The 56,635-nt window shown below is 64.0% G+C and carries 51 protein-coding genes (1 of these 51 cut by a window edge); 28 read left to right on the top strand and 23 right to left on the bottom strand.

Annotation, left to right across the window (positions count from 1 at the left end; genetic code table 11):
• The 14 genes from ACIP1G_RS09125 to ACIP1G_RS09060 form a co-directional block, all read left to right on the top strand.
• On the top strand, positions 1–196 hold the 3' portion of the coding sequence (locus ACIP1G_RS09125) for a nucleotide sugar dehydrogenase (RefSeq protein WP_400735662.1). Its footprint begins 1,121 nt before the window's first position; the window shows 196 of its 1,317 coding nt (coding positions 1,122–1,317); its start codon lies off the left edge, out of view; the stop codon is at positions 194–196.
• 75 nt (positions 197–271) lie between these two features.
• On the top strand, positions 272–1,753 hold the full coding sequence (gene alg8 / locus ACIP1G_RS09120; protein WP_400735660.1) for a mannuronan synthase: 1,482 nt from the start codon (positions 272–274) through the stop codon (positions 1,751–1,753).
• Positions 1,754–1,790: 37 nt separating this feature from the next.
• Positions 1,791–2,957 (top strand): PilZ domain-containing protein, encoded by a 1,167-nt coding sequence (locus tag ACIP1G_RS09115; protein ID WP_400735657.1) that lies wholly within the window; start codon positions 1,791–1,793, stop codon positions 2,955–2,957.
• Positions 2,958–3,104: 147 nt separating this feature from the next.
• The gene (algK, locus tag ACIP1G_RS09110) at positions 3,105–4,511 is read left to right on the top strand and encodes an alginate biosynthesis TPR repeat lipoprotein AlgK (protein ID WP_400735654.1); all 1,407 of its coding nucleotides are present in this window, start codon (positions 3,105–3,107) and stop codon (positions 4,509–4,511) included.
• The gene (locus tag ACIP1G_RS09105) at positions 4,508–5,986 is read left to right on the top strand and encodes an alginate export family protein (RefSeq protein WP_400735651.1); all 1,479 of its coding nucleotides are present in this window, start codon (positions 4,508–4,510) and stop codon (positions 5,984–5,986) included. Before algK ends, ACIP1G_RS09105 begins: the two co-directional genes overlap by 4 nt.
• A gap of 16 nt (positions 5,987–6,002) precedes the next feature.
• Entirely contained in the window at positions 6,003–7,562 is a 1,560-nt protein-coding gene (gene algG, locus ACIP1G_RS09100) for a mannuronan 5-epimerase AlgG (protein ID WP_400735649.1), read from the top strand.
• A 13-nt stretch (positions 7,563–7,575) separates the two neighbouring features.
• A complete protein-coding gene (locus tag ACIP1G_RS09095; RefSeq protein WP_400735646.1) occupies positions 7,576–9,018 on the top strand; it encodes an alginate O-acetyltransferase in 1,443 nt (480 codons plus the stop codon).
• A 7-nt stretch (positions 9,019–9,025) separates the two neighbouring features.
• Positions 9,026–10,129: a mannuronate-specific alginate lyase gene (locus ACIP1G_RS09090; protein ID WP_400735643.1), complete on the top strand. Its 1,104-nt coding sequence runs from the start codon at positions 9,026–9,028 to the stop codon at positions 10,127–10,129.
• Positions 10,130–10,312: 183 nt separating this feature from the next.
• On the top strand, positions 10,313–11,770 hold the full coding sequence (locus tag ACIP1G_RS09085; protein ID WP_400735640.1) for an MBOAT family O-acyltransferase: 1,458 nt from the start codon (positions 10,313–10,315) through the stop codon (positions 11,768–11,770).
• Positions 11,771–11,780: 10 nt separating this feature from the next.
• Positions 11,781–12,938, top strand: a complete 1,158-nt coding sequence (locus ACIP1G_RS09080; protein ID WP_400735638.1) for an alginate O-acetyltransferase — start codon at positions 11,781–11,783, stop codon at positions 12,936–12,938.
• Between the two features lie 20 nt (positions 12,939–12,958).
• Entirely contained in the window at positions 12,959–13,606 is a 648-nt protein-coding gene (locus tag ACIP1G_RS09075) for an alginate O-acetyltransferase AlgF (protein ID WP_400735636.1), read from the top strand.
• Positions 13,607–13,641: 35 nt separating this feature from the next.
• Positions 13,642–15,096, top strand: coding sequence for a mannose-1-phosphate guanylyltransferase/mannose-6-phosphate isomerase (locus tag ACIP1G_RS09070; RefSeq protein WP_400735957.1), 1,455 nt, complete (start codon positions 13,642–13,644; stop codon positions 15,094–15,096).
• 197 nt (positions 15,097–15,293) lie between these two features.
• Positions 15,294–15,758 (top strand): multidrug transporter, encoded by a 465-nt coding sequence (locus ACIP1G_RS09065; RefSeq protein WP_400735634.1) that lies wholly within the window; start codon positions 15,294–15,296, stop codon positions 15,756–15,758.
• 165 nt (positions 15,759–15,923) lie between these two features.
• Positions 15,924–16,736, top strand: a complete 813-nt coding sequence (locus ACIP1G_RS09060) for an SDR family oxidoreductase (protein WP_400735632.1) — start codon at positions 15,924–15,926, stop codon at positions 16,734–16,736.
• Positions 16,737–16,896: 160 nt separating this feature from the next.
• On the opposite strand, the gene ACIP1G_RS09055 is transcribed toward ACIP1G_RS09060, so the two are convergent.
• From ACIP1G_RS09055 to ACIP1G_RS09035, 5 genes are all read right to left on the bottom strand, one after another.
• Positions 16,897–17,691 carry an SDR family NAD(P)-dependent oxidoreductase gene (locus ACIP1G_RS09055; protein WP_400735631.1) on the bottom strand — a complete coding sequence of 265 codons (795 nt, stop codon included), beginning with the start codon at positions 17,689–17,691 and terminating at the stop codon, positions 16,897–16,899.
• A gap of 54 nt (positions 17,692–17,745) precedes the next feature.
• Positions 17,746–19,197 carry an efflux transporter outer membrane subunit gene (locus ACIP1G_RS09050; protein ID WP_400735630.1) on the bottom strand — a complete coding sequence of 484 codons (1,452 nt, stop codon included), beginning with the start codon at positions 19,195–19,197 and terminating at the stop codon, positions 17,746–17,748.
• A complete protein-coding gene (locus tag ACIP1G_RS09045) occupies positions 19,194–20,255 on the bottom strand; it encodes an HlyD family secretion protein (protein ID WP_400735629.1) in 1,062 nt (353 codons plus the stop codon). The genes ACIP1G_RS09050 and ACIP1G_RS09045 overlap by 4 nt, the downstream gene beginning before the upstream one ends.
• Before the next feature lie 28 nt (positions 20,256–20,283).
• Positions 20,284–21,825, bottom strand: coding sequence for an MFS transporter (locus tag ACIP1G_RS09040; RefSeq protein ID WP_400735628.1), 1,542 nt, complete (start codon positions 21,823–21,825; stop codon positions 20,284–20,286).
• Between the two features lie 237 nt (positions 21,826–22,062).
• A complete protein-coding gene (locus ACIP1G_RS09035) occupies positions 22,063–22,971 on the bottom strand; it encodes a LysR family transcriptional regulator (RefSeq protein ID WP_284384487.1) in 909 nt (302 codons plus the stop codon).
• Positions 22,972–23,251: 280 nt separating this feature from the next.
• Between ACIP1G_RS09035 and ACIP1G_RS09030 the strand changes: the two genes are divergently transcribed.
• From ACIP1G_RS09030 to ACIP1G_RS09020, 3 genes are all read left to right on the top strand, one after another.
• The gene (locus ACIP1G_RS09030; protein WP_400735627.1) at positions 23,252–23,698 is read left to right on the top strand and encodes a universal stress protein; all 447 of its coding nucleotides are present in this window, start codon (positions 23,252–23,254) and stop codon (positions 23,696–23,698) included.
• A gap of 468 nt (positions 23,699–24,166) precedes the next feature.
• Positions 24,167–24,493: a type II toxin-antitoxin system PrlF family antitoxin gene (locus tag ACIP1G_RS09025; RefSeq protein ID WP_201206841.1), complete on the top strand. Its 327-nt coding sequence runs from the start codon at positions 24,167–24,169 to the stop codon at positions 24,491–24,493.
• Entirely contained in the window at positions 24,490–24,957 is a 468-nt protein-coding gene (locus tag ACIP1G_RS09020; protein WP_400735626.1) for a type II toxin-antitoxin system YhaV family toxin, read from the top strand. The genes ACIP1G_RS09025 and ACIP1G_RS09020 overlap by 4 nt, the downstream gene beginning before the upstream one ends.
• A gap of 208 nt (positions 24,958–25,165) precedes the next feature.
• Here ACIP1G_RS09020 and ACIP1G_RS09015 read toward each other — a convergent pair whose 3' ends face one another.
• Genes ACIP1G_RS09015 through ACIP1G_RS09000 form a run of 4 tightly spaced genes read right to left on the bottom strand, consistent with a single transcriptional unit; the run spans position 25,166 to position 29,945 of the window.
• Positions 25,166–26,026: an HlyD family secretion protein gene (locus ACIP1G_RS09015; protein ID WP_016713502.1), complete on the bottom strand. Its 861-nt coding sequence runs from the start codon at positions 26,024–26,026 to the stop codon at positions 25,166–25,168.
• 10 nt (positions 26,027–26,036) lie between these two features.
• Positions 26,037–26,237 carry a DUF1656 domain-containing protein gene (locus ACIP1G_RS09010; protein ID WP_003251718.1) on the bottom strand — a complete coding sequence of 67 codons (201 nt, stop codon included), beginning with the start codon at positions 26,235–26,237 and terminating at the stop codon, positions 26,037–26,039.
• 4 nt (positions 26,238–26,241) lie between these two features.
• Entirely contained in the window at positions 26,242–28,419 is a 2,178-nt protein-coding gene (locus ACIP1G_RS09005) for an FUSC family protein (protein ID WP_400735625.1), read from the bottom strand.
• Entirely contained in the window at positions 28,416–29,945 is a 1,530-nt protein-coding gene (locus tag ACIP1G_RS09000) for an efflux transporter outer membrane subunit (RefSeq protein WP_400735624.1), read from the bottom strand. The genes ACIP1G_RS09005 and ACIP1G_RS09000 overlap by 4 nt, the downstream gene beginning before the upstream one ends.
• 191 nt (positions 29,946–30,136) lie before the next feature.
• On the opposite strand from ACIP1G_RS09000, the gene ACIP1G_RS08995 reads away from it, so the two are divergent.
• Positions 30,137–31,084, top strand: coding sequence for a LysR family transcriptional regulator (locus tag ACIP1G_RS08995; protein WP_400735623.1), 948 nt, complete (start codon positions 30,137–30,139; stop codon positions 31,082–31,084).
• Between the two features lie 179 nt (positions 31,085–31,263).
• Positions 31,264–32,238, top strand: a complete 975-nt coding sequence (locus ACIP1G_RS08990) for a 2-hydroxyacid dehydrogenase (RefSeq protein WP_400735621.1) — start codon at positions 31,264–31,266, stop codon at positions 32,236–32,238.
• Between the two features lie 107 nt (positions 32,239–32,345).
• On the opposite strand, the gene ACIP1G_RS08985 is transcribed toward ACIP1G_RS08990, so the two are convergent.
• Complete coding sequence (locus ACIP1G_RS08985; RefSeq protein ID WP_400735620.1) at positions 32,346–33,248, bottom strand: DMT family transporter; 903 nt, start codon at positions 33,246–33,248, stop codon at positions 32,346–32,348.
• A 262-nt stretch (positions 33,249–33,510) separates the two neighbouring features.
• Between ACIP1G_RS08985 and ACIP1G_RS08980 the strand changes: the two genes are divergently transcribed.
• Positions 33,511–34,386, top strand: a complete 876-nt coding sequence (locus tag ACIP1G_RS08980) for a helix-turn-helix transcriptional regulator (protein WP_400735618.1) — start codon at positions 33,511–33,513, stop codon at positions 34,384–34,386.
• An 89-nt stretch (positions 34,387–34,475) separates the two neighbouring features.
• On the opposite strand, the gene ACIP1G_RS08975 is transcribed toward ACIP1G_RS08980, so the two are convergent.
• The 6 genes from ACIP1G_RS08975 to ACIP1G_RS08950 all read right to left on the bottom strand — a co-directional run bounded on the left by ACIP1G_RS08975 (position 34,476) and on the right by ACIP1G_RS08950 (position 41,094).
• Complete coding sequence (locus ACIP1G_RS08975; protein ID WP_400735616.1) at positions 34,476–36,866, bottom strand: TonB-dependent siderophore receptor; 2,391 nt, start codon at positions 36,864–36,866, stop codon at positions 34,476–34,478.
• Between the two features lie 462 nt (positions 36,867–37,328).
• Complete coding sequence (locus ACIP1G_RS08970) at positions 37,329–38,312, bottom strand: FecR family protein (RefSeq protein ID WP_400735614.1); 984 nt, start codon at positions 38,310–38,312, stop codon at positions 37,329–37,331.
• Complete coding sequence (locus tag ACIP1G_RS08965; RefSeq protein WP_400735612.1) at positions 38,309–38,884, bottom strand: RNA polymerase sigma factor; 576 nt, start codon at positions 38,882–38,884, stop codon at positions 38,309–38,311. The genes ACIP1G_RS08970 and ACIP1G_RS08965 overlap by 4 nt, the downstream gene beginning before the upstream one ends.
• Before the next feature lie 4 nt (positions 38,885–38,888).
• A complete protein-coding gene (locus ACIP1G_RS08960) occupies positions 38,889–39,215 on the bottom strand; it encodes a DUF3325 domain-containing protein (RefSeq protein WP_400735611.1) in 327 nt (108 codons plus the stop codon).
• On the bottom strand, positions 39,215–40,792 hold the full coding sequence (locus tag ACIP1G_RS08955) for a PepSY-associated TM helix domain-containing protein (protein ID WP_400735609.1): 1,578 nt from the start codon (positions 40,790–40,792) through the stop codon (positions 39,215–39,217). Before ACIP1G_RS08955 ends, ACIP1G_RS08960 begins: the two co-directional genes overlap by 1 nt.
• Positions 40,789–41,094, bottom strand: coding sequence for a DUF3649 domain-containing protein (locus ACIP1G_RS08950; protein ID WP_400735608.1), 306 nt, complete (start codon positions 41,092–41,094; stop codon positions 40,789–40,791). Before ACIP1G_RS08950 ends, ACIP1G_RS08955 begins: the two co-directional genes overlap by 4 nt.
• A gap of 271 nt (positions 41,095–41,365) precedes the next feature.
• Between ACIP1G_RS08950 and ACIP1G_RS08945 the strand changes: the two genes are divergently transcribed.
• From ACIP1G_RS08945 to ACIP1G_RS08925, 5 genes are all read left to right on the top strand, one after another.
• Positions 41,366–41,911: a sigma-70 family RNA polymerase sigma factor gene (locus tag ACIP1G_RS08945; RefSeq protein ID WP_400735606.1), complete on the top strand. Its 546-nt coding sequence runs from the start codon at positions 41,366–41,368 to the stop codon at positions 41,909–41,911.
• Complete coding sequence (locus ACIP1G_RS08940) at positions 41,908–42,828, top strand: FecR domain-containing protein (protein WP_400735604.1); 921 nt, start codon at positions 41,908–41,910, stop codon at positions 42,826–42,828. Before ACIP1G_RS08945 ends, ACIP1G_RS08940 begins: the two co-directional genes overlap by 4 nt.
• A gap of 186 nt (positions 42,829–43,014) precedes the next feature.
• Positions 43,015–45,339 (top strand): TonB-dependent Fe(3+) dicitrate receptor FecA, encoded by a 2,325-nt coding sequence (gene fecA, locus ACIP1G_RS08935; protein ID WP_400735602.1) that lies wholly within the window; start codon positions 43,015–43,017, stop codon positions 45,337–45,339.
• 311 nt (positions 45,340–45,650) lie between these two features.
• Positions 45,651–45,998, top strand: a complete 348-nt coding sequence (locus ACIP1G_RS08930) for an HPF/RaiA family ribosome-associated protein (protein ID WP_110742537.1) — start codon at positions 45,651–45,653, stop codon at positions 45,996–45,998.
• Positions 45,999–46,120: 122 nt separating this feature from the next.
• Positions 46,121–46,411: a DUF3509 domain-containing protein gene (locus ACIP1G_RS08925; protein ID WP_400735600.1), complete on the top strand. Its 291-nt coding sequence runs from the start codon at positions 46,121–46,123 to the stop codon at positions 46,409–46,411.
• Positions 46,412–46,414: 3 nt separating this feature from the next.
• On the opposite strand, the gene ACIP1G_RS08920 is transcribed toward ACIP1G_RS08925, so the two are convergent.
• The gene (locus tag ACIP1G_RS08920) at positions 46,415–46,885 is read right to left on the bottom strand and encodes a phosphate-starvation-inducible protein PsiE (RefSeq protein ID WP_264311624.1); all 471 of its coding nucleotides are present in this window, start codon (positions 46,883–46,885) and stop codon (positions 46,415–46,417) included.
• Positions 46,886–47,517: 632 nt separating this feature from the next.
• On the opposite strand from ACIP1G_RS08920, the gene ACIP1G_RS08915 reads away from it, so the two are divergent.
• Entirely contained in the window at positions 47,518–47,781 is a 264-nt protein-coding gene (locus ACIP1G_RS08915; RefSeq protein ID WP_016489064.1) for a YebG family protein, read from the top strand.
• Positions 47,782–47,873: 92 nt separating this feature from the next.
• On the opposite strand, the gene ACIP1G_RS08910 is transcribed toward ACIP1G_RS08915, so the two are convergent.
• Complete coding sequence (locus ACIP1G_RS08910; RefSeq protein ID WP_400735599.1) at positions 47,874–48,893, bottom strand: Leu/Phe/Val dehydrogenase; 1,020 nt, start codon at positions 48,891–48,893, stop codon at positions 47,874–47,876.
• 125 nt (positions 48,894–49,018) lie between these two features.
• Here ACIP1G_RS08910 and ACIP1G_RS08905 point away from each other — a divergent pair, with 125 nt between their 5' ends.
• Complete coding sequence (locus ACIP1G_RS08905; protein ID WP_400735597.1) at positions 49,019–49,825, top strand: SirB1 family protein; 807 nt, start codon at positions 49,019–49,021, stop codon at positions 49,823–49,825.
• Here ACIP1G_RS08905 and maiA read toward each other — a convergent pair.
• Genes maiA through hmgA form a run of 3 tightly spaced genes read right to left on the bottom strand, consistent with a single transcriptional unit; the run spans position 49,819 to position 53,061 of the window.
• On the bottom strand, positions 49,819–50,451 hold the full coding sequence (gene maiA / locus ACIP1G_RS08900) for a maleylacetoacetate isomerase (RefSeq protein ID WP_400735595.1): 633 nt from the start codon (positions 50,449–50,451) through the stop codon (positions 49,819–49,821). The genes ACIP1G_RS08905 and maiA overlap by 7 nt on opposite strands.
• A gap of 12 nt (positions 50,452–50,463) precedes the next feature.
• Positions 50,464–51,756: a fumarylacetoacetase gene (fahA, locus tag ACIP1G_RS08895; RefSeq protein WP_400735593.1), complete on the bottom strand. Its 1,293-nt coding sequence runs from the start codon at positions 51,754–51,756 to the stop codon at positions 50,464–50,466.
• 3 nt (positions 51,757–51,759) lie between these two features.
• Positions 51,760–53,061, bottom strand: coding sequence for a homogentisate 1,2-dioxygenase (gene hmgA, locus ACIP1G_RS08890; protein WP_400735591.1), 1,302 nt, complete (start codon positions 53,059–53,061; stop codon positions 51,760–51,762).
• Positions 53,062–53,235: 174 nt separating this feature from the next.
• On the opposite strand from hmgA, the gene ACIP1G_RS08885 reads away from it, so the two are divergent.
• A complete protein-coding gene (locus ACIP1G_RS08885) occupies positions 53,236–54,018 on the top strand; it encodes an IclR family transcriptional regulator (protein WP_400735589.1) in 783 nt (260 codons plus the stop codon).
• Positions 54,019–54,369: 351 nt separating this feature from the next.
• Here the strand turns inward: ACIP1G_RS08885 and ACIP1G_RS08880 are convergent, their stop codons facing one another.
• Together ACIP1G_RS08880 and ACIP1G_RS08875 are read right to left on the bottom strand one after the other, a co-directional pair.
• Positions 54,370–55,284 (bottom strand): SDR family oxidoreductase, encoded by a 915-nt coding sequence (locus ACIP1G_RS08880; RefSeq protein WP_400735587.1) that lies wholly within the window; start codon positions 55,282–55,284, stop codon positions 54,370–54,372.
• Positions 55,285–55,398: 114 nt separating this feature from the next.
• Positions 55,399–56,304 carry an alpha/beta fold hydrolase gene (locus tag ACIP1G_RS08875; protein ID WP_400735585.1) on the bottom strand — a complete coding sequence of 302 codons (906 nt, stop codon included), beginning with the start codon at positions 56,302–56,304 and terminating at the stop codon, positions 55,399–55,401.
• Between the last annotated feature and the right edge of the window lie 331 nt (positions 56,305–56,635).

Genomic DNA, 56,635 nt, shown 5'->3' with positions numbered 1-56,635 from the left:
GCACGTGTCGTCGCTACTCAACGCCGACTTCCAGAAGGTGGTCGACAACGCCGACATAATCGTCCTGGGCAACCGTGACGAGCAGTTCCGTGCACTGGCCCAGCAAGCGCCAGCCGGCAAGCACGTGATCGACCTGGTTGGTTTCATGAGCAAACCAACCAGCGCCACCAGCCGCACCGAAGGCATCTGCTGGTAAGTGACTGGCCGGGCAGCGCAAGCCTCCCCACTTGCGCTGCCTACCCTCCCCCCGAATTCTCGACGGATGCTGAACATGCAAAGGCTCCAGACCGTGCTGTTGCAGTGCGCCGGGTGGCTGCTCTACATGAGCCTGCTCATGCTGATCGCCCTGGCCCTGCCAGCCGATATCTTCGACTCGCAGTCGAAGCACTTCATCTTCCTGGTCGGCGCAGTCGGCATCTGGCGCTATTCCATGGGCGCCACCCATTTCATTCGCGGCATGATCTTCCTTTACGGCGTGTACCCATACCTGCGCCGCAAGGTGCAGAAAATGGGCAGTGCCGCCGACCCGTCGCATGTGTACCTGATGGTCACCAGTTTCCGTATCGAAGCGCTGACCACCGCCCAGGTGTACAGCTCGGTGATCCGCGAGGCAATCAACTGCGGCTTCCCCACCACCGTGGTCTGCTCGCTGGTGGAAATGTCCGATGAACTGCTGGTGAAGAGCCTGTGGGCCAAGTACAACCCACCGGCCCATGTGAAGCTGGACATCGTGCGCATTGCCGGTACCGGCAAGCGTGACGGCCTGGCCTATGGCTTCCGTGCCATCTCGCGCATGCTGCCAGACGACAACGCCGTGGTGGCGGTGATCGACGGTGACACCGTGTTGGCCGATGGCGTGGTGCGCAAGACCGTGCCGTGGTTCAAGCTGTTCCCCAACGTCGGCGGCCTGACCACCAACGAGTTCTGCGAAGTGCGTGGCGGCTACATCATGAGCGAGTGGCACAAGCTGCGCTTCGCCCAGCGCCACATCAACATGTGCTCGATGGCCCTGTCCAAGCGCGTGCTGACCATGACCGGGCGCATGTCGATGTTCCGCGCCAGCGTGGTGACCAACCCCGAGTTCATCGCCGACGTCGAAAGCGACTCGCTGATGCACTGGCGCCTGGGCCGCTTCAAGTTCCTGACCGGTGACGACAAGTCCAGCTGGTTCAGCCTGATGCGCCTGGGCTACGACACCTTCTACGTGCCAGACGCCGCCATCAACACGGTCGAGCACCCGCCGGAGAAAAGCTTCCTCAAGGCCAGCCGCAAGCTGATGTACCGCTGGTACGGCAACAACCTGCGGCAGAACTCCCGTGCCCTCGGGCTTGGCATGCGCCGCCTTGGGCTGTTCACCAGCATCGTGCTGTTCGACCAGCGCGTGTCGATGTGGACCAGCCTGTTGGGCCTGACCGTGGCGGTGATCGCCAGCCTGAAGTTCGGCCTGGCCTTCCTGCTGGTGTACCTGCTGTGGATCGGCATCACCCGCCTGATCCTCACCATCATGCTGCTGTGCTCCGGCCACAACGTCGGCCCGGCCTACCCGCTGATTCTCTATTACAACCAGATCATCGGCGCGTTGATGAAGATCTACGTGTTCTTCCGCCTCGACAAACAGTCGTGGACGCGTCAGCCCACTGCCCTCAAGCGTGACCTCGCCAGCTTTCAACAATGGTTCAACACCTGGTCCTCGCGGACCATGACCTTCTCGGCTGCCAGCATTTTCGTTGCTGTGCTGTTCATGGTCGTGTGAGCCCAAACCGGATCGGATCTAACAGGAACAAACCACCATGAATACCGCCGTGAACGTCAATGTCGTGCATGAGTCCGAAGCCCAGCGCCAACACGCTCGGGTGCGCATTCCCGCCAAGCTGCGGTTCCTGGACGCCCAGCGCCAAACCCACGAAGTGAAGGTCGACGACCTTTCCGCCGGTGGCCTGAGCTTCCACACCAAGCAACAGCTGTCGGTGGGTGATGTGCTGCGTGGGCGCCTGCAGTTCGTGGTCGACAACCTCGGCCTGTCGATCGACATCGAGTTCCAGGTGCGCTCCTACAACCCCAGCAGCGGCCGTACCGGTGCGCAGTTCCAGAACCTCGAACCACGCGACATCGCCACGCTGCGCCACATCATTACCAGCCACCTGTCCGGTGAGCTGATCAGCATCGGCGACGTGCTCAGCACCTTGCAGCGCGACAACTTCACCAAGGCGCGCAAGCAGAAGGACGGCGGTGCCGGCCTGAGCGCCTTTGGCCGCCTCAAGGCCGTCACCGTCACCCTCGGCGTGTTCGTGGTCGGCGTGGCCGCTTTCGGCTTCGTCGCAAAGTCGCTGTACGGCATGTACTTCGTCAGCCATGCCGAAGCCGGTGTGGTTGCAGTGCCCACCACCCACGTCACCATGCCGCGCGACGGCACCGTGAACAGCCTGGTGGAAAGCGGCGGGCAGATCGCCAAGGGCGCGCCACTGGCCAGCTTCACCACCAGCATGCTGGACATGCTCAAGGGCAACCTGGACGACGCGCAGCTGGAGCCGGCAAAGATCGAGGAGCTGTTCGGCAAGCAGCTGTCCGGCACCCTTACCAGCCCCTGCGATTGCGTGGTCGCCCGCCAGCTGGTGGACGACGGCCAGTACGCCGCCAAGGGCCAGCCGATCTTCCAGCTGATCCCGCGCACCACCAACCCGATGGTCGAGGCGCGCTTCAGCTACCGCCAGTTCGACGAGGTCAAGCCAGGTACCCGGGTCAACTTCCAGGTAGCCGGCGAAGACGACGTGCGCACCGGCCAGATCGTCAGCAGCGCCAGCCTGGACAGTGAAAACCTCGCCTCTGATATCCGCGTGCAGATCAAGCCTGACGACGGCCTGCCTGCAGAACTGGCCGGCCGCCCGGCGTCGGTCAACAGCGACCGCGGCCCGTCGCTGAACTGGCTGATCGACAAAGCCGTGGCCCGTGGCCTGTAAGAGGATCGGACGATGATCTCTGATACCAACACATCCCGTGTAGGAGCGGGTTCACCCGCGAAGAGGCCAGCAGGGGCAACGTCGCCAGCTGTGCTATCGCATCGCGGCGGTTCGGCGCCCCGACAAGCCCGCTCCTACAGGAGCCGCGTGAACCTTGGTTTGTGTGGCCTGGCCATGGCCATCGCCCTGGCCGGCTGTGCCGGCCTGCCCGACCAGCGACTGGCCAACGAAGCCATGAAGCGCGGTGACACGGCACTGGCCGAGCGCAACTACAAGGCCCTGGCCGACCTGGGCTACAGCGAAGCGCAAGTGGGCCTGGCCGACATCAAGGTGGCTACCCGCGACCCCTCGCAAATCAAGGAAGCCGAGGCCACCTACCGCGCCGCAGCCGCCACTTCGCCACGTGCCCAGGCGCGTCTCGGCCGCCTGCTGGTGGCCAAGCCCGACAGCACCCAGGCCGAACGTGAAGAGGCCGAAACCCTGCTCAAGCAAGCGGCCAAACAGGGCGAAAGCAACACCCTGATCCCGCTGGCGATGCTCTACCTCAGCTACCCGCAGAGCTTCCCCAAGGTCAACGCGCAACAGCAGATCGACCAGTGGCGCGCCGCCGGCAGCCCGGAAGCCGGCCTGGCCCAGATACTGCTGTACCGCACCCAGGGCACCTACGACCAGCACCTGGGCGAGGTGGAGAAGATCTGCAAGGCCGCCCTGAATACCACCGACATCTGCTATGTCGAACTGGCCACCGTGTACCAGAAGCGCGGCCAGGCCGACCAGCAGGCCGCCCTGCTCGGCCAGCTGAAAGCTGCCTACGCCCGTGGCGCGGTGCCAGCCACCCGGATCGACAGCGTTGCCCGGGTACTGGCCGACCGCAGCCTCGGCCAGACCGACGAGAAAACCGCCAAGGACCTGCTTGAGCAGGTGGCCCCTGCCAACCCGGCGTCCTGGGTCAGCCTGGCGCAACTGCTGTACGACTTCCCCGAACTGGGCGACACCGACCAGTTGCTGGCCTATATCGACAAAGGCCGCGAAGCCGAACAGCCACGCGCCGAACTGCTGCTGGGCCGCCTGTACTACGAAGGCAAGACCCTGCCTGCGGATGCGGCGAAAGCAGAGCAACACCTGCAAGCCGCCGCCGACGCCGGCGAAATCAGCGCCCATTACTACCTGGGCCAGCTGTACCGCCGTGGCTACCTGGGCAACGTCGAGCCACAGAAGGCCGTCGACCACCTGCTGGCCGCCGCCCGTGGCGGGCAAAACAGCGCCGACTACGCGCTGGCCCAGCTGTTCAGCGAAGGCCATGGCATTCGCCCGCAACCGGGCAATGCCTGGGTATTCGCCCAGCTGTCGCAAGCCAACCCGACGCCGCAATCGACAGAAATGCTGCAGCAACTCGACCAGCAACTGACCCCGGACCAGCGCAGCCAGGCCCAGCAACTGCTGGCGCAGGAAAAGCAGGCACGCGGCAGCATCAGCCAGGGCGCCAACAGCACCCTGGCCATCGAAGCCCTGCAAGACGACGAAAAAGAAGTAGACGGTGAGGACTCGCTATGACGCTCAATCCCTTCGTGAAAGCTGGCATCGGCCTGAGCTTCGCCCTGCTGTGGTCCTGCCCGACCCTGGCGGAAATGACCGCAGAAAAAAACTTTGGCCTGGACGTGAAAATCACCGGCCAGTCGGAAGACGACCGTGACCTTGGCACCCGCCCTGGCGGCGACGTCAACGGCCTGGGCCTGGACCTGCGCCCATGGGTGTACGGCGAGCGTGGCAACTGGAGCGCCTATGCCATGGGCCAGGCGGTCACCGCCACCGACACCATCGAAACCGATACCCTGCGCCAGAACGACGACGGCACCACTACCGATAGCGGTGATGACAGCCGCAAGCCCGACAAGAGCTACCTGGCCATGCGCGAGTTCTGGGTCGGCTACAGCGGCCTTACCGCCTACCCCGGCGAGCAACTGCGCCTCGGCCGCCAGCGCCTGCGCAGCGATGATGGCATGTGGCGCGACACCAACATCGAAGCGCTGAACTGGACCTTCGACACCACCCTGCTCAAGGCCGACCTGGGCGTGGCCCAGCGCTTCAGCGAATACCGCACCGACCTCACCGAGCTGGCCCCGCAAGACAAGGACCGCACGCACATCTATGGCAACGTCGCCACGCAGTGGACCCCTGGCCACTGGGTGGGCGTGCGCGCCCACCACACGCATGACGGCGGCAGCCTGAAGAGCCCCGGCGAAACCGTCGACGCGCTGGACAAGACCCGCACCGGCGACCTCACCTGGCTGGGCCTTGAGGCCAACAGCGACGCCTACAACTGGCGCAACGATCACACCATCAACTACTGGAGCAGCCTGACCTGGTTGACCGGTAACCGCGATACCCTCAGCAGCCAGGCCGTTGGCGACGACCAGGTTGCGACGGGCAAGCAGAGCGGCGACGTCAACGCCTGGGCCACCGACCTCGGTATCCGACTGCGCCTGGACCCACAGTGGCAGGTCGGTGCGGCCTACGCCCGTGGCAGCGGCGGCGGTGGCGACGACGGTTCGAGCAACTACGAGCAGACCGGCCTTGAGAGCAACCGCTCCAACTTCACCGGCACCCGCTCGCGCGTGCACCGCTTCGGCGAGGCCTTCCGTGGCGAGCTGGGCAACCTGCAGGCGGCCACCCTGTTCGCTTCCTGGCAGCTGCGCGACGACTACGACGCCAGCCTGATCTACCACAAGTTCTGGCGTGTCGACGGCAACCAGAACATCGGCTCCAGCGGCATCAACGCCACGGTCAACGACGACGGCGTGAACCGCCCGCTGGTCGATGGCGAAAAAGACCTCGGCCAGGAAATGGATGTGGTCGTGACCAAGTACTTCAAGCAAGGCCTGCTGCCGGCTTCGATGAGCCAGGCCATCGACGAACCTTCGGCCCTGGTGCGCCTGCGTGCCGGTGTGTTCAAGCCGGGCGACGCCTACGGCAAGGAAGCGGACTCGTACATGCACCGCGCCTTCGTCGACGTGATCTGGCGTTTCTGAGGCCGGGAGAAACCTGATGAACCTTCACCCGCACTTACGTCACAGCCTCCTGGCCAGCGCCCTGCTGCTGGCCTCGGGCCTGGCCGTCGCCGCAGAGCCCAAGGTAATCGCCAAGGAACTGCAGCAGGCCAAGACCTACACGGTGGCCAGCGCACCGATCGAGCCGCTGCAAATGGACCCGCCAAAGCTGCCCGACCTGACCGGCTTCACGGCCGAGGCAGTGCAGAAGAAAATCGACCGCCGCCACAAGGGCAAGGTCAGCCTGCGCCGGATGTTCCAGGAGGACACCCTCAAGGAGTTCGTCGGCGGCGACAACAAGGCGGCCGAGTGGGTGCAGCGCCAGCACGGCATTCCACAGGCGATCTTTGTCGATGACGGCCATGTCGACCTGGTCGAGCTGAGCAAGAAGGTACCCAAGCAGTACCTCAGCGAAGTGGAGCCAGGCGTGTACCTGGCGCGCCTGCCGATCGTGGTCGGGCAGAAGGGCATCCTCGAGATCGACGGCAAGGTCAAGCAACTGCGCCTGTCCCAGGAAGGCGGTTCGTTCCTGGTCAACGACGGCAAGCTGTTCGTCACTGACACCCAGGTGACCGGCTGGCGCGAAAAGGACAACGGCCCGGCAACCTTCCGCTCGCCCAAGGAGTTCCGCCCGTTCCTGTTGTCGTGGGGCGGCACCGAGACCTACATCGTCAATACCAAAATGGCCAGCTTCGGCTACGCCAAGTCCAAGTCGTATGGCGTGAGCATCTCGCAGTACACGCCGAACATGGCCAAGCGCATGGGCCGCCCTGAGCCTACCGGCTGGATCATTGGCTCTGAGTTCAGCGACATGTGGTACGGCTTCTACTGCTACGAAACCCAGGACTTCGTGGTCAAGGACAGCACCTACCGCGACAACATCGTCTACGGCATCGACCCGCACGACCGCTCGCACCGGCTGATCATTGCCGGCAACACGGTGTACGGCACCAAGAAGAAGCACGGCATCATCGTTTCGCGTGAGGTCAACGACAGCTGGATCATCAACAACAAGAGCTTCGACAACAAGCTCTCGGGCGTGGTGATCGACCGTAACAGCGTCAACAACCTGGTGGCCTACAACGAGATCTACCGCAACCACACCGACGGCATCACCTTGTACGAAAGCGGCGACAACCTGCTGTGGGGCAACAAGCTGATCAACAACCGCCGCCATGGCATCCGCGTGCGTAACAGCGTGAACATTCGCCTGTACGAGAACGTTGCCATGGCCAACGGCCTGGTCGGCGTGTACGGCCACATCAAGGACCTGTCCGACACTGACCGCGACATCGCCCTCGACCCGTTCGACACCAAGGTGTCGCTGATCCTGGTCGGTGGCGAACTGGCAGCCAACGGCTCTGGCCCGCTGTCGATCGACTCGCCGCTGTCGGTCGAGCTGTACAAGGTTTCCATGCTCGCCCCGCGCAAGGCCAACGGTATCAGCCTTAACGGCATCCTCGGCGAACGCCAGGACGAAATCCTCGACCTGCTGGTCCGCCAGCAGAAGGCTGTGCTGATCGACCCGGTCGAACGCCAGACCGAAATGATCGATTAAGGAAGCCCAGACCATGACTCCACACCTGATGAAACTGCTGGGCCTGTCCGCTGCCCTCCTGGCGATCAGCCAGGGCGTGCGCGCCGAAGACGTCAAGGCCCCGACCTTCAGCGCCGAGCCTTGCTGCCAGCTGTGCCCGGAGGCGCATGACGCCAGCCGCTACACCACCCGCTACCAGCAGAACTTCACCACGCTGGTGCAGGCCCAGGGCGACTGGCTGTTCCGTACCCGCGAAGACCTGCGCACCGAATTCAACACCACCCCGGCCGGCTACAAACGCCTGCAGCAAGTGCACGACGCGTTCAAGAAACGCGGCGTGGAACTGGTGGTGGTGTACCAGCCGACCCGTGGCCTGGTGAACCGCAACATGCTCAAGCCCGAAGAAAAAGCCGCCTTCGACTACCAGAAGGCCCTGGGCAACTACCAGGCCATGCTCAAGCGCTTCGCCAGCATGGGCTACAACGTGCCCGACCTGTCGCCGCTGACCAACGAGCAACTGGCCGCCGCCGACCAGGGCAAGGACTTCTACTTCCGCGGCGACCAGCACTGGACGCCTTACGGCGCCGAGCGCGCGGCGAAAATCGTGGCCGACACCGTGCACAAGATGCCGGCCTTCGAAGGCATCCCGCGCAAGGAATTTGAAACGAAAAAGTCCGGGCGCATGGGCAAGACCGGCACCCTGCACAACGTTGCCGGCCAGCTGTGCGGCACCAGCTACGCGGTGCAGTACATGGACCAGTTCGCCACCGAGCCGAAAGGCTCGACCGGCGGCGGCGACGACCTGTTCGGTGACAGCGGCAACGCGCAGATCACCCTGGTCGGCACCAGCCACAGCGGCAAGAACTACAACTTCAGCGGTTTCCTCGAACAATACATCGGCGCCGACGTGCTCAACGTCGCCTTCCCTGGCGGTGGCCTGGAAGGTTCGATGATCCAGTACCTGGGCAGCGAGGAATTCCAGAAGCACCCGCCGAAGATCCTCGTCTGGGAATTCTCCCCGCTGTACCGCCTGGACCAGGAAACCATCTGGCGGCAAATCCTTGGCCTGCTCGACGACGGCTGCGACGACCGCCCGGCCCTGATGAGCGCCAGCACCACGCTCAAGCCCGGCAAGAACGAGCTGATGGTCAACGGCAAGGGCGGCGTGATCAAGGACCTGATCAACCGCAACCTGCAGATGGACGTCAAGTTCGCAGACCCGTCGGTGAAGGTGTTGCAGGCCACCCTGTGGTACCTCAACGGCCGCCACGAGGACATCAAGCTGGAAAAGCCGGAAACCTCCGACACCGACGGGCGCTTTGTCTTCCAGATGCGCGAAGACGAAGACTGGGCCAGCCAGAGCCTGCTGGCCTTTGAAATCCAGGGCCCGGAACAAGGCACCCAGCAAGTCGAAGCCAAGCTCTGCAAACGCAACAACTTCGCCGTGCCCGCGCAAACCGCGCAGGCCGGCCAGTGAGGCGACCATGACTGCATTCAAGCAAATCTTCAGCCCTGCCCTGCTTGCCCTGGCCCTGTGTGGCGGCACGGCGCAGGCTGCGCTGGTGCCACCGCAGGGGTATTACGAGGGCATCGAGAAACTCAGGACCGGCGATGGCAATTTCCGTTGCGAAGCGGCGCCCAAGCCGTACACCGGCGCCCTGCAGTTCCGCAGCAAGTACGAAGGCTCGGACAAGGCGCGGGCGACGCTCAACGTCGCCTCGGAGAAGGCCTTCCGCAAGTCGACCGAAGACATCACCACCCTTGAGAAAGGCGTGAGCAAGATGATCGGCCAGTACATGCGTGACGGCCGCCCGGCACAGCTCGATTGCACCCTGGCCTGGCTGGGCACCTGGGCGCGCGCCGATGCGCTGCTGTCCACCGACTACAACCACACCGGCAAGTCGATGCGCAAATGGGCGCTGGGCAGCATGAGCGGTTCGTGGCTGCGCCTGAAGTTCTCCAACTCGCAGCCGCTGGCCGCGCACCAGGCCGAGGCCGAGCTGATCGAAAAATGGTTCGCCCGCCTCGCCGAACAGACCGTGCGCGACTGGAGCGACCTGCCGCTGGAGAAGGTCAACAACCACAGCTACTGGGCGGCCTGGGCGGTAATGGCCAGTGCCGTGGCCACCGACCGCCGCGACCTGTTCGACTGGGCTGTGAAGGAATACCGGGTGGGTGCCAACCAGGTCGACGCCCAGGGCTTCCTGCCCAACGAACTCAAGCGCAAGCAGCGCGCCCTGGCCTACCACAACTACGCCCTGCCGCCGCTGGCGATGATCGCCAGCTTTGCCCAGGTCAATGGCGTGGATGTGCGCGGCGAGAACAACAATGCCCTGCAGCGCCTGGCGCAACGGGTGCTCAGCGGGTCGAAGGACCCCAGCGCGTTCAAGGCCCGCAATGGCGACAAGCAGGACATGAAAGACCTGAAGATCGACAGCAAGTACGCCTGGATGGAGCCGTACTGCAGCCTGTACGCGTGCAATGGAGACACCCTGCAACGCAAGCGTGGCATGCAGCCGTTCAACAGCTTCCGGCTGGGCGGCGACCTGACCCGGGTCTATGACCCGAGTGCAGGGAGCAAGAAGTAACACAAAACCCTTGTAGGAGCGGGTTCACCCGCGAAAGGGCCAGACCTGCCATGCGCGGTGCCTGTGCCGGCCTCTTCGCGGGTAAACCCGCTCCTACAAGGGATCTAGGTAGCCCGCCACATTTGTGTGGGGGGTTTGGGGGGCGCTTTGCCCTGGATGCTGTGAACAAAAAGGAGAACCGGGATGGTCTTCTCGTCCAACGTGTTCCTGTTCCTGTTCTTGCCGATATTCCTCGGCCTGTACTACTTGAGCGGGCAACGTTATCGCAACCTGCTGCTGCTCATTGCCAGCTACATCTTCTATGCCTGGTGGCGGGTGGACTTCCTGGCCCTGTTCGCCGGGGTCACCCTGTGGAACTACTGGATCGGCCTGAAAGTCGGTGCCGCCGGCGTGCGCACCAAGCCGGCGCAGCGCTGGCTGCTGCTTGGCGTGGGTGTCGACCTGGCGATCCTCGGCTACTTCAAGTACGCCAACTTCGGCGTCGACAGCCTCAACGCGATCATCAGCTCGTTCGGCCTGGAACCGTTCATCCTCACCCACGTGCTGCTGCCGATCGGTATCTCGTTCTACATCTTCGAGTCGATCAGCTACATCATCGACGTGTACCGCGGCGACACCCCGGCCACCCGCAACCTGATCGACTTCGCGGCGTTCGTGGCGATCTTCCCGCACCTGATCGCCGGCCCGGTGCTGCGCTTCAAGGACCTGGTCGACCAGTTCAACAACCGCACCCACACCCTGGACAAGTTCTCCGAAGGCTGCACCCGCTTCATGCAGGGCTTCATCAAGAAAGTGTTCATTGCCGACACCCTGGCGGTAGTGGCCGACCACTGCTTCGCCCTGCAGAACCCGACCACCGGGGATGCCTGGCTCGGCGCCCTGGCCTACACCGCGCAGCTGTACTTCGACTTCAGCGGCTACAGCGACATGGCCATCGGCCTGGGGCTGATGATGGGCTTCCGCTTCATGGAGAACTTCAAGCAGCCGTACATCAGCCAGTCGATCACCGAGTTCTGGCGGCGCTGGCACATCAGCCTGTCGACCTGGCTGCGCGACTACCTGTACATCACCCTGGGCGGTAACCGCAAAGGCACCTTCAACACCTACCGCAACCTGTTCCTGACCATGCTGCTGGGCGGCCTGTGGCACGGCGCCAACTTCACCTACATCATCTGGGGCGCCTGGCACGGCATGTGGCTGGCCATCGAGCGTGCACTGGGCATCGACACCAACCCGCAGCGCTTCAACCCGGTGAAGTGGGCCTTCACCTTCCTGCTGGTGGTGGTCGGCTGGGTGATCTTCCGCGCCGAGAACCTGCACGTCGCCGTCCGCATGTATGGCGCCATGTTCAGCTTCGGTGACTGGCAGCTGTCGGAACTCAACCGCGCCCAGCTCACCGGCCTGCAAGTGGCCACCCTGGTGGTCGCCTACCTCACCCTGGCGTTCTTTGGCCTGCGCGATTTCTACCGCAATGCCAAGCCGCAGCCCAAGGCTACCCCGGTGCAAATCAACAACGACGGCTCGATCGGCCTGGACTGGACCCGGGTCATGACCCGCGCCCTGGTGCTGCTGCTGTTCGTGGCCTCGATCCTCAAGCTTTCGGCGCAGAGCTACTCGCCGTTCCTCTACTTCCAGTTCTGAGGTTGATGACATGACCCGGACATTACGCATTACCTATTCGCTGTCGTTCCTCGGCCTGCTGGTGGGCATGGGCGCCTGGTCCACCGGTGGCCTGCAAAGCTTCCAGCGCACCGAGCAGATGACCCTGCTCAACGGCAAGCTGGCCAAGGCCGCCGAAACCCACTACGACGCCGAGTTCCCGATCAAGCGCCTGGGCACCAACCTGTGGGCGGCGATGGACTTCAAGCTGTTCAACGAAGGCCGCCCAGGCGTGGTACTGGGCCGCGACCAGTGGTTGTTCAGCGACGAAGAGTTCAAGCCCACTGCCGATGCCGAGCAGCTGATGCAGGAAAACCTGGCGCTGATCCGCGGCGTGCGAGACGCCCTGCAGCAGCACGGCAGCCAGCTGGTGCTGGCAATCGTGCCGGCCAAGGCACGGGTGTATGCCGAGTACGTCGGCAAGGAACAGCCTGCCAGCCTGCATGACGACCTGTTCAACCAGTTTCATGCCCAGGTGCGCCAGGCCAACGTGTTCGCCCCCGACCTGATGGCACCGCTGGAGCAGGCCAAGGCCCGCGGCCAGGTGTTCCTGCGTACCGACACGCACTGGACGCCGATGGGCGCCGAAGTGGCGGCGCAGGCACTGGCCGAAGCCGTCAGCCGCCAGAGCCTGCTCAATGGCGACCCGCAGACCTTCATCACCGAAGCCGGCAGCACCGCCCCGTACAAGGGCGACCTGACCAACTTCCTGCCCCTGGACCCGCTGTTCAGCAACCTGCTGCCGAGCCCGGACAACCTGCAGCAACGTACAACCCGGCCGGCCGAAAGCGAAGGCGCAAGCGACGACGCCCTGTTCGCCGACACCCAGATCCCGGTCGCCCTGGTGGGCACCAGCTACAGCGCCAACCCGCACTGGAACTTCCTCGGCGCGCTGCAGCAAGCGCTGCATAGCGACGTCGCCAACTACGCCGAAGACGGCCACGGCCCGCTGCTGCCAATGCTCAAATACCTGCAAAGCGATGCCTTTGAAAATGCCGCGCCACAAGTGGTGGTGTGGGAATTCCCTGAACGTTATCTGCCAATGAAAAACGACCTCAGCAGCTTCGACCCGCAGTGGATCGCGCAGCTGAAGAACGCCCGTAAATCCGAAGAAAACCTGGCCTTGTCGTCCATCCGGACAGCCCACTGATTGAAAGAGAGGAAATGCACATGACTACCAAGACTTCCATTGCCAAAGCCCTCACCCTCGCGGCCGGCCTTTCCCTTGCCTCCATGCAGGCCTTCGCCGGCGCCGACGCCGCGCTGTATGGCCCCAGCGCGCCGAAAGGCTCGACCTTCGTGCGGCTGTACAACGCCGCCAGCGCACCGGCTGCCGCGTCGGTCGGCAACACCCAGATCAAGCAGGTTGGCGCCCAGGCCAGCAGCGACTTCAGCTTCCTGCCAGGCGGCGACTACACCGCCCAGGTCGGCGGCAAGAGCGTGCCGGTCAAGCTGGCCTCGGACAAGTACTACACCCTGGTCAACAGCAGCAGCGGCAACCCGCAGCTGATCGAAGAACCGCCGTTCAAGAACAAGCAGAAAGCCCTGGTGCGCGTGCAGAACCTGAGCGATCAGCAGCTGACCCTGAAAACCGCCGACGGCAAGACCGAAGTGGTCAAGCCGGTGGCTGCCAACGGCCGTGGCGAGCGCGAGATCAACCCGGTGAAGGTCAACCTGGCGCTGTACCAAGGAGACAAGAAAGTGGGTGACGTGAAACCCGTCACCCTGGAGCGCGGCGAAGCCGCAGTGCTGTACGTAACGGGTTCCGGCAACGCCTTGTCGCCGGTGTGGGTAACTCGCCCCGTGGCTAGCAACTGATTCCCCTGCCTCTAAACGACTATTGGAGAAACATGATGATCCCGGTAATTCTTTCTGGTGGTAGCGGTTCGCGTCTGTGGCCTCTGTCGCGCAAGCAGTTCCCCAAGCAGTTCCTGGCCCTGACCGGTGAACACACCCTGTTCCAGCAAACCATCGAGCGCCTGGTGTTCGAAGGCATGGACACCCCGCTGGTGGTCTGCAACAAGGACCACAAGTTCATCGTCCAGGAGCAGCTGGCTGCACTGAAGCTGGAAACCCAGGGCATCCTGATGGAACCGTTCGGCCGCAACACCGCGCCGGCCGTGGCCATGGCCGCGATGAAGCTGGTCAATGAAGGCCGCGACGAGCTGATGCTGGTGCTGCCCGCCGACCACGTGATCGATGACCAGAAGGCGCTGCAACGCGCCCTGGCCCTGGCCACCGTGGCCGCCGAGCGTGGCGAGATGGTGCTGTTCGGCGTGCCGGCGACCAAGCCGGAAACCGGCTACGGCTACATCCGCTCCAGCCAGGACGCACTGCTGCCCGAAGGCGTGGCGCGGGTCGCGCAGTTTGTCGAAAAGCCCGACGAAAAACGCGCCGCCGAGTTCGTCCAGGCGGGTGGCTACTTCTGGAACAGCGGCATGTTCCTGTTCCGCGCCAGCCGCTTCCTCGAAGAGCTGAAAAAGCACGACGGCGACATCTACGACACCTGCGTGCTGGCCCTGGAGCGCAGCCAGGAAGACGGCGATGTGCTGAGCATCGACGAAGCCACCTTCGCCTGCTGCCCGGACAATTCCATCGACTACGCGGTGATGGAGAAGACCCAGCGCGCCTGCGTGGTGCCGATGTCGGCCGGCTGGAGCGACGTGGGCTGCTGGTCGTCGCTTTGGGAAGTGCACGAGAAGGACGACAACGGCAACGTAACCAAGGGCGACGTAGTGGTGCAGGACAGCCACAACTGCATGATCCACGGCAACGGCAAGCTGGTGTCGGTGATCGGCCTGGAGAACATCGTGGTGGTCGAGACCAAGGACGCCATGATGATTGCCCACAAGGACAAGGTCCAGGGCGTCAAGCAGATGGTCAAGACCCTCGACGAGCAAGGCCGCACGGAGACCCAGAACCACCTGGAAGTGTATCGCCCGTGGGGCTCGTACGACTCGGTGGACATGGGCGGGCGTTTCCAGGTCAAGCACATTACCGTCAAGCCCGGCGCCAGTCTGTCGCTGCAGATGCACCACCACCGCGCCGAGCACTGGATCGTGGTGTCCGGCACCGCCGAGGTGACCTGTGACGAGAACGTGTTCCTGCTGACCGAGAACCAGTCGACCTACATCCCGATTGCCTCGGTGCACCGCCTGCGCAACCCGGGCAAGATCCCGCTGGAGATCATCGAGGTGCAGTCTGGCAGCTATCTGGGCGAGGATGATATCGAGCGCTTCGAGGATGTTTATGGGCGGACTTCCACGCCGGTAGAGCGTGGGATTTCTGTCAAGACTATTGCGCAGTAACTGAGACCCTGGGGCCGCTTTGCGGCCCATTCGCGGGCAAGCCCGCTCCTACAACGATCGCGTATCCATGGGAACACGCGATCGTTGTAGGAGCGGGCTTGTCCCGCGAATGGAGGGCGCAGCCCTCCCGCTTTTGAGCCCCACCCCATTTCAAGCTACGATGGTCAGACCCCGCGCAACCAAGGTCTGCAAGCCCCATGATCATCGGTGCCTTCCTCATCCTTACCTGGCTGGTGCTGCTGTTGCGCTATCCGGCCAAGGCCCTGCCGATCTCGCTGGCTGCCGTATGTGGCCTGGGCCTGGTGGCCCTGTTGGTCGTCTGGCAGGACAGCCGCGAAACCTCGCAACTGGCCCGCCTGGACCTGCGCCTGAGCTACGCCCCCGAACACTGCCCTGCCGACCGTGCCTTGCAGGTACGCATGAAGAATGGCAACAACGCCCCGCTCACCGAACTGCGCTGGCGGGTGGCGGCGTATGCGCCGGGCGATACCGTGAACCTGGCCGAGAACACCTACAACGCCCCGCGCTATCGTGGGCCGGGTGAACTGCAGCCAGGGGCGGAGTGGAAAGACTGTTTGCCATTGCCGCCATTGCGTTCCGGGTACCGGCCGCAGACCCTGGAGTTTCGGGCTGAGCACCTGCAGGGTACATTTGCCAATTGATTTATTGCCGGTGCCGGCCTATTCGCGGGTAAAACCGCTCCCACAGGGATCGCACATGTCGCTATTTTGTGGGGTACCTGTGGGAGCGGGTTTATCGAGGCGTCGAACCGCCGCGAAGAGGCCGGCGCAGGCCAAAACCAACCTTCCTGACAACAGGCCCCACCCATGCCCACCGTCCTGATCACCGGTTGTTCCAGCGGCATCGGCCGCGCCCTTGCCGACGCCTTCCGCGATGCCGGCCACCACGTCTGGGCCACCGCCCGCAAGCCTGAAGATGTCGAGCAACTGAGCGCTGCCGGCTACACCGCCCGGCAACTGGATGTGAACGACAGCGAGGCCGTGGCCCGCCTGGCCGAGGAGCTGCCAAGTCTCGACATCCTGATCAACAACGCCGGCTACGGTGCCATGGGCCCGTTGCTCGATGGCGGCGTGGACGCCCTGCGCCAGCAGTTCGAAACCAATGTGTTCGCCGTGGTTGGCGTTACCCGTGCACTGTTCCCCCTGCTACGCCGCTCACGCGGGCTGGTGGTGAATATCGGTAGCGTATCCGGCGTATTGGTCACCCCTTTCGCCGGTGCCTACTGCGCCTCGAAAGCCGCCGTGCATGCCCTGAGCGATGCCTTGCGCCTGGAACTGGCGCCGTTTGGCGTGCAGGTGATGGAAGTGCAACCGGGGGCGATTGCCTCGCAGTTTGCCAGCAACGCCCAGCGCCAGGCCGAGCAGGTGCTGGCGGCGGATTCGGCGTGGTGGCCGTTGCGTGAGCATGTGCAGGCGCGGGCGCGGGCTTCGCAGGACAAACCGACATCGGCGGCGGTGTTTGCCCAGGGGGTGTTGGCGGCTGTGGGCAAGTCGCCGGTGCCGGCAGTGGTGCGGCTGGGCAATGGCAGTACGGCGTTGCCGTTGATGGCACGGTTGCTGCCGCGGCGCTTGCTGGATTGGGCGTTGCGCAAGCGGTTTGGGTTGCTGCGGCCGCTTTGATTGATGGGTTGCCAGTGCCGGCCTATTCGCGGGTAAACCCGCTCCTACATTGATGGGTTGCTTGTGCCGGCCTCTTCGCGGGTGAACCCGCTCCTACGGGTTACGCGATCGTTGTAGGAGCGGGTTCACCCGCGAATAGGCCGGCACAAGCAACTACCAATCAGGCAATGGAACGCAGCACCCCGCCATCCACCCGCAACGCCGCCCCGGTCGTAGCGCTGGCCTGCATCGAAGCTAGGTACACCACCATGTTGGCCACCTCCTCCACCGTCGCCAGCCGCTTGATCAGCGAGGTCGGCCAGTGCTCAGCCAGGAAGTTGGCTTCCAGTTCTTCAGTCGACACCCCCTGCTCTTCGGCCAGCTTGGCAAAGAAGTCACCCACACCTTCCGAACGCGTAGGCCCCGGCAATACCGAATTCACTGTCACCCCGGTACCGGCCAAGGTCTCTGCCAACCCACGCGACACCGCCAACAGCGCCGTCTTGGTCATGCCGTAGTGAATCATCTCGGTCGGGATCTGCAGCGCCGACTCGCTGGACAGGAACACCACCCGCCCCCATTTGCGCTCGGCCATGCCCTGGGCGTAGTGGCGCGACAGGCGCACGGCGCTGAGTACGTTGACGTCGAAGAAGCGCTGCCAGTCTTCGTCTTCGATTTCGAAGAACGGCTTGGGCTCGAAGATGCCGAGGTTGTTGACCAGGATGTCGGTGTGCGGCACGTGGGTGAACAGCTTCTGCGCGCCGTCCTGGGTACTGAGGTCGGCGGCGATACCGATGATGCGTGCTTGTGGCAGGCGCTCGCGCACGGCCTTGAGGGCTTCGTCGACGCGGGCTTGGGTGCGGCCATTGAGTACCACTTCGGCCCCCGCCTCGGCCAGGCCGATGGCGATGGCCAGGCCAATGCCGGCGGTGGAGCCGCTGACGATGGCGCGCTTGCCGTTCAGGGAAATGTGCATCTGTGCCTCCTCGCTAATCAGGGATATTGCTGGGGCCGCTGTGCGGCCCCGCCTTTATGCTTTTTTCACCGGCTGCTCATCAAACGCCTGCCAGCCACCACCCAATGCCTTGTACAGCCCCACCAGCGCCTGCGACACCGCCGCCGAACTGTCGATCCACTGCTCTTCGCTGGCCAGCAACGCCCCCTGCACAGTCAGCACATTGAGAAAGTCCACCGCCCCTTCCACATACTGGCGCTGTGCGGTTTCCAGGGCGATACGGTTCTGCCGCACCGCCTCGGCCAGGTGGTCACGACGCAACTGGCTGGCGTTGTACAGGCGTAGCACATCGTCAATTTCATGCCAGGCACCCAGCACCACCTTGCGATAGTTCAGCGCCGCCTCCTGCTGCTGCGCCTCGCGCAGTTCCAAGGTGCCCTTGAGCCGGCCGCCCTCGAAAATCGGCAACGACAGCTGCGGCCCGAAAGCAAATCTGCGCGAGTCCCAGCCACCAAAATCGGACAGCTGCATGGCTTGGAAGCCCATGCTGCCCGACAGCCGGATGCTCGGGTAAAAGTCAGCCTTGGCCACGCCAATGCTGGCGGTGGCGGCATGCAGGCGGGCCTCGGCCTGGCGGATGTCCGGGCGGCGCTCGGCCAGCTCGGACGGCAAGCCGATGGCAAACTTCTGCTGAGGTGCGGGGAGTTCGCCGCCCTTCAACAACTCAGCTTGCAGGCTGCGCGGTGGCTCTGCTACGAGCAGGCTGAGGGCGTTGATCAGGTCATCGCGGCGGGCTTCCAGGCTGGGCAGGCGCGACTCGATCGAAGCGACCTGGGCGCTGGCCTGGGCCACATCAAGCCGGGTGGCAACGCCTTCGGCCTGGCGGTTTTCAGAGAGCTTCAGGCTGTGCTGGGCGACCTTGAGGTTGTCTTGTGTCACATCGATAGTGTGCTGCACGGCGCGCAGCTGGATGTAGTTGCCGGCGGTTTCCGAAAGCAGTGCCAACAGCACCCCACGGCGGTCGTTCTCGGCCACTTCGACGGTGGCGTCGGCGGCTTCGACCTGGCGCCGCACGCGGCCCCACAAGTCCAGCTCCCAACCGGCCACCAGGTCGCCCTGCCACAGATTGAAGGCTTCTTTACCCGCCTTGCCGGACGGGTCACTCAGGCCTTCGGCGCTGTTACGGGCGCGGCTGTAGCCGGCGTTGACGTCCACCGACGGCACTTCGTCGGCGGCCACAGTGCTGCGCAAGGCGCGGCTTTGCAGCAGCCGGGCGCTGGCCATCTGCAGGTCGAGGTTGCGCTCGGCAACCCGCTGGATCAAGGCACTGAGCTGGGCATCCTGGAAGGTTTCCCACCAGCGCAGTTCCAGCGGCTCGGCCTGCGGCTGGCTGGCCGCTGCCTCGCCTTGCAGCGGTGCCCACTGTCGCGGTGCCTGGCTGCCTGGGCGCTGGAAGTCCGGGCCCATGGTGCAGCCGGCCATCAGTACGGCCAGCAGCAACGGGCTCAAGCGTAATGCCGGTTTCATCGTGCGCTTACCTCTTTGCCATCCAGCTTGTCGCCACGGGTATCGATGGTCGCTTCCACCGACATGCCCACACGCAGACGGCTGAGCAGCGGCTGGCCATCATCGAAGACGATCTTTACCGGAATACGCTGCACCACCTTGGTGAAGTTGCCGGTGGCGTTGTCCGGCTTGACCGCGGCGAAGGTCACGCCGGTGGCCGGGGCGATGCTTTCCACATGGCCTTGCAGTTTCTCGCCGGAGAAGGTGTCGACGCTGATGCTCACCGGCTGGCCAGGCTGCACGTGGGTCAGCTGGGTTTCCTGGAAGTTGCCGACCACATAGGCCTGCTGCAACGGCACCACCGACAGCAGGCGCGCGCCCGGGTTGACGTAGGCGCCGACGCGCAGGGCGCGCTCGCCAACCATGCCATCCACCGGCGCGGTGATGCGGGTGTAGGAGAGGTCGAGCTGGGCCTTTTCCAGCCCTGCTTCAGCGCGCTTGAGCTGGCCGCCGGCGCTGGCCACCTGGGCGGTAAGAATGTCCACCTGTTTGCGTGCTGCCACCAGCGCCGCCTGGGCATTGGCCAGGCGCGCACGGGCCTGGTCGACCCCGCTGCGCGCCTGCTGGGCGTTCTGCACGGTCCCGGCGCCCTGCTCGGCCAGGCGGCTGTAGCGGTTGACCTCGTGGTCGGCGAACGCTGCCTCGGCCTGAGCTGCCTTCACTGCCGCCTCGGCCTGGGCAATCAGCGCGGCCTGGCGTTCAAGGGTGGCGCGGGCATCGGCGCTTTGCGCCTGGGCCACCAGCAACTGCGCCTGCGCGGCATCCAGCGCGGCCTGGTAGTCACGGGCGTCGATGGTCGCCAACAACTGGCCAGCCGTAACCTGCTGGTTGTCCTCCACCAGCACTTCCTTGATGAAGCCGGCGACCTTCGGCGCGACCACGGTGTAGTCGGCGATCACGTAGGCATCATTGGTGCTCTGGCGGTGGTCACTGCCAAACATCCAGGGGCCGACGATGCCAGCCAGGACGGCCACGGCCAGCACCGAGCCGATGAACAGGGTTTTGCGGGTATTGGTCATTTCAGCGGTTCTCGAATTCATCCAGGGTTCAGGCCACCGCACGCGGCGGATAGACCCGGGTAGGCACGAAAGGAATCAGGCAGATCAGGGCCACGGCGATGCCGGCCATGACCAGATAGAGGTCGGCGGAAGTCAGCACCAGCGCTTGGTCGTGGATGCGCTTGGCCAGGCCAGCCGCGTTGTCGTCGACCAGCGGGGCATTGCCCAGGCTGTCCACCAGGTGGTTGGAATGGAAGTGCCGGCGCAGGGTGCCAAGGGCATCCAGCAGGCCACCGGCGATCACCGCAGCCAGGCCCTTGACGGTGTTGAACCAGCTGGAGGCGAACGGACCTTCCTGCGGGGTCATGCCGTTGGTCGACAGCATAAGCAATGGCAGCACCGCCATCGGCTGGCCGAACACCTGCAGCAGGTAAAACGGGTAGAAGTCACCACGGATCCACTCGCTGGTCAGCAGGCTGCTGCCTACGCAGGACACCGCCAGCATCGCCAGGCCGATGCCCAGCACCCAGCGGCAGTCCACCGCGCGGATGTTGCACAGCGCTGCGGTCAGCGGCAGGGCGATCAATTGCGGCATGGCCACCAGCATCATCAGCGGGCTGGTCTGCGCCGGGCGGTAGCCCTGGATCTGTGCCAGGTAGGCCGACGGGATGCTACCCACACCCGACAGCACAATCAGCACGCCGGCCAGGGTCACCAGGGCGAAACTCAGGTTGCGCCGCGACAGCATGCGCAGCTGGAAGAACGGTAGCGGCTCGGACCACTCGTTGTACATGAACAGCACCAGCAACAGCAGGCCACCGCCAAGCAGCCAGCAGATCAGCGGCGAATCAAACCAGCCCCAGCGGTCGCCCAGCGACAGGCCCAGCACAATGCAGCTGATGGCCGGCAGGCCAAGCAGCACGCCACGCCAGTCGAACTGCTTGAAGCGTTCCAGGCGCAGCGGGTCCTGTGGCAGGCCCCAACCAACGCAGAACATGGCCAATGCCGACGGCAGGATGATTTGCCAGAACGCCCATTGCCAGCCGACGTACTCGGTCCACAGCCCGGCCAGTGGCGTGCCCAGGTTGGGGCCAAAAGTGGCGGTCAGGGCATAGCAGGCCAGGCCATAGACCTTGATGCCTGGTGGCAGAAAGCGCAGGGCCACGCTCATCAGCATCGGCGGCAAGGCGCCAGAGGCAAAGCCCTGCAGCACACGTAGCAGCATCAGGCTGTGCAGGTTGGGGGCGAACGGTTGCAGCAGGCCGAGTACGGCAAACAGGCCGATGGCGCTCATGGTGAAGCGCCGCAGCGAAAAGGTGGTGGCCAGCCACGGCGCAAAGGCCATGGCCGAGACCGAGGCGGCGCTGTACGCCGCCAGCAGCCAGGCACCTTCGTCGGCACCGATGCCCATGGCCCCGCGGATATCGGCCAGGGAAATCTTGGTCACCGACTCGTTGAGGCCCGCGCACAGTACGGCCAGCAGCACACCGAACAGCCCGACCACTACCTGCAGGCCGAACGCAGTCTGCGCAGACGCGGCCGGCGCGGGCGCGGCGGCAATGGCGGCAGGCGGTGCGGACAGGGAACTCATGGGCAGACATCTCCAGCAACAAATTTGCGACTGGAGCAAGTCTAAGAAGGTCGAATGCTGACGAAAACTGACTTCTCGGTAGGTTTATGTTGCGCCGGACGCAATCCACTTCAAGAACGGAGTTGTCTTCTTCGCGGGTGAACCCGCTCCCACAGGTACAGCACACCTATCAGGACCTGTGATATCCCTGTAGGAGCGGGTTCACCCGCGAAGAGGCCGGCACGGGCAAAGCACCCCTCAAGGGTCAACACTGCAACAGGCCTTCAGGGTCTGCCGCAACCAGCGATGTGCCGGGTCATTGTGAAACCTCGGGTGCCATGCCTGCAGAACAGTCACCCTTTCCAGCGGCACCGGAATCTCGAACGAACGCAGCGGCAGCCCCAGCTTGTGCACGCTGTTGAGGATATTCGCCGGCATCGGCAGGATCAGGTCGGAATCCGGCAACGAGAACAGCGCCGAGTGAAAACTCGGGGTGATCAACGCCACCCGCCGCTGCACCTTGAAATTGGCCAGCTCGACATCGATCGGCCCATTGGCCCGGCCACGGCGCGACACACTGATCTGTGGATAACTGGCAAAGCTGGTCGGCGTGATCGGCTGCTCGAAGATCGGGTGGTCGCGCCGCGCCAGGCCCACGTAGTAGGTCTGGAACAGGCTCTGCACCTTGATCTCCGGCCCCAGGTCCACGGTCGAGCTGATGATCAGGTCGGTACGCCCGTCACGCAGCACGCTGTCGTCATCGCCGCCTGGGCTTTCTGGCACGAAGCGCAGCACCGTACGCGGCGCCTGCTCGTGCATGCGGCGCAGCAACTGGGCACCGTACAGGGCGATGAACAGGTCGTTGGTGCGGATGTTGAAGGCCCGGTCGAGCTTGGGCAGGTCGACTTCATCGGCACTGCGGAACACCTCGCCGGCCTGCTCCACCAGCGCCGCCACCTGCTCGCGCAGGGCCAGCGCCCGCGGCGTCGGCACCAGGCCACGGCCAGCGCGCACCAGGATCGGGTCGCCCAGGGCATCGCGGATGCGCCCCAAGGTCCGGCTCATGGCTGCCGGGCTCAGGTTCATGCGCTGCGCCGCGCCAACCACGCTGCCTTCGTCGAGCAGGGCATCGAGGGCGACGAGCAGGTTCATGTCCGGGAGTTGCATGGCCGTTTTCCGTTACAGCTGTGGGGAATGGCGATGGTAGCAGGTTGGTGGATTGCACCAGACGCAATGCGCTCGTGCGTGGTGGGGCATTTATTCTGGGAGTGGATTGGGCCAAGAATGATGCATGGCAGGTTCGGCCCTTTCGCGGCGGTTCGACGCTTCGATGAACCCGCTCCTACGGAGATTGCGCAGGTCTCAGATGTTTCGGTGACCTGTTGTAGGAGCGGGTTTACCCGCGAAGAGGCCGGCCCAGACAACCACATCCCATCAAGGATCCCGCATGCCCAGCCCCGTCCTGATCGCCATCGACGCCTCCCCCGCCTCCCTGCTCACTCTCGCCCGCCGCTACTGCCACCCCGCCGAGCACGAACTGCACGTGCTGCTGGCCATCGACTCGACCTTCGCCGTGCACGAGCAACCCGCGCCCTACACCGCTGAAGAACTGGAGGAATACCCCGCCGCCTGCGAAGAACAGCGCCTGGCCGACCGCGCCGTAGCCGAGGCTGTGCGCGAATTGCAACAAGCCGGCTTTGTCAGCCAGGGCTGCATGGTGGCCGGGCAGCCTGTCGAGGCGATCGTGGCCAAGGCGCAGGAACTGAACTGCGAACTGATCATCATGGGCCACCGCCACCTGTCGCGACTGGGGCGGCTGCTGGATCCGTCGATCAGCGCGAAGGTGATCGATCGGGTTGAGGTGCCGGTGTTGGTGGGGGCGGCGAGTGCTTGACTTGAGAAGTGTATCGCCTAGGCAATCGAGCGCCGCCCGCGCGGCGCTTCGCAGCACAAGGCTGCTCCTACATCTGTTTCGGGCCAATTATTCCTGAGGCAGAGGCGCGCGGCCCCTTGGCGTTCACCTCGATATTGTGTGCGACCAACAAGGCGGTCGCGTGCGCTGACACAGGCGTGACTGGCCCGAAACAGATGTAGGAGCAGCCTTGTGCTGCGAAGCGCCGCGCGGGCGGCGCTCGATCTCCCAGGCGACATACTTCTCAAGGCGAACTCGGCTTCACCACCACCGTACAAGTCGTCCCCGCCGCCAGCAAAAATCAGCGCAAAGGTGATCGACTGGGTGAAGGTGCCGATCTTGGTGGGGGGCAGCCTGACCGCTCATCAGCGTGGTAATGCATTTGCATTGACCAGACAATGCAATCGCATTACCTTTATGGACGTTGATGGACCTCAATGGACATGCGCTATGGCTACCACCTTCGAAGTCGAGTCCACGCTGACCGATCGTTACCAGACCACCGTTCCTGAAACCGTGCGTCGTGCCTTGGGTTTGAAAAAACGTGACAAGATCCATTACTCGATTCGCCCTGACGGTGGGGTGATACTTACCCGCGCAGAGGCAACCGAGGACGATCCGGTGCTGGGCCAGTTCCTGAGTTTTCTGGCTCACGACATCGCAACAAACCCTCAACGGCTGCAGGTTGTCGATGCTGACCTTATCGCTCGCCTCGACAAGCTTGTCGGCGACGCGGAGGTCGATCTGGATCAACCTCTGTCGGCGGATGATGAATGAGTGATGCGAAAAAGACGCCTCTGGTTATTCACGGATGGACTGTATTTGCCCACCCGCTGTTCCTGGCCAAGCTCGACGCACTGAGCGTTCAAGTTCAGGCTCAGATGCAGAAGGACCCAACGGGTTACACGAAAAAGAATGCTTTTAAACGGCTGGCGGCCATCAAACGGCTGGCGTTTGATGTCATCCCCCAAGACCCGACAAAACCTGAGTACCGCCAGGGTGCAACGCTTGGCGGTGACCACAAGCACTGGTTCAGAGCGAAGTTCTTCCAGCAATACCGCTTGTTCTTTCGCTACCACACTCCCAGCAAGATCATCGTGCTGGCCTGGGTCAATGAGGAGTCGAGCAAGCGCGCCTACGAAAGCAGCGACGATGCCTACAAGGTGTTTCAGAAGATGTTGCTTACTGGCCACCCACCGGACGATTGGGACCAACTACTTCGAGAAGCTGCTGCGAGTTAAGCCAATGCATCTACACACGTTGTCATCGGCTAACACGTTTCTTTGTAGGAGCGGCCTTGTGTCGCGAAAGGACTGCGTAGCAGTCCTGGCAGTAGCTGCATGTACACCAGAATCCCGGGGCCGCTTCGCGGCCCTTTCCGACCGGTCCGGCGCCCCGGCAAGGCCGCTCCTACAAAGGACAAGCAATATCTTGGTAGAGCGGTAAGGATTACCCCTCGCTCGGCTTCACCACCACCGTACAAGTCGTCCCCGCCGCCAGCAAAAACCCTTCCGGCACTTCATCGATGTGAATGCGCACCGGCACCCGCTGCGCCAGGCGTACCCAGTTGAAGGTCGGGTTCACGTCGGCGATCAGCTCGCGGCTTTGCGGGTTGTCGCGGTCGTAGATGCCGCGGGCGATGCTCTCCACATGCCCTTTGATGCGTTCACCACTCATCATCTGCAGCTCGGCCTGGTCACCCACCTTCACATGCGGCAACTTGGTCTCTTCGAAGAAGCCGTAAACCCAGAACGAGTTTTCATCGACCACTGCCATTACCGCTTCACCGGTGCGCGCATAGTCGCCCTTGTGGATATTCAGGTTGGTCACGTAGCCGTCCACCGTGGCCACGATGTGGGTGCGCTTCAAGTTCAGCTCGGCAGCGGCCAGCTCAGCCAGGGCCTGCTGGTAATCGGCCTGGGCAGAGTTGGCGATGTTGCTGGCGTCGTCGCGGTTTTCCTTGGAGATCACCAGGTTGTCCATGTCGGCACGGCGCTTGGCGTTGACCTTGCGCATTTCCCAGGTGGCCTTGCGCGAAGCGACCAGCGCCTTGGCCTGGTCGACGGCCAGCTGGTAATGCTCGGGGTCGATCTGAATCAGCAGGTCGCCCTTTTTCACCCGCTGGTTATCCTTGACTGGCACATCCACCACGTAACCGGGCACGTCAGCGGCAACGTTGATGATGTCGGCACGCACACGCCCGTCGCGGGTCCATGGGGTGGTCATGTAGTGCAGCCACAACTGGCGGCCTATGGCCACGGCAGCGACCAGCACCAGCAGGGTGGCGATCAGGCTGAAGAACTTTTTCATCGAAGGTTTCTCACCAGTAGACAGAAAGCGCCATGGCGCCGAACAGGCAGACGAACAGGCTCAGGCGCAGCAGCGCCGGGTGCCAGAAGAAGCGGTAGCCATCATGGCTGGCGATGAACCGGTCCAGGCCCCAGGCCAGGCCCAGGGCGAACAGGAACATCAAGGTCATGGTGGGCATGTACACGCCATGGAAGGCGATTTCACGGGGCATGCTTTCACGGAGCATCGTGCAGTCCTTTCGCCGGTACCAGCGGCGACTGTGGGTCCAGCAGGGAAGAACGGATGAAGTGCAGGTAGCTTTGCGCACGGCGCAGCACCGAGGTGTCGAAGTGCCGGGCAAACGGCTCGTCGGTGGCCTGCACGCGGGCGATAGCGTGGTCCACCGCCACCAGGGCGCGCTCATGGTTGCTGGCGTTGGGCTGCAGGAACAACCTGGCCAGGGCACGGCCCATGACGCGGATGGCCTGGCGCCACGGCTGCGACTCGGCGTAGGCCGGGTGCACCGGCGCGCGGGCCTGCTCCTTGCGCAGCTCAATGATGGCGTGGCCAATTTCCAGCACGGTGAACATCCAGCCCATCAACTGGCTCTGCACCTGCGGCTTGCCGGCTGCCAGGCCATAGGCCTGGTGCAGCAGGTCGCGGGTGCGGCTTTCGAAGGCCGTGCCGATGCCGCGCAGGCGCCCGCTGATGGCGAACAGCACCTGCTCGCGCAACTCTTGCTCCAGGCGGCTCCACAGCCAGCGGCTATTCGGCGGCAGGATGATCGCCCCGGCGGCAGCACAGACAAACATGCCGATGACCATGCCGATGTAGTCGTTGATGAAGGTGTAGGGGTCATACACGGTGAGGTTGTTCGGCACCGAGCCAATGGCGAAGAACACCAGCAGGCCGATGCCGTAGCCCGCGTAGGCCGGCCGTGACGACAGGAACGCACCGAGCACGAACACCGGAGCCAGCACCATGCACAACAGCGGGAAACCGTCGATCCAGGGGAACACGAAGAAGGTTTCGAAGAAGCCGACAAAGGCACCGATGGCCGTGCCGCAGGCCATCTGGAACGACATGCGCTTGGGGTTCGGCGAGGCCGCCGAGAGGCCCACGGTGACCGTGGCAATCAGGGTCATCATTGCACCGCTGGGCCAGTCGCTGAACAGCCAGTAGCTGCCCAGCAGCAACAGCACTGCCGAGGCGCGCACGCCAGCAGCCAGCGATACCAGCCAGCTGGTCTGCGCCACGTAGGGCTCGTCCCACTGCTCACGTTCGTGCTTGTGCGCGGCCAGCGAGGCATGGGTTTCGGCGTAGCTGTACATCTCGTCGACGAAGCGGTACAGCAACTCGAACGCGGTGTGGAAATCGAGCTGGTCGGCCTCGCTCGGGTCGGTCGCCAGGTACTCGGCGCGCAGGCCGCGCACCTGGGCCTGCAGGCCTTCCTTGTAGGCGGCCAGCTCCAGGGTCAGGCGCAACGCGTCGGCGTCGGTCAACGCCCGGCCCACGTAGGGCTGAAGCAGCTCCACCAAGGTATTGAGGCCCGGCTCGATGGCACCGACGATCTGCCGTGGGCCACGGGCGCGCAAGCGCTCCAGCAAGCGGTGCAGGGCATTGAAGCGTGTGGTGATGGCCATGAACTCGCTGTTCATCCGCACCAGGCGGCCACTGCGGCGGCGCATGTGCGGGTCTTCGAAGGCGGTGACGTTGCGCAGGCTCTCCAGGCCCACTGCTTCGGCAACGAAGCGTACGTTGCTGCTTTCGAAACGGTCGCGCTGGCTGTCGCCGCGCAAGGCCTCGACCACCACCCCGGCGAACACGCCAAAGCGCTGGTAGAGGGCGTTGCGCATGGCGGCACTGGCCGACTGCGGCAGGATCGCGGCACTGACAAAAGTCGACACGAGGATGCCCAGGGCAATTTCCAGCACCCGCCATACCGCTGCCATGAATGCCTGGTCGGGGTGCTGCAGCACCGGCAGGCCGATCATCGCAGCGGTGTAGCCGGCCAGCACGAAGCCATAGGCGCGGAAGGTGCGGTAGCGCATGGCACCGGCCGAGCACAGGCCTACCCACAGGGCCAGGCTGGGCAGGAACAGCTCGGTGTTCTGCGGGAAGATGGCAATCAGCGCCACCATCATCGCCGAGCCAGCCAAGGTGCCGAGCACCCGGTAGAAGCTCTTGGCGAACACATGGCCGCTTTGCGGCTGCATGACGATGAACACGGTGATCATCGCCGTGCGCGGTTGCGGCAGCTCCAGGCGCATGGCCAGCCACAGGGTGATGAACGCGGCGGCCAGCACCTTGAAGATGTACACCCAGGTGACGCCGTCGGTACGCGCCCAGGCAAAGAAGCCCCGGCGCCATTCCAGGCTCTGCAGCCAGCGCACGGGCAAACTGGAAGTGCTCATTCGGCGTTATCCGGCTTCTTGTCGAAAATGGCCAGGGTGGCCGGGGTTTTCGGCGCGGCCTGGCGTTCTTCTTTGGGCACATCCTGGCCAGCCTGCAAACCACCACCCAGGGCGGTGACCAGCTCGGCATGGGCGATCAGGCGCGCGGCCTGCACCTGCTGCTGCACTTGCTGCTGGCGGAACAGCAAGGTTTGCGCGTTGAGCACGTTGAGGTAGTCGGTAAGGCCACGCTGGAAGGCGACCATGGCGATGTCGTAGGTTTTCTGCGCGGCGGCGACCGACTCGGCGGCGAAGTGCGACTGCTCTTTCATCGACTCGCGGCGGATCAACTGGTCGGAGATGTTCTTCAGCGCACCGACCACAGTCAGGTTGTAGCGCGCCACGGCCACGTCATAGCCCGCCGAGGCCACGCCCAGCTGCGAACGCAGGCGGCCACCGTCGAAGATCGGCAGGCTGATGGCCGGGCCAACGTTGTAGTTGAACTTGCGCCCGGTGAGGAACTCCAGCGGGCCGCCACCGGTGGCCATGAAGCCCAGGCTGCCGACCAGGTCGACGTTGGGGAAGAAGCCAGCGTGGGCGACGTCGATACCACGCGCCTGGGCAGCCACTTGCCAGCGGCTGGCGACCACGTCGGGGCGCTGGCCGACCAGTTCGGCAGGCAGATTCGACGGCAGTCTCAGCGGCGCGGCCAGGGCCAGGGTCGGGCGCTGCAACTGCGCGCCCTCGCCCGGGCCTTTACCGGCCAGGGCGGCCAGCTGGTTGCGGGTCAGGGCGATTTCTTCGTTGAGGCTGTCGAGCTGGCGGTGGGTTTCCGGCAGCGGCGCTTCGGCCTGGCTGACCTCGAAATGGGTACCGATGCCTGCATCCAGGCGGCGTTTGGCCAAGCCCAGGATCTGTTCTTGCTGTTCCAGTTCGGCCTTGACGATATCGCGCAGGGCAAAGTGCAGGCTCAGCTGGATGTAGGCACGCACCACGTTGTTCTGCAGCTCCAGCTGCGCCTGGCGGGCCTCGGCCACGCTCATGTGCGCCTGGTCCACGGCCTGCTCGCTGGCGTTGCGTTCGCGGCCCCACAGGTCTAGTGCATAGCTGAAGCCGATGGCGGCGTTGTTGTCCCAGGTGTTGGCACCGGACAGCGCGCCAGGGCCGTAGAACTGGTCTTCAGGCCAGTTGTGGCGCTTGAGCGTGGCCTGGCCGTTGGCCTGGAGCTTTTCTGCCGACTCGACCACGCCCGCCATGGCCTTGGCTTCGCGCACCCGCGCCGCAGCCATGGCCATGCTCGGGCTACCGGCCACGGCCAGGGCTACCCAGCGGTCCAGCTGTGGGTCGCCATAGGCGTGCCACCACTGCTGGTCGGGCCAATGGGCATCGGTCGCGGCTTCGCGTATGGCCGCGTCGGTGGTCAGGGTATTGGTCTGCAGCGTCTTGCTTTGCGGGGCAATGCCCCAGGTTCCGATACAGCCGCTCAAGGTGAGGGCAAGGGCACAGGCACTGAACGCATTGAGCGTTCTGATGATGCGACGCGGCACAGCTGCGATTTCCCGAGGAAGAGGTGAAGGGACCGGGCAATTCTAGGGGGCGGCAGCACTGGCGATAAGCGCAGATTCCTGCGAATCTTTGTTACCAAAACAGCGATAATCCGCCTTTGGTCGAAGGCAACTTTTCATCTTTTTTACGTTACTTCGTGACACAATTTTGTCCTCTACATCGAGAGTGACCCATGGACACCCTGCAAAACATGCGTGCTTTCAGTTGCGTAGCCCAGCTCGGCAGCTTTACCGCTGCTGCGGCGCAACTGGATACGACCACCGCGAACGTGTCGCGGGCGGTCTCCAACCTGGAAGCCCATCTGCAAACAAGGCTGCTCAACCGCACCACCCGCCGCATCGCGCTGACCGAAGCCGGCAAGCGCTACCTGATGCGTTGCGAACAGATTCTTACCTACGTCGAAGAAGCCGAAGCCGAGGCCAGTGACGCCCATGCGCGCCCGGCCGGGCAGTTGAAGGTGCACTCGATGACCGGGGTCGGCCAGCACTTCGTGGTCGATGCCATTGCCCGCTACCGCGAATCGCACCCGGACGTGACCTTCGACCTGACCATGGCCAACCGCGTGCCCGACTTGCTCGACGAGGGCTATGACGTGTCCATCGTGCTGGCCACCGAACTGCCCGACTCGGGGTTCGTGTCGCAGCGCCTGGGCATTACCTACAGCATCGTCTGCGCCTCGCCCGCCTACATCGCCCGCAACGGTGGGGCGCAAAAGCCTGCCGACCTGCTCAAGCACGCCTGCCTGCGCATGGTCAGCCCGGTGATCCCGCTGGAAAAGTGGCTGTTCGACGGCCCGGAAGGCCAGGAGATGGTCAACATCACCAGCTCACCGTTCATGGTCAACACCGCCGATGCCATGAAGACCGCGATCCGCAGTGGCATGGGCGTGGGCGTGCTGCCGATCTATTCGGCGATCGACGGCCTGCGTGACGGCAGCCTGGTGCGGGTGCTGCCCGAGTACCGCCTGCAGGAACTGAACCTGTACGCCATCTACCCGTCGCGGCAGTACCTGGATGCCAAGATCAAGACCTGGGTCGAGTACCTGCGCAATTCGTTGCCGGAGATTCTTGCCGCGCATGAGGCGGACCTGAAAACCCACCAGGTGCTGATCGCCAACTGAGAAACATGCTGCAATGCTGTGGTGGACAATGGTAGGTTGCTAACCATTGCCGGCCTCTTCGCGGGTAAACCCGCTCCCACAGGTACAGCGCTGCCCCCGGGGTTGTGCAATCCCTGTAGGAGCGGGTTTACCCGCGAAGAAGCCCCCACCGCCCCACCGCCTTGCAGAGAAGTAGCCCGATGAAAAAGACCGTCCTGGCCTTCAGCCGTATCACCCCGGCCATGGCCGAGCGCCTGCAGCAAGACTTCAACGTGATCCTGCCCAACCCCAAGCTCGGCGACATCAACGCCCAGTTCAATGAAGCCCTGCCCGAGGCCCACGGCCTGATCGGCGTTGGCCGCAAGCTTGGCCGCGCCCAGCTTGAAGGCGCGGCCAAGCTGGAGGTGGTGTCCAGCGTTTCGGTCGGTTATGACAACTACGACCTGGACTACTTCAACGAACGCGGCATCGCCCTGACCAATACCCCGGATGTGCTGACCGAGAGTACGGCCGACCTCGGCTTCTCGCTGGTGATGGGCTGCGCCCGCCGCACCGCCGAGCTGGATGCCTGGACCAAGGCCGGCAACTGGCAGGCCACCGTAGGCCCGGCCCACTTCGGCAGCGATGTGCATGGCAAGACGCTGGGCATCGTCGGCATGGGCAACATCGGTGCTGCCGTGGCGCGCCGTGGCCGCTTCGGCTTCAACATGCCGATCCTGTACAGCGGCAACAGCCGCAAGACCGCGCTGGAACAAGAGCTGGGCGCTCAGTTCCGCAGCCTGGAGCAGTTGCTGGCCGAAGCGGACTTCGTGGTCATCGTGGTGCCGCTGTCCGACGCCACCCGCAAGTTGATCAGCACCCGCGAACTGAAGCTGATGAAGCCGAGCGCGTTCCTGATCAACATCGCCCGCGGGCCGGTGGTAGACGAGGTGGCGCTGATCGAAGCACTGCAGGCCGGCATCATTCGCGGCGCCGGGCTGGATGTGTACGAGAAGGAGCCGCTGAGTGACTCACCGCTGTTCAATCTGCCCAATGCGCTGACCTTGCCGCACATTGGCTCGGCCACTGCCGAAACCCGCGAGGCCATGGCCAACCGGGCGATGGACAACCTGCGTGCGGCGCTGCTGGGTGAGCGGCCGCGGGACCTGGTGAATCCGCAGGTGTGGAAGGGCTGATAGCCCCGTAGTGCCTGTACCGGCCTCTTCGCGGGTAAACCCGCTCCTACAAAGGGTATGTGGGAGCGGGTTTACCCGCGAAGAGGCCAGCACAGACAACCCATCCCCTATTTAGCCACCACAACACCCCCAGCCACCCTGGCCCGGGGCTTGCGAAACACCAGCACATTCCCCGCCATCACCGCCACCAGCCCCAGCAAGGCCGGCGCCGTCCACTGATACCCCTCGGCCACAGCCGACACATTCAACGCCACCAACGGGAACAGCACGGTGCAGTAGGCCGCCCGCTCCGGCCCCATGCGCCCGACCAGGGTCAGGTAGGCAGTGAAGCCGATCACCGAGCCTGGGACCACCAGGTACAGCAGCGAGCCGATGTAGCGCGTGTTCCATTCCATGGCGAAGGGAATGCCGTCAACCAGGCAATACACCGCCAGCATCGTCGCGCCATAGACCATGCCCCAGGCATTGGTGGTCATGGGTTTGAGGCCGGCTTTCTGTTGCATGCTGGAGAGCATGTTGCCGGCCGAGAAGCACAGTGTGCCCAGCAGCGCCAGGCCCAGGCCGTAGAGTGTTTCGGGGCTGGCGGCGTGGTGCGAGAGTTCTGGCCAGAACAGCAAGCCCAACCCCAGCAGGCCGAGCGCGCCGCCGCCGAGTACATTGCTGGCGATTTTCTGGCCGAAGAAAATTCGCGCGTTCAGGGCATTCCACAAGGTCGCGGTAGAGAACACCACGGCGATCAGGCCGCTGGCGATCCACTGGCTGGCGGTGAGGAAGCACATGAAGTTGACGCAGAACAGGCAAAAACCCTGCGCCAGGCAGATCAGGTGGCCACGCCGGTTCATCGGCTGCAGGCGTCGGGTGAGCAGGAGGATGGCGAACAGGATCAGCCCGGCCAGGGCGAAGCGGTAGACGATCGACACCGGGATGGCGACCACGCCCAGCTGGAGTTTCAGGGCGATCCAGGTGGTGCCCCAGATCAGGACGGTGAGCAGGTAGAGTGACAGGTTCATGGCGGCGGTTCCTTGGGCCTTTCAAGATCGGTGCCCGGCGCTTCGCGGCTAAAGCCGCTCCTACAGGGACCGCGCCAATTTCGCGATTGACGCGGTCCCTGTAGGAGCGGGTTCACCCGCGAATCGAGGGCGCAGCCCTCGCCGAGGCCACCAGTGTTCGCCCTGCCCGACGCTCCCCGCTTGCATAAACTTGCGCATTTGTCCCCCCGGTAGCTGTCAGCCCACCCAAGGCGCAGTAGGATGGGCCTCAGAGGAACCACCCATGACCCCACTCACCCAGCTGCAAGTGTTCAACGCCATGCACGCCTCGCCCCACGCCCGCCTGGAGCTGAGCGCGCACCTGGGCGACGGGCTGGCGGCGGCGTTGTGGCGCAACCGCGACGATGCCCGCGACTACCAGGCGCCAAGCCATCACACCTTGTCGTGCTACATCGCCGACGGCACCGGCACCTTCCGCCGCCAGCGCCCGGCGGACAAGGGCGCGCCCGGCAAGTTATGCGTCATGCCGGCCGGCCATGAGTCGAACTGGGTGGTGAACGGTGCCATTCGCCTGGCGCACCTGTACGTCAGCGAGGCGCAGTTCGCCCTGGGCTGCGTGCGCCTGCTCGACCGTGAACCACGTGAATTGCAGTTGCAGGAAGCGACCTTCCTCGATGACCCGCAGCAGGCTGTGCGCTTTCGCCAGCTGATCACCCTGGACTGGGACGAACCCGGCGAGCGCTTGCTGGCCAGCAGCCTGGCGCACGAGATCGTCGACCATGCGCTGCTCAGCCAGGTTGGGCTGCGCCAGGGCCTGCGCCTGAAAGGCGGGCTGGCGCCGAATTTGCGCCGGCAGCTGGTCGACTACATCGAGGCGCACCTGGACCAGCCGATTACCCTGGGTGAGCTGGCCTTGCGCTGCAACCTGTCCGAATACCACTTTGCGCGCATGTTCCGCACCAGCTTCGGGCTACCGCCGCACCAGTATCTGCTGGCCCGGCGGCTGCACCGGGCTTGCCAGCTGTTGCGGCTGGGGGTGATGCCGTTGGGGGAAATTGCCCTGGTGTGCGGGTTTGCCAGTGCCAGTCATTTCAGCAACCGGTTCCGGCAGGCCGTTGGCGCCACACCGGGAGAGTACCGTTTGGCCATTCGCGGCTGAAGCCGCTCCCACAAAGACCGCGCCAGCCTCCAGGGCAACGCGGTCCCGTAGGAGCGGCTTTAGCCGCGAATAGGCCGGCACAGACCGACTCAGAACTCAAAGGTACTGGACAGGCTCACCTGCCGCGCATCCCCAATCGCCACAAAGTACTGGTTCACCGCGGAGCTGTAGTACACCTTGTCGAACAGGTTCTTCACGTTCAACTGCAACAACACCTTGTGCTCGTCCAGCTTGGTCTCGTAACTGGCAAAGGCATCAGCCACGGTATAGGACGGCAGGTCGAAGGTGTTGGTCGAGTTGCCGCTTCGCTCCCCCACATAGCGCGCCCCCGTGCCGATACGCAGGCGGTCGCCGCCGAACAGGCTGCCGTAGTCGTACACCGCCGACAGCGAGCCGGTGTGGCGGGCCACGTTCTGCAGGCGGTTGCCTTTCAGGTCCGGGTCCTTGGTCACCTTGGCATCGGTGAAGGCATAGCTGCCTATCAGGCTCCAGCGCTCGCTAAGCTGGCCGGTCAGGTCCAGTTCGACACCACGCGAATTCACTTCACCCGCATTGCTGTAAAGCGTTTCACCAGTACCACTGTCGAAGTTGGCCACCAGCACATTGCGCTTGGTGATGTCGAACAGCGCCAAGGTACCGGTCAGGCTGCCTGGCATATCGAGCTTGGCCCCCACCTCCCACGACTTGCCTTCCTCCGGGGCTACCGACGAATCCAGCACCACACCACCGGTGAGCGGCGCGATGCTGGAGTTGGGCTTGAACGACTCGCTGTAGCTGCCATAGAACGACAGCTGGTCGTCGACCTTGTAGACGATACCGGCATGCGGTACCCAGGCCTGGCCGCTGGTGTCGGTGTTGGCCTTGAACGGGCGACCACGGCCTGCGTACTGATCGTATTGCTGGAAACGCGCGCCCGCCACCAGGATCCAGTGATCGTCCAGGTGCAGTGCGTCCTGCAGGAAGATCGCATCGGTTCGCAGCTTGTCGGTCTGGTCGCTATCACTGGCCTTGACCGTGGTGCCCTCCACTTCCTGCCCGTAGACCGGGTTCAGGTAGCTGAAAGTAGACTGCGGCGTCTGCCGGATCAGGTCACCCCGGAAAATCTTGCGGTCTTCGTGATCGATGCCGAACAGCAGGTCGTGCTGCATACCGGCCAACTGCACATTGCCGGCCAGGCTCAGGGTTGCGAACTGGTCACGGCTCATGGCGTTGTGGGTGCCGTCGATACTGCGCGACAGCGTGCCGCTTGCCTCATCCACGCCATACACCCGCACCTGGCTGGCATCGTAGGTCTCGCGGTTGAAGCTGTAGCCGAAGTGCAGCTTCCAGTCATCGGCCAGCTGGTGGTCGACTTCCAGGCGGTACAGGTCGGAGCGCCCTTCCATGTCGTTGAACGGCTCGTCCAGGCGCCGCGTGGCCGGGATGTCGAGTGGGTGGCCGTTGTTGCCGAACGCCGTGCCACGGTCGAAGGGGTAAAGGAATTCGCGGTGCTCGTAGGCCAGCACCACCTGGGTGTCTTCGCCCAGCCAGGCCAGCGACGGCGCCACCAGCGATTCGCGGTGCACGCCGTAGTTGCGCCAGTAGTCCTCATCTTCGTGGTCGACAATCAGGCGGTAGGCGAAATTGCTGTCGCCCAGCGCACCGGTGCTGTCGAACCCGCCGCCGCTGCCGTTCTTGCCACTGCCGTAAGTGGAGCCACGTACGGTCAGGGCGTTGTACTGCTCAAGCTGCGGGCGTTTGCTGACCACGTTGATCACCCCGCCCGGGTCCTGGATACCGTACAGCAGCGAGGCCGGGCCCTTGAGCACTTCGACCCGCTCGGTGCTGGCGTTGAGGCTGCGGCCCTGCACGATGGGCATGCCATCGCGCATGATCGAGCCGTCGCGGTTGTCGCCGAAGCCACGCTTCATCACCGTGTCGGAGGTGCCGCCGAAGTTGTTGCCCTGGGTGATACCGCTGACGTTGGCCAGTGCGTCATCGAGGTTGCGCGGGGCCTGGTCGCGGATGACCTGGGCCGGTACCACGTTGATCGCCTGGGGGATGTCCTGGTTCGGGCCCTGCCCGCGCATGATCGAGGCCGTGGCCGGGGGCTGGTAGCTGTAGTCGTCCAGTTGCGAGGTCACCGTGGTGGCCTGCAGGTTGAGGGCACCGGAGGTGTCCAGCGTTTCCAGGGTCAGGGTGCGCGCGTCGATACGGCGCCAGGCCAGGCCGGAGCTGCCCAGCAGCTGTTGCAAGGCCTGTTCGGCGCTGTAGCTGCCGTTCAGCGCCGGGGCCTGCACGCCTGGCAGTTCGAGGGTGTAGACCACGCTCTGGCCGGTGGTGCGGCTGAAGGCGTTGAGTGCCTGGGCCAGGGGCTGGGCCGGCTGAGCGAAGGCGTAGGCCTGTTGTTGCTCGGCGGCGCTGGCCTGGGGGGCGGCAGTGATGGCCGGGAGTGTAGCCAGGCCCAGCCAGAGGGGGACGCAACGCGGGGAGAACTTCATGGACGCTGACCTGTGAGAGGGATATCACTGCGAATGAATCGCACTTCCACTCATTACACGGATGCCGCGTCCTGTTACCTCATCCGCTTTCTGAAAATATTTTTCCTGTGCCGGCCTCTTCGCGGGTGAACCCGCTCCTACACGGTAATGCACAGGCCTGAGATCAGCGCTGTACCTGTGGGAACGGATTTACCCGCCCCCACAGGAATTGCACAAGCCTGAGATCAGCGCTGTACCTGTGGGAACAGATTTACCCGCCCCCACAGGAATTGCACAAGCCTGAGATCAGCGCTGTACCTGTGGAAACGGATTTACCCGCCCCCACAGGAATTGCACAAGCCTGAGATCAGCGCTGTACCTGTGGGAACGGATTTACCCGCCCCCACAGGAATTGCACAAGCCTGAGATCAGCGCTGTACCTTGTAGGAGCGGGTTCACCCGCGAAGAGGCCGGCACAGGCGACTAACGAATCAAGGTCAACCGACCCAAAACGGTCTGCCGCGAAAAACCCATCACCTTGCCCAGCGAATCCAGCGCCAGCAGCGGCTCATCAACGGGGAAGCTACCGCTGACCTTACGCTGTCCCAACTCACCATCAAGCAACAGGATACGCCCCGGGTTATAACGCCCCAGGTCCTCGACCACCTGCGCCAGCGGTACCTGGTAGTAATTCAGCCAGCCCTGTCGCCAGGCCAGGCGGCTGTCGCTGTCCACCGCCAGGGTGTCACCCACCCGGCCTGCGGCGTAGGCCACTTGCTGGTTGGCAGTCAGTTCACGCGCAACAACACCCTGCATCGGGCTCACCGCCACGCGCCCGCTGCGCACCGTAACCTGGGCGCCCTCACCCTGCTCACGCACTTCGAACTGGGTGCCAAGCACCCGTACCTCGCCACCACCGGCTTCGACCACGAACGGCGTGCCGGTATGCGTGACATGGAAGAAGGCCGCGCCATGCAACAGCCGCACGCGGCGTTCGCCATGGGCGAAGTCGACCGCAATCGCACTGCCCGCATCCAGCGTCACCTGCGACTGGTCTTGCAGGACTACCTGGCGAATCTGCCCGGCACTGCTGTAGTCGGCTTGCAGATCCTGCAACCACATCCCCGGTTGCCAACCACCGGCAACGCCGATGGCCAGTACCAGGCAGGCCGCCACCGCCAAGGTCGCGACCCGCTGCCGCCACGGGCGCCTGGCCGGCGGCCTGGCCATGGCATCCAGGTAACGTTGTAGGCCCTCATGCTCTTCTTCCGCCAAACGCGCCGCCGCAACCGCACTCTTCTGCCACAACGCCTGGGCCTGGTCATAGGCTGCGCGGTGCCCCGGCTCGGCCAGCAACCAGCGCTTGAACGCCGCACCCTCGGCTTGCGCAGGCTGCTCGTTGATCCGGCTGAGCCATTGCAGGGCGGCCTGGGCCTGCGCCTCGGTGATCGGCGGTAAACGGCTCATCGACGGGCACTCCCTGGCCGGCGTGGGGTAGGCGCGGGCTCGGCAACACTCGCCTTGCACGCTTCGAGGGCGCGCATCATATGCTTTTCCACGGCGCTCTGGGACAGTTGCATGACCTTGGCGATTTCGCCGTACTTGCAGCCGTGGATCCGGTTGAGCAGGAAGATCTGCCGGGTACGCTCGGGCAGGGCACGCAAGGCGGCCTCGATGCGCTGCAAGTCGTGGTCGACTTCCACGGCCAGCTCCGGTGCCTGGGCCATGGTCGCTTCTTCCACCGGCAATGCGGCTTCGGCCACGCGTTCGCGGCTACCTTCGCTGCGCAGGTGGTCGATGGCCAGGTTGCCGGCGCAACGCAGCAGGTAGGTGTCCAGCGCTTCCACCTTGACCTCAGGGCGGCGCCAGAAGCGCAGGAACAACTCCTGGACCAAGTCCGATGCCGTGGCACGGCAGCCGACCCGGCGGTTGACCAGTGCCTCCATGCGCGCGCGCTGGGCCTGGAACACCTGGACGAAACGTGCACGCCCGCCTGCGTTCTCTGCATCGGGCTCGAAAATGTCTCCCGGCTCGCTCACAGGGTCACACAGCGAACACGGCCAGCAACGGTCCGAACACCACGCTGACGGCGGCTACGCCCAGCAGCAGGCGCGGCTGGTATGGCAGGCCAAATACCCAAAGGGTCACCCCAGCCATCATCACCGCCGTCCACTCCACCAGGCCATGGGCCCAACCGCGCAGCTGCACGCTGAGCATTAGCGATAGCATCAGCAACAGCCAACCGGCGATCCGCAGCAGGCCCAGCTGCCCTGGGCGTGGCTTGCGCCCAAGCAGGTCACTGAAGTGTCTTTCCATGGCCAGGCACAGGGCGACGAAGCCTGCGAATGCGATCAGTGCGTTACCCAGCATCAGCTTGCCTCCGCTGTTTCAACGCTCGGTTTTTTTACCGCTCGCGCTGGGCGCTTGGCCACGGGCTTGGGGCTGCGCAGCATCTTGCCGGCCAGCCAGGCCAGGAACAGGCCCGTGCCAAATGCCGTCAGGTCGAAGCCGGCCATGGCCCAGTCACCCTCCAGTAACGAATGGTTCAGGCCCCGGTTGGTGGTCAGGCCATTGAGCAGCGGCAGCAAGGCAAAAGCCAGCGCGCCCAGTGCCAGTTGCTCGCCCCAGGCCCGGCGCCCGCTGCGCAGCACGGCATGCACCAGCGACAGCCCCCAGGCGATGAAGAAGGCGTTGACCTCCCAATCGCCCCGACCGTCGACGCCCATCGGGATCAGGCGGTTAGCCCAGAAGAAGCCCGCCACCGCCAGCAGCAGGCCGCTCATGCTGGCGATATTGAGCACCTCGACCAGGCGCAGCTCGCCCGGCAGGCGTTCGTGCTTGGCATGCTTGAGCTGGCGCTTGCCCAGCCACATCACCAGCCCGGTGCCGATCACCGCGGTACCGGCCACGCCGAAGAAGAAGTACAACCAGCGCAGCCAAGGCCCGGCGAAGTTGCCCATGTGCAGGCCGGCAAAGCTGAAGGCGGTCATCATCACCCCGCTCTCCGGCTTGCCCTGGCTCAACAGCGCACCGCTGGCGCCGTCGAAGGTCCAGTTGGTGCTGCGCCGATAGGCTACGTGGTCGGCGGCCGCTTGCGTGAAGGTGACGCGTGCATTGCTGTCACCCGGGTTCTGCACCTGGATGAAGCCGATACCCGCGCCCGGCTGCAGTTCCTGCACCTTGGCGTACAGATTCGGCAGCGCTACCAGTGGCGTGGCCACCTGGGCCGCCTTGGGTGCATCGTTGCGGCCGAACAGGTCGTTGAAGTACTTGCCGGTGTCATTGCCATAGCTGGCCATGATGCCCGCCGGCATCACCAGGTACATGAACAGCACCAGGCTGCTGTAGCTGATCATCAGGTGGAACGGCAGCACCAGCACACCGATGGCGTTGTGCCCGTCCAGCCAGGAGCGCTGGCCCTTGCCGGGGCGGAAGGTGAAGAACTCCTTGAAGATCTTCTTGTGGGTGATGATGCCGGTAACCAGCCCCAGCAGCATGATGAAGGCGCAGAAAGTCGACAGCCAACGGCCGAACGGGTGCGGCATCTGCAGCTGGAAGTGGAAGCGGTAGAAGAACTCGCCACCACGGCTTTCGCGTGCCGCCACCGGCTGACCAGTCTGGCTGTCGAGGGTTTTGCTCTCGAAGCCGCGCGGCCCGCCATTGGGTTCGCGATAGCCCACATTCAGGTCAGCCTCGCGTGCGTTGGGCAGGCGGATGAACCAGTTGGCGGAATGCCCGGCATTGTCCTGCAGGAAACGCTGGGCCACGCCCAGGCTATGCGCCGGGTCCAGCGTGTGGTTGCGCACTTCGGGCTGCGTCCAGTGGGTGATTTCGTCCTTGAAGTACGACAGCGTGCCGGTGAGGAAGATGGCGAACAGCAGCCAGCCGAAGATCAAGCCGGTCCATGTGTGCAGCCAGGCCATGGCCTGGCGGAAGCCTTCTTTCATGGGTTTTTCATCCAGTAGGCAATGCCGCTGATCATGCCCAGCAGCAAGCTTGGCGCCAGCACGCCCAGCCAGGCACGCCAGGCGCTGCGGCAAGCGAAGCACCAGATGAACGCTAGCAGGTAGAAGACGAACGACAGCAGCAGGCCGATCAGCGTGGCATCGACCTTCGGCATGGGTGCCACCAAGGCAATGCAGGCGCTGGCCATGGACGCCAGCAGGTAGCCGCCCAACAGCGCAGCGAGGCTGCGTGAGGTCACGGCCAGGCGATAGCTGAGCGGCAGGCCGGCGGTTTTGCGCGTCATGGCGAAGGTCCGGGCGTTTTCGGGGCTGCAATAATAATGATTTCAATTCTCATAAGCAAAGCCCGCGCGATAGGTTTCCGCTTCGCTCCGAGTCTACGCCGGCCCCCTATGTAGGAGCGGCCTTGTGTCGCGATAGGGCCGCAGAGCGGCCCCGGCAATGCATGCGGTGAAGCTGAAATCCTGGGGCCACTGCGCAGCCCTATCGCGACACAAGGCCGCTCCTACAGTTGACCGCGCCAAGCAATTGCCGAGAAAGCTGGCTATCAATATCATGCGAACAATTCTTACTACCAGTTGCGCAATAAGGCGCCGGAGTATCACGGTGCCCAGCGCGCTCTCTTCCACGGTCGAAGGCCTCTACCACGCCCATCACAACTGGCTCACCGGCTGGTTGCGCCGTCGCCTGGGCTGCCCGCAGAGTGCTGCCGACCTGGCCCAGGACACCTACCTGCGCCTGCTCCAGGCCCGCGAAGCACCACAGCTGGTCGAGCCGCGAGCGTTCCTCGCCACCGTGGCAAAGCGCGTACTGTGCAACCACTTTCGCCGCCAGGAGCTGGAGCGCGCCTACCTGCAGGCCCTGGCCCAGGTGCCGGAACAGCTGGCACCCTGTGAAGAGCAGAAAGCGATCATCTTCGAGACCCTGCTGGAGCTCGACCGCTTGCTGGATGGCCTGCCAGTGCTGGTCAAGCGTGCCTTCCTGATGGCCCAGGTCGATGGCCTGGGCCAAGGCGAAATCGCCCGTGAGCTGGGCATCTCGCTGGCCACGGTCAAGCGTTACCTGAGCAAGGCGGCCATGCGCTGCTACTTCGCCCTGTGAACGCCTCATTTTCCCCGCAGGTGGCGGAGCAGGCCGTGCACTGGTTGCTGGAGTCGCAGGGCGATGATTTTGGCCAGGCCCAGCAGCTGGCGTTTGACCACTGGTTGCAGGCTGACCAGGAGCACCAGCGGGCCTGGGCACATATTCAGCAGGTCAACCAGCGGCTGCGCGGTGTGTCGTCGCCGGTGGTGCACGCGACGCTGCAAGCCCCTCCCTCGCCGGCCCGGCGGCGGGCGCTCAAGGCATTGTTGCTGGTCGGTGTGGCCAGTGCCACCGGGCTTGGCCTGCAACAACACAGCCCTTTGCCCGGGCTGATGGCCGACTACCGCAGCCCGGTCGGCCAGCGCCGGCGCATGCAGCTGGACGATGGCAGCGTGCTGCAGCTCAACACCCGCAGTGCCGCCGACGTGCGCTCCGACGGCCAGCAGCGGTTGGTGAGGCTGTTCGAGGGTGAACTGGCATTGCAGGTGGCCAGCGATGCACGGCCGTTACTGTTGCGTACCGCCGAGGGCGCGCTGCGCCTGGACCGTGGGCGCTTCAACGTACGCCAGTTCGACGGTTACAGCGTGGTGTCGGTATTCGACGGGGTTGCCAGTGCAGGCGGGCAACCGCTGCTGGCCGGGCAACAGGCACGCTTCACGGGTGGTTGGCGGTCGCAGTCAGCGCTCGACCGTAATGTCGGGGCCTGGGTCGACGGCATGCTGGTGGCATCGCAAATGCGCCTGGCCGAGTTCCTCGCCGAGCTTGGGCGTTATCGCCATGGGCAGTTGAGCTGTAGCGAGCGGGTTGCCGACTTGCGTATTTCCGGGTCGTATCCGCTGGATGACAGCGAGCGCATCCTGCAGATGCTGGAGGTGGCGCTGCCGGTACGGGTACGGCGGTTTACCCGGTATTGGGTGACGGTGGATGTGGGGTGAGTCTCAGGTGCTCGCCGCGAGTTGTGCAGGGGGGCGGATATCGAGCGCCGCCCGCGCGGCGCTCGATCTCACAGCCAATACAACCCTCATGACAAACACCCCGCCAAAAAAACTTCGATTGACCTGAGCCATTTTCCCAACCTCGCGTGACAGACATGGCAGAACCCTCTTTTCAGGACCCGACCCATGCCGTTGCGCCCCAGCCCACTCGTTCACGCCCTGCTGCTCAGCACCACCCTTGTGCTGGCCATGCCTGCCGCCCACGCCGAAACCCGCAGCTACCACATCGCCGCTGGCTCGCTTGAAGACGCCCTCAACCAGTTCGGCCGTGAAAGCGGTGCACTGATCTCGTTCGGCTCGCAACTGACCCAAGGTATGAACACTCAAGGCCTGGATGGCCAGTACGATGTGCGCCAGGGCCTCGATGCACTGCTACGTGGCAGCGGCCTGCAGGCGCGGCAGGAAACCGATAACGCCTTCAGCCTGCAACCTGCCGCCAGCCCAGCAGCAGATGGTGCCGTCGAGCTGGGCGCCTCGACCGTGGTCGGCGACTGGCTGGCCGAAGCGCAGCAGGACAATGTGTTCGAGCACCCCGGCGCCCGCGACGTGGTGCGCCGCGAAGCGTTCGAACGCAACGGCGCCACCACCGCCCGCGAGGTGCTCAACCGCATCCCCGGGGTCAACGCTCCGGACAACAACGGCACTGGCAGCCACGACCTCGCGCTGAACTTTGGCATTCGCGGCCTCAACCCGCGCCTGGCATCGCGTTCGACCGTGCTGATGGATGGCATCCCGGTGCCCTTCGCCCCGTATGGCCAGCCGCAGCTTTCGCTGGCACCGTTGAGCATGGGCAACATGGACGCCGTGGATGTGGTGCGCGGCGGTGGCGCAGTACGTTATGGCCCACAGAACGTCGGCGGTATCGTCAACTTCGTGACCCGGGCAATCCCCGAACAGGCCACGTTCAAGGCCGCCATGCAGAACCAGATCAGCCCGTCCTCCAGCCACGACGGGTTCAAGAACAGCGCCAACCTGCTGGTCGGCGGCACCAACGCCAACGGCCTGGGCGGCGCCCTGCTGTACTCCGGCACCCGTGGTGGCGACTGGCGCGAGCATAGCGACACACAGATCGACGACCTGATTCTCAAGGGCAAGCTGCAACTGGACGAGGCCAACAGCCTGCACGCCATGGCCCAGTACTACGAGGGCGAAGCCGAGATGCCCGGGGGCCTGAGCACGGCCGACTTCGCTGCCGACCCGTACCAGTCGACGCGCCTGAAAGACAAGTTCTGGGGCCGCCGCACGCTGTTCAACTTCGGCTACGACTACAAGCAGGACGACCGCCAGTTCAGCGTCAACAGCTTCTTCACCAAGACCCTGCGCAGCGGCTACCTGGACCAGGGCAGCTTCGTGTCGCTGTCGCCACGCGAGTACTGGGTACGCGGCATCGAAACCCGCTTCTCGCAGGGCCTGGCCCTGGGCGACAGCTGGCATGAGCTGGGCGTCGGTTACCGTTACGTCAACGAAGCCGGCCACGAACTGCGCTTCCGTGAACCGACCAACGGCAACCTGCCGACCACCTCCAGCCGCAACGACCGCGACACCCGCGGCAGCACCGAAGCCCACGCCATCTACCTGGATGACCGCATCGACATCGGCCGCTGGACCATCACCCCGGGCGTACGCTACGAGATGATAGATTCCGAGCAGAGCAACAAGCTCAACGGCCAACGCTACCAGGGCAGCTACAACACTGCGCTGCCAGCGCTGAACGTGATGTACCACCTGACTGACAGCTGGAACCTGTATGCCAACACCGAGGGTTCGTTCGGCAGCGTGCAGTACAGCCAGATGCCCAACCGGGTCAGCAGCGGCGAAGTGAAGCCGGAAAAGGCGCGTACCTGGGAAGTGGGTACCCGTTATGACAGCGGTGACCTGCAGGCCGAGATCGGCGCGTTCCTGATCAACTTCGACAACCAGTACGAAAGCAACCAGACCAACGACTCGGTGATTGCCCGTGGTGAAACACGCCACCAGGGCATCGAGACCAGCATCCGCTACGCACTGGACGGCCTGAGCCCGGCGCTGGCCGGCTTCGACGTGCACGCCAGCTACGCCTTCGTCGATGCCACCATCCGTGAGGACGGGCCGAACAAGGGTAACCAGGTGCCGTTCTCGTCGCGGCACAAGGGCAACCTGGGGGTGGGCTATACCGAAGGGCCCTGGCAGCTGAACCTGGACGGTAGCTTCCAGAGCAGCCAGTACGCCGACAACGCCAATACCGGAACGGAAAGCGCCGATGGCAGCACCGGGCGCATCCCGGGCTACATGCTGGTCAGCACCCGCGCAGGGTATGACTTTGGCCCGCAGCTGTCGAACCTGAAGGTGGCGGTGGGGGTTAAGAACCTGTTCAACCGCGAGTACTACACACGCTCTTACGATGACAACAACAAGGGCAAGTATGTGGGCGAGCCGCGGACCTTGTATGTGCAGACGTCGGTGGAGTTCTGATATTTGCCCGAGGTGCGCGGGCACCTGTAGGAGCGGCCTTGTGTCGCGAAAGGGGTGCGAAGCGCCCCCAGGATTTCAGCTTCGCCACCTACATTGCCGGGGCCGCTTCGCGGCCCTTTCGCGACACAAGGCCGCTCCTACAGGGGATCGCGTTGCAAACAGCGGGGATTTGCAACAAGAAATTTATTTTCAAAAAGGGCTTGAATTCGTTTCGCCGTTGCCTGACCTTAGAGTCAAGAGGCGCAGAAATTCCAAGGGTCTCAAGGGCCTAGGCGCGTCTCCATGCGAGCAAGCTGAATAAGGATTGAATCATGCAAATCCAGGTCAACAGCAGCAACCATTTCGAAGGCAACGCCCGGCTCGACCAGTGGGTCCGCAGTACACTGGAAAGCTCACTTGAACGTTACGAGGACGACCTCACCCGCATCGAGGTGCACCTGCGCGACGAGAACGGCGCCAAGCCCGGACCGCATGACAAACGCTGCCAGATGGAGGCTCGCCCCAAAGGCCACCAACCGATTTCCGTGACCCACACCGCCACTTCGCTGGACCAGGCAGTCGACGGTGCTGCCACCAAGCTCAACCACGCGCTGGAACACTTCTACGGCAAGCTGCGCAGCAAGCGCGGCGCCCTGGAACTGAGTGACCCAGACGCCTGATTGGCAATGCAAGAACGCCCGGCCAGATGCCGGGCGTTTTCATTTGTACCGATCAATGGCGCTGAACCAACCCACGATTTCCCCGGTCAACCTCTGCACTCATTCACCGCAGAAGCACGACCATGAACAACCCATTCGAACGAATCAGTGCTGCATTCGCCCCCGAATACCGGGTCAACCTGAGCATTGCAAACCTCGATGGCAGCATCATGCTGACCCTGTCCGACGACGCCGGCGTGGTCGCCAAGCGCCTCATCACACAAGCCCAGCGCAACAACCCGGTGCGCCTGCAGCGGGTGATCGACAGCATCCGCCTGGGCCTGGCCATCGAACTGGGCCAGAACCCCATGCAAGTGCTGGCCGCGCTGACCCGCGACGCCCGTCACGCGCCGCGCCATTTCATGGCCAACTGAGGGCTACTTGCCCTCCTCCACTTCCTTGCCATTAGCGTCCAGCACCTTGGTCGAGGGGTAGCGGTACGAGGCATAGCGCACCACCAGGATCGAGAACGCCAGCAACAGGATGCCGCCGCACAGGTACAGCAGCCCTTCGTCCGGCGCCTTGTGGTGCGAAACATCGCCAATCAGCAGGCGGGTCAGCGCAGTGATTGCCACATACAGCAGGAAGCGGATCGGCATGTGGTTGGTCTTGAAGTAGATACCAACCATTGCCCCCAGCTCCAGGTAGATGAACAGCAGCAGGATGTCATCGACACTGATCCCGCCCTTGCCGAGCATATCCAGGAAAGTGACTACCGCCGCATAAGCGGTGATCGCGCCAATGCCGAACAGCGCCAGGTAATGGAAGGCCTCGACGCACAGGTTGCCCAGCGAGTCCGCCGAGCCGTGCAGGCCCTTGCGCAGCTTTTCTGCCCATTTGATGTTCACGATATTCCATTCCCCGATACGTCTTGAAGGATGATGCGTCACCGGTGTGACGCTTGTGCCATGCAGTTAAAGGGCCAGGCCCCTGCCTTGGAAGGCGGCCGATTGCCGCAGGGCACTTTGTGGCATGGTGGGTTTAGGGGACTGCGGAGTGTTCGGCGTGGCGGTTTCGGCGCCTGTGAATCGAGCGCCGAAGCGTTCGCCTCGACACATTCAGCGCCTGCGAGATCGAGCGCCGAAGCGTTCGCCTCAACACATTCAGCGCCTGCGAGATCGAGCGCCGCCCGCGCGGCGCTTCGCGGCTAAAGCCGCTCCTACATTTGTTTCGGGCCAGTCACTCCTGTGCCAGGCGCGCGCGACCGCCTTGTTTGTACGACGCAATATCGAGTCATGCGCCAAGGCGTTCGCGCGCAAATCCCACAGGAATAATTGGCCCGAAACAAACGTAGGAGCGGCTTTAGCCGCGAAGCGCCGCGCGGGCGGCGCTCGATCTCACAGGCGATAAAGATGTTGTGCCGGACACCCCGCAAAGCGCCACGCTACAATTTCTGCTTGCGAACCAACCAACATTGCCATTACTGTATATAGATACAGTAACCCGCAGCAAAACCAGCAAAAAGGCATAGAGGTGATGAATGGCCGTCGAAGTGGTGTACCGCAGCAGCCGCGACCCGGAGCGCTTGTTCATGGATAAGGCCGAAGCAGACCGTCACGACAAGATGCTCGAACTGGCCGAGCGCCTGGCCGAGGTGCTGCACAAAGCGGTGCCATCGCTGACCGAACAGCAGGTCGAGGAAGCCGGTATCTACATGGCCAAGAACCGCGATGTGTTCGCCCGGGCGTTCAAGAGCCAGCCGGATGCGTTGGCCGAGTTACTTGAGGGTGGTGCAGCCGAGTGATATCGGCGTCATGCAGCAATCTTCCGACGATCCGCGGGCTCTTGTAGGAGCGGGTTTACCCGCGAAGAGGCCGACAAAGCCAGTATCAACCTTCAGCCATAAAGCAACCGCTCCGCCAACATCTGCGCCACCCGCGCCGGCGAGCGCTTCTCAGCCTGCGCATGGCCAAACACTTCGGTCAGCCGTGAAGGTATCCGCGCCAGGTGCGCGGTGATGGTGCCCAGGTCTTCGCCACGATGGGTTAGCGCCACGTAAATCAACCCACCCGCATTAATCACATAATCAGGCGCATACAGTATCCCGCGCGATTCCAGCTGGTCGGCCACCTGCAAGGTGGTCAGCTGGTTGTTAGCCGCTCCTGCCACTGCCGCACAACGCAGCTGCATCACGCTCTGCCCGTTCAGCACCGGCCCCACACCACACGGGGCAAAGATGTCACAGGGGGTACTGATCAACGCATCGTTGGTCACCGGCTTGGCATCGAACTGTTCCATCGCCAGCCGCACACGGCCTGGGTCCAGGTCGCTCACCAGCAGTTCCGCGCCTACCGCATGCAGTTGCTCGGCCAGCGCATAACCGACATTGCCCAGCCCCTGCACCGCCACCCGCAGGCCTTTCAGGTCATCACTGCCAAGCCGGAACGAAGTGGTTGCACGGATACCGGCGAATACGCCCATCGCCGCATGCGGCGAGGGATCACCCGAAGCCGTGGTACTGGTCACGTGCTGTGTGCTCTGGGCTATGCAGTCCATGTCCACGGTCGAGGTGCCGCTGTCCACGGCGATGATGAAACGCCCTTGCAAGGTATCGATGAAGCGGCCAAAGGCCTCGAACAGTGCCGCGCGGTTTTCCACATGCGGGTTGCGCATGATCACTGCCTTGCCGCCACCCAGCGGCAGGCCGGCCAGCGCCGCCTTGTAGCTCATGCCCTGGGCCAGGCGAATGGCATCGGTCATGGCGCTTTCGTCATCGGCGTAAGGCAGGTAGCGGCAACCGCCCATGGCCGGGCCCAGCTGCTCGCTGTGAATCGCCACCACGGCCTTCAGGCCCGTGGACGGGTCGTTGAACAGGTGCAGTGACTGGGTACGGGTGCTTTGCATCAGTGCGAACATAGACGGGCTCCCCCAACGAGGTGCTCCTTCCAGTATAGGCACGGCACCGAGGCTGACGCCGCCGCCGGACCACTGGACGAAACCGCGCGCCATAGCTAATACTCAAGCGTGTGTGGAGAAGCCCCATGAAGCCACGTCAAGCCTGCCTGGCCTGCCTGGAACGCGAGCCTGTCGCCCTGCTGGAAGCCGCATTGTGGATTGCCGCCGAGCACGATCGTAGTGTCGAGCCCGCAGCCAGCCTTGCCACGCTGCACGACCTTCAGCGCGAAATCAGCAATAACCTGCCAATGCTGCCCTTGTGCGAACTGGCCCAGCCACTGCTGCGCCAGCTGAATGCGCTGGGCTTCCAGCAGGATGAATTCCACCCCCTGCGCCCGCATGCGGCGATGATGGACAAAGTCCTGCAACGCCGCCGTGGTCAGCCGCTGACCTTGGCCATTCTCGCCCTGGAGCTGGCCCGGCGCCTGTCCATTCCACTGGAAGGCGTGGGTTTCCCTGGCCACTTCCTGTTGCGCGTGCCAGGCGCCGATCACCTGCTAGACCCCTGTGGCGGCCGGCGCCTTTACCCCAACGATTGCCGTGAACTGCTGGCCCGCCAGTTTGGCCCGCATGTGGCGCTGACCGCTGAGCACATGCGCAGCGCCAGCCCGCTGCAGATGCTGCAACGCCTGTCACGCAACCTGCGCCAGTTGCACATCAGCAACGATAACCACCTGGCTGCGTTGGTCGATGCCGAGCGGGTCATGCAGCTGGGGCCGGCGCAGGTCAGCGACTACGTAACCCGCGCCTCGCTTTACCAACACCTGGACTGCCCGCATGCCGAGCGCTTCGACCTGGAGCATGCGTTACTGCTGACGGAAGACCCGGTCCAGCGCCTGAAGCTGTCCGAGCGCATCGGCAAGCTTCCGGCGGCGAACCGTTCGATTCACTGAGCCGGGCTGTCCGGCTGCTGGGCGGGGTGAGCCTGCTGGAACGCCGGGTGCCCAGCCGCCAGCGCAGCAACCCGCAAGATGCGCGGGAAGTTGCTGAGGTCGATGTTGAAGCGCTCGGCCGCGTACAACTGCGGGATCAGGTACACATCCGCCAGCCCCGGCTCATCGCCAAAGCAGTAACCGTGATCGCCAATCAGTTGCTCCACCGCCGCCAACCCCTGGCTGATCCAGTGGCTGATCCACTGGTTGACCTGGCCCTCATCCTGGCCAGCCTGGCGCAGCCGGTTGAGCACGCTGACGTTGTGCAGCGGGTGGACGTCGCAACCGATGATCGCCGCCACGCCACGCACCTTGGCGCGCGCCTCGGCCGTGGCAGGCAGCAGCGCAGGCTGTGGATAAACCTCTTCCAGGTATTCGATGATCGCCGGCGACTGCACCAGCAACTCACCGCCGTCGGTGCGCAAGGCCGGCACGCGGCCCTGCGGGTTGACGGCAACGTAGCCCGCACCGCGCTGCTCCCCCTGCAGCAGGTTGACCGGCAGGGACTGGTAAGCCAGCCCCTTCAGTGCCAGGGCAATGCGCACCCGGTAGGACGAGGTGGAACGGTAATAGGTGTACAGCTCCATGCCCCAGCCTCCTCAGTTGGCCGCGATGACCGTGCCACGGCATTCGCCGAAGCCGATGCTGGCTACGCCGTCACGCGTGCAGCGGGCACGCAGGATGATCTCGTCGCCGTCTTCGAGGAACTTGCGCACTTCGCCGCTGCCCAGCTGCACCGGTAGTTTTCCGCCTTCGGTGATCTCCAGCAGGCTGCCGAACGAACCTGCTGTGGCGCCCGACAAGGTGCCCGATCCGAACAGGTCGCCCGGCTGCAGTTGGCAGCCGTTGACACTGTGGTGCGCAACCAGCTGCGCGACGGTCCAGTACATGCTGCGGGTGTTGCTCAGGGTCAGGCGGTGTGGGGCAATGCCTTGCTCGCGCATGCGTTCGGTCAGCAACAGCACTTCAAGTTCGATATCGAATGCACCGTCGGCTTGGTCGCGCTTGTCCAGCAGGTACGACAGTGGCTGCGGGTCGCCTTCCGGGCGTGCCGGCTGGGCGCAGCGGAAGGGTTCCAGTGCTTCGGCGGTGACGACCCAGGGCGAGATGGTGGTAATGAAGCTCTTGGACAGGAACGGTCCCAATGGCTGGTATTCCCAGGCCTGGATATCGCGTGCCGACCAGTCATTGAGCAGGCACAGGCCGGCCACGTGTTCGGCGGCATCGCCTACCGGGATTGCCTGGCCCATGTCGTTGCCCTGGCCAATCCAGATGCCCAGCTCCAGCTCGTAGTCCAGCCGTGCGCAGGGGCCGAAGCTCGGCTCGGTGTGCCCGGCCGGCAATGTCTGGCCCTTGGGCCGGCGCACGTCGGTGCCGGACGGGCGGATGGTCGAGGCGCGGCCGTGATAACCGATCGGCACGTATTTGTAGTTGGGCAGCAGCGGGTTGTCGGGGCGGAACAGCTTGCCCACGTTCTTGGCGTGCTCGATGCCCACGTAGAAGTCGGTGTAATCACCGATCTGCGCCGGTACATGCAGCTGGCAGGCGCTGGCTGGGTACAACGCGGTCTGCAGCGCTGCCTGGTGTTCGCTGTGCTCGCCCAGCAGCACCTGCAGGCGCTCGCGCAGGGCGACACGGGCACTGCGGCCCAAGGCGAAGAATGCGTTCAGTGCCCCGCCGCGGGTGGCTTCGACGGCAGCCTTGGCGGCACCGTCGAACAGGCCGGCGGCCAGCACCGCTTCCAGGTCGAGGATGGCGTCGCCGATGGCCACGCCACAGCGCTTGGCTTCACCCGGCCGGTTGAAGATGCCCAATGGCAGGTTCTGCAACGGGAAATCGCTATGCCCGTTGGCGTGCTCGACCCAGCTACGGGCAATGGCGGTCTGGTTCATGGGTTATCTCCGGTTCGGGTTGAAGGTGCTCGGCAAGGTGGCCCAGCAACTATCGTAGTCGGCCTGCAATTGCAAGCATTCAAGGGCCTGCAGGCTCGGGCGCAGCACCTGGCTGGTCTCGAACATGAAGGCCATGGTGTTGTCGATCTTGTGCGGCGCCAGGTCGGCGGCAATGGCTTTTTCGCAGGTTTCGGCGTCGGGGCCGTGGGCGCTCATCACCCCGTGCAGCGAAGCACCGCCCGGCAGGAAGCCCTCGGCCTTGGCGTCGTAGGCACCGTTGATCAGGCCCATGAACTCGTTCATCAGGTTGCGGTGGAACCATGGTGGACGGAAGGTGTTCTCGGCCACCATCCAGCGTGGCGGGAAGATCACGAAGTCCATGTTGGCCAGGCCATGCACGCTGGTTGGCGAGGTCAGCACGGTGAAGATGGACGGGTCCGGGTGGTCGAAGCTGACCGTGCCGATGGTGTTGAAGCGGCGCAGGTCGTACTTGTACGGCACGTTGCTGCCGTGCCAGGCGACCACGTCCAGCGGCGAGTGCTGCAGTTCGCAGGCCCAGTGCTCGCCAAGGAACTTCTGCACCAGTTGCACCGGCCCTTCGGCTTCTTCGTAGTGCGCCACCGGGGTGAGGAAGTCACGCGGGTTGGCCAGGCCGTTGCTGCCGATCGGGCCCAGGTCCGGAATGCGCAGCGGTGCGCCGTGGTTTTCGGCGAGGTAGCCACGGGCTTGGCCATCGAGCAGTTCGACGCGGAATTTCATGCCGCGCGGGATCACCGCGATTTCCAGCGGTTCGACTTCCATCACACCCAGTTCGGTGGCAATGCGCAGGCGGCCTTGTTCCGGCACCAGCAGCAGTTCACCGTCGGCGTTGAAAAACACCCGCTCCATGGAGCGGTTGGCGCGGTAGATGTAGATGCTTACGCCGGCCGGTTTTTCCGCTGCGGCGTTGGCCACCATGGGCAGCCAGCCTTCGATGAAATCGGTCGGCTCGGCAGGAATCGGCTGGGGGCTCCAACGCAGGCGGTTGGGGTTGATGGACCCCAGTGGCCCGGTCAGCGGCTGGCGCGCCAGGCGTTCGAAACGTGGGTGCAATGCAGACGGGCGAATACGGTACAACCAAGTGCGGCGCAGCTCGCTGCGGGTCATGGTGAACGCCGTGCCCGAAAGCAGCTCGGCATACAGCCCGTAGGGGGCTTTCTGCGGCGAGTTCTGCCCGACCGGCAAGGCACCTGGCAGTGCTTCGCTGGCAAACTCGTTACCGAAGCCGCTGAGGTAGTGAAGGTCGGGTGAGGTGTCGCGATTCATCGATGCCTCCGGGCTCTGGCCGAGCCGTTGCTGGCAGCTGGCTGCTGGCCCTGGGTGGGGTGGCAGCGCGTCTGCATTGTTTTTATCGTAATCAGATTACGAATAACGTAATTTGCTCCGAGCAATGCGTCAAGCTATAAAGGCGCGACTTGAAGAATCCGGAAGAAGATGTCCATGGCCAAAGCCAGCTCCCCCGCCGACAACGGCAAGCAGAAAGTCCGCTCGGCGGAGGTCGGCACCGACATCCTCAAGGCCCTTGCCGAGCTCTCCCCTTCCACCTCGCTGTCACGCCTGGCAGAACATGTGCAGATGCCGGCGAGCAAGGTGCACCGCTACCTGCAGGCGTTGATTGCCAGCGGTTTTGCCGAGCAGGATGCGGCCACCAACCATTACGGCCTGGGGCGCGAGGCATTGCGGGTGGGGCTGGCGGCGCTGGGTAGCATCGACGTGCTGAAGATTGCCGCACTGCCGCTGTCGCAACTGCGCGATGAACTGAACGAGAGCTGCTTCATTGCCGTATGGGGTAACCAGGGCGCGACCGTGGTCAGCATTGAACCGGCGGTGCGTGCGGTCACCGTGGTGACGCAGATCGGTTCGGTACTGCCGCTGCTAACGTCATCCACCGGCCTGGTATTCGCCGCCTATTTGCCCGAGCGCGAGACCGTGGAGTTGCGCGACCAGGAGCTGGCCGCCCTGCAGCACAGTGCCGACGACTACCAGGCGGTACTGGCGGGCATTCGCGAACGTGGCCTGCACCATGTGCATGGGCTGCTGATGCCAGGCGTCGATGCGCTGTCGGCGCCAGTGTTCAATGCCATGGGGCACGTCGCTGCGGTAATGACCGTGGTCGGGCCTACCTCGATCTTCCATGCCGACGAGCATGGCCCGGCGGCGCAAAGGCTACTGGCGGCAGCGCGGGAAACCAGCTGGCGCATGGGCTATTCGCCCGCTGGCTGAGCGCCTGCGGCACTATTGCCCGATACGTAAAGGTGAATGTCATAAGCGGCTATTTTTCCTACAGGATCAAGCGCTTATTCTTAACTCACTGGCCGGCATGAAGGGCACTCCCCCGCTTTTTCATGCCTGCGAGGTTCACCGACGTAGATTTTGAAGCTCCTTGATCTGACGTCTCGATTGGCCGCTGCGGCTTGCAGCGGCCTTTTTTATTTGCCCTGAAAACACCTTCTCCTGTGCCGGCCTCTTCGCGGGTAAACCCGCTCCCACAGGTACGCCACATGCCTTCGGGCCCGTGATATCCCTGTGGGAGCGGGTTTACCCGCGAAGAGGTCGGCACAGGCAATACAGGATTCAGCCCAGCGGGTACTTCTGCAGATTCATCATCATCTGCTGCAGCGCTTGCAGGCTGTCCTGCGGATGCACCGCCCCATCGAAGTCGCCAATCCGTGCCCAGCTCTCCGCAACCTGCTCCGGGGTAAAGCCTTCGCGCGGATCAAAGCCCACCCCCAGGCTGCGCTCCCAGCGCACCTTGCCGACCCAGCCACCGCCCACTTCGAACAGTTCACCGGTGCCCTGGCACTGCTCGCTGCCCAGGTACACCACCAGCGGGCTGACCAGCTCCGGCTTGAGCCGCTCGAACACCTGGGGCGGGATCAGCCCTTCGGTCATGCGGGTGCCGCCCGTAGGGGCGATGGCATTGACCAGGATGCCATGCTTGCGCCCTTCGATGGCCAAGGTGCGGGTCAGCCCATACAGGCCCAGCTTGGCCATGCCGTAGTTGGCCTGGCCGAAGTTGCCGTAGATGCCGGAGGTAGAGGCGGTAAAGATCACCCGCCCCCAGTTCTGCTCGCGCAGGTGCGGCCAGGCGGCACGGGTAACTTTGTAGGCACCCTCGACGTGCACCTGGTAGACCTGCTCCCAGTCGCTGTCATCCATCTTGTGGAAGGTCTTGTCGCGCAAGATGCCAGCATTGTTCACCAGCACATCGACCCGGCCGAAACTGTCCAGCGCCTGCTCGACGATACGTGCGCCGTGGCTGACCGAGTCATGGTTGGCAATGGCGCTGCCACCGGCGGCTCGGATCTCCTCCACCACCCGGTCAGCGGCAGAGGCGCTGGCACCTTCACCGTGGGTGGAACCGCCCAGGTCGTTGACCACGACCCTGGCACCACGCGCGGCGAACAGCAGCGCATGGGCACGGCCAAGGCCGCCACCGGCTCCGGTGACGATCACCACGCGATCTTGCAGACGGACAGGCTCGCTCATGCTCAGGGCTCCAGGCAGGTTCAGGTCAGCCGAGTGTCCGCCGCCAGCAGCAAGCGGACAATCAAGCTCACGCAGGCTGAATGCCTGGCAATAACGCAGGGCGATGGGGCCCGGTCAGGACCACGCCACCTTCTGCTGGGGGAAGCTCAGCGGTGGTTCACGAAAAGCCAGGTAGTGGCGCAACACCTGCATCGGCGCTTCGGTATGCGGATAATGGCCGATGCCGTGCAACTGCACGGTGTCTGGCTGCGGCACCAGTTGCCGGTAACGTTCGACCATGTGTACACCGGACAGCGGATCGACCGCGCCGTTGATAAAGCGCAATGGCACGCCTTCGCGCTGCATCGCCCCGACCCAGCGTTCACGGCGCAACCTGCGCTCGGTCATGTAGCCCACCAGCTTGTGCAGAATGCGCGTGCCCCGGTTGGCAACGATCAGGCTCCAGCAGTCATCCAGCGCGCTTTCACTGGGGTGAGTGCAAGGGCCGTAGACCTGGGTCACGTTGCGTACCAGGTCATCACGCCCGAACGAGCGCCCCACCAGCCAGCCCACACGGCTGAGCAGCAGCTTCTGGATCAGCAGCATGCGGCAGCTTTCGGGGAACAGCCCGCTGTTGAGGAATACGCAGCTGGCAATGTCGGCACGCTGTTCATGGTGCCGCGCCAGCAGCTCCTGGGCCACACTGCCGCCGTAGTCATGGGCCAGCAAATGCACCGGCTGGTCGACCTGCAGGTGGTTTAGCAAAGCCTGCTGCAAGTCCGCCTGCTCCATCAGGCTGTAGGTGTGATCGACCGGTTTGGCCGAATCGCCAAAGCCAAGCATGTCGCAGGCGATCACCCGGAAGCGCTGGGCCAAGGGCCCCCACAGGTAGTGCCAGTCCCAACTGGCGGTGGGGAAACCGTGTAACAGAAGCAGGGGCTCTCCTTGCCCTGCGGTCCAGTAGCGGATGCTCTGGCCCCGGAAAGTGAAACTCTGTCCCCGGGTACGCCAGACGCACAATGGAATTTCGGCCATAGGCATCAGAACGGTCCCGGTGAAGTGGTGTTGGCGGAATAGGGCAAGGCTGCGGTCATTGCATGTCACCTCGGCACTTACATGTGCTCTCTATGTCGAGGCTGAGCATAGCCAGTAGCCCATAGGCTGGAAGTTGCATTGCCAGCCAGCTTGATGACTAAGCGAGTCAGTGGCACGAACGGTCAGGGCTGCATGGCCAGCCGTGGTGCCGGAGTGGTGGCTTGTCACAACATTTTTATCGGCTTTGAGATCGAGCGCCGCCCGCGCGGCGCTTCGCAGCACAAGGCTGCTCCTACATCTGTTTCGGGCCAGTCACGCCTGTGAGGTCACCGCTGTC

The sequence above is a fragment of the Pseudomonas sp. NPDC089392 genome (assembly GCF_044749595.1).
GTDB lineage: Bacteria > Pseudomonadota > Gammaproteobacteria > Pseudomonadales > Pseudomonadaceae > Aquipseudomonas.
Note: the sequence above shows the minus strand (reverse complement) of the source record. Positions and strands in the feature narration are given on the sequence as shown.

Bases quoted from the DNA above. Each gene is read 5' to 3' on its own strand.
- maiA (WP_400735595.1), bottom strand. From the start codon at position 50,451: ATGGAGCTGTACACCTATTACCGTTCCACCTCGTCCTACCGGGTGCGC.
- ACIP1G_RS09115 (WP_400735657.1), top strand. From the start codon at position 1,791: ATGAATACCGCCGTGAACGTCAATGTCGTGCATGAGTCCGAAGCCCAG.
- ACIP1G_RS09015 (WP_016713502.1), bottom strand. From the start codon at position 26,026: ATGAAAAAGTTCTTCAGCCTGATCGCCACCCTGCTGGTGCTGGTCGCT.
- alg8 (WP_400735660.1), top strand. From the start codon at position 272: ATGCAAAGGCTCCAGACCGTGCTGTTGCAGTGCGCCGGGTGGCTGCTC.
- ACIP1G_RS09085 (WP_400735640.1), top strand. From the start codon at position 10,313: ATGGTCTTCTCGTCCAACGTGTTCCTGTTCCTGTTCTTGCCGATATTC.
- ACIP1G_RS09010 (WP_003251718.1), bottom strand. From the start codon at position 26,237: ATGCCCCGTGAAATCGCCTTCCATGGCGTGTACATGCCCACCATGACC.
- ACIP1G_RS08905 (WP_400735597.1), top strand. From the start codon at position 49,019: ATGAAGCCACGTCAAGCCTGCCTGGCCTGCCTGGAACGCGAGCCTGTC.
- ACIP1G_RS08950 (WP_400735608.1), bottom strand. From the start codon at position 41,094: ATGACGCGCAAAACCGCCGGCCTGCCGCTCAGCTATCGCCTGGCCGTG.
- ACIP1G_RS08970 (WP_400735614.1), bottom strand. From the start codon at position 38,312: ATGAGCCGTTTACCGCCGATCACCGAGGCGCAGGCCCAGGCCGCCCTG.
- ACIP1G_RS08975 (WP_400735616.1), bottom strand. From the start codon at position 36,866: ATGAAGTTCTCCCCGCGTTGCGTCCCCCTCTGGCTGGGCCTGGCTACA.
- ACIP1G_RS09095 (WP_400735646.1), top strand. From the start codon at position 7,576: ATGACTCCACACCTGATGAAACTGCTGGGCCTGTCCGCTGCCCTCCTG.
- ACIP1G_RS09040 (WP_400735628.1), bottom strand. From the start codon at position 21,825: ATGAGTTCCCTGTCCGCACCGCCTGCCGCCATTGCCGCCGCGCCCGCG.
- ACIP1G_RS09065 (WP_400735634.1), top strand. From the start codon at position 15,294: ATGATCATCGGTGCCTTCCTCATCCTTACCTGGCTGGTGCTGCTGTTG.
- ACIP1G_RS08960 (WP_400735611.1), bottom strand. From the start codon at position 39,215: ATGCTGGGTAACGCACTGATCGCATTCGCAGGCTTCGTCGCCCTGTGC.
- algG (WP_400735649.1), top strand. From the start codon at position 6,003: ATGAACCTTCACCCGCACTTACGTCACAGCCTCCTGGCCAGCGCCCTG.
- ACIP1G_RS09055 (WP_400735631.1), bottom strand. From the start codon at position 17,691: ATGCACATTTCCCTGAACGGCAAGCGCGCCATCGTCAGCGGCTCCACC.
- ACIP1G_RS08995 (WP_400735623.1), top strand. From the start codon at position 30,137: ATGGACACCCTGCAAAACATGCGTGCTTTCAGTTGCGTAGCCCAGCTC.
- ACIP1G_RS08985 (WP_400735620.1), bottom strand. From the start codon at position 33,248: ATGAACCTGTCACTCTACCTGCTCACCGTCCTGATCTGGGGCACCACC.
- ACIP1G_RS09060 (WP_400735632.1), top strand. From the start codon at position 15,924: ATGCCCACCGTCCTGATCACCGGTTGTTCCAGCGGCATCGGCCGCGCC.
- fecA (WP_400735602.1), top strand. From the start codon at position 43,015: ATGCCGTTGCGCCCCAGCCCACTCGTTCACGCCCTGCTGCTCAGCACC.
- hmgA (WP_400735591.1), bottom strand. From the start codon at position 53,061: ATGAATCGCGACACCTCACCCGACCTTCACTACCTCAGCGGCTTCGGT.
- ACIP1G_RS08880 (WP_400735587.1), bottom strand. From the start codon at position 55,284: ATGAGCGAGCCTGTCCGTCTGCAAGATCGCGTGGTGATCGTCACCGGA.
- ACIP1G_RS08925 (WP_400735600.1), top strand. From the start codon at position 46,121: ATGAACAACCCATTCGAACGAATCAGTGCTGCATTCGCCCCCGAATAC.
- ACIP1G_RS08980 (WP_400735618.1), top strand. From the start codon at position 33,511: ATGACCCCACTCACCCAGCTGCAAGTGTTCAACGCCATGCACGCCTCG.
- ACIP1G_RS09035 (WP_284384487.1), bottom strand. From the start codon at position 22,971: ATGCAACTCCCGGACATGAACCTGCTCGTCGCCCTCGATGCCCTGCTC.
- ACIP1G_RS09075 (WP_400735636.1), top strand. From the start codon at position 12,959: ATGACTACCAAGACTTCCATTGCCAAAGCCCTCACCCTCGCGGCCGGC.
- ACIP1G_RS08930 (WP_110742537.1), top strand. From the start codon at position 45,651: ATGCAAATCCAGGTCAACAGCAGCAACCATTTCGAAGGCAACGCCCGG.
- ACIP1G_RS09005 (WP_400735625.1), bottom strand. From the start codon at position 28,419: ATGAGCACTTCCAGTTTGCCCGTGCGCTGGCTGCAGAGCCTGGAATGG.
- fahA (WP_400735593.1), bottom strand. From the start codon at position 51,756: ATGAACCAGACCGCCATTGCCCGTAGCTGGGTCGAGCACGCCAACGGG.
- ACIP1G_RS08955 (WP_400735609.1), bottom strand. From the start codon at position 40,792: ATGAAAGAAGGCTTCCGCCAGGCCATGGCCTGGCTGCACACATGGACC.
- ACIP1G_RS08945 (WP_400735606.1), top strand. From the start codon at position 41,366: ATGCGAACAATTCTTACTACCAGTTGCGCAATAAGGCGCCGGAGTATC.
- ACIP1G_RS09045 (WP_400735629.1), bottom strand. From the start codon at position 20,255: ATGACCAATACCCGCAAAACCCTGTTCATCGGCTCGGTGCTGGCCGTG.
- ACIP1G_RS09090 (WP_400735643.1), top strand. From the start codon at position 9,026: ATGACTGCATTCAAGCAAATCTTCAGCCCTGCCCTGCTTGCCCTGGCC.
- ACIP1G_RS09080 (WP_400735638.1), top strand. From the start codon at position 11,781: ATGACCCGGACATTACGCATTACCTATTCGCTGTCGTTCCTCGGCCTG.
- ACIP1G_RS09050 (WP_400735630.1), bottom strand. From the start codon at position 19,197: ATGAAACCGGCATTACGCTTGAGCCCGTTGCTGCTGGCCGTACTGATG.
- ACIP1G_RS08885 (WP_400735589.1), top strand. From the start codon at position 53,236: ATGGCCAAAGCCAGCTCCCCCGCCGACAACGGCAAGCAGAAAGTCCGC.
- ACIP1G_RS09105 (WP_400735651.1), top strand. From the start codon at position 4,508: ATGACGCTCAATCCCTTCGTGAAAGCTGGCATCGGCCTGAGCTTCGCC.
- ACIP1G_RS08915 (WP_016489064.1), top strand. From the start codon at position 47,518: ATGGCCGTCGAAGTGGTGTACCGCAGCAGCCGCGACCCGGAGCGCTTG.
- ACIP1G_RS09020 (WP_400735626.1), top strand. From the start codon at position 24,490: ATGAGTGATGCGAAAAAGACGCCTCTGGTTATTCACGGATGGACTGTA.
- ACIP1G_RS09070 (WP_400735957.1), top strand. From the start codon at position 13,642: ATGATCCCGGTAATTCTTTCTGGTGGTAGCGGTTCGCGTCTGTGGCCT.
- ACIP1G_RS09025 (WP_201206841.1), top strand. From the start codon at position 24,167: ATGGCTACCACCTTCGAAGTCGAGTCCACGCTGACCGATCGTTACCAG.
- ACIP1G_RS08910 (WP_400735599.1), bottom strand. From the start codon at position 48,893: ATGTTCGCACTGATGCAAAGCACCCGTACCCAGTCACTGCACCTGTTC.
- ACIP1G_RS08990 (WP_400735621.1), top strand. From the start codon at position 31,264: ATGAAAAAGACCGTCCTGGCCTTCAGCCGTATCACCCCGGCCATGGCC.
- ACIP1G_RS09030 (WP_400735627.1), top strand. From the start codon at position 23,252: ATGCCCAGCCCCGTCCTGATCGCCATCGACGCCTCCCCCGCCTCCCTG.
- ACIP1G_RS08875 (WP_400735585.1), bottom strand. From the start codon at position 56,304: ATGCCTATGGCCGAAATTCCATTGTGCGTCTGGCGTACCCGGGGACAG.